Consider the following 57,671-nt stretch of genomic DNA (forward strand, 5'->3'; position numbering starts at 1 on the left):
AATCCATCAAAGGAACGTCGGATCAGCAGTAAGCCTGTGGCCAGGATGTGCAATGCTACCAGTATCGCCACGATAGCATCAAGCCAGACCCAGCCCGTCAACCATACCAGCGTCAAAGCTGCAATGACTGCCAGGGATGTATAGACATCCGTCATAAGGTGACGTCCATCCGCTTCAAGAACAATGGATCGATGCCGTTTGCCTTCCCGAAGCAGAAAGTAGGCAGCCAGGAAATTAACTAGGGAAGCGGCGACGCTGCACAGCAATCCCAAGTCGAGGTGTACCAGTTGGTGAGGTGCTAGCAGATGTTGAACGGCTTGCCAGCAAATGGTAACGGAGGCAAACAGAATCAACATGCCTTCCAGACCACTGGAGAAGTAGGCAATTTTTTCATGACCATAGGTGTGTTCTGCATCGGGTGGGCGGGAAGCATACCACAGAGCCACCAGTGCAAGGGAACTGGCAACCAGGTTTATCACTGATTCCATCGCATCAGACAATAAGCCGACCGAACCGGAAATGAACCATGCTGCAAATTTCAGCAAGATGGTTAGCACTGCAGCCATGATGGAGAGATAAACAGGCCAGCGGGGTGGTTGCACGCGAACAGGCATGCTGGACATTATGCTTTACCTTCTTCATCGTAATTCCACTGTCTGCGGAACCACGTGCCAACATGATCCAGCTGAACATAAAGTACCGGCACGTAAAAGAGCGTTACCAGTGTGGAAAGGACAATACCACCGATGATGGCCAGTGCCAGCGGGGCACGCGTTTCCGCACCAGCTCCCAGACCGTATGCCATGGGTACTGCACCTGCAATGGTAGCCAGCGAGGTCATCAGAATCGGTCTTATACGCATCACACAGGCTTGATGCATGGCTTCTTCCGCGCTCATTTTGTCTGTTACACCCAACTCTCCATTCTCCAGAGGTTTTGAATCAGCGTCCAGTTCATGTCCACAGGCACTGCCTCTACGCACCTGACTGGCAAAATCGACCAGAACAATGGAATTTTTCTTTACCAGGCCAGCCAGCAGTACCAGGCCGATCATGCTCATAAGATTGAGCGTATCTCCGGTATACCAGAGTGTCGCCAGTGCTCCTGTCACGCCAAAGGGAACAGCCATCAGAACGGTAAACGGATGCACAAATGAATTGAACTGCACCCCCAGAATCATATACGCCACGACGAAGCCGAGAATCAATGCCCACCAAAGGCTTTTCATGGTCTGCTGCATAACCTGAGCATTGCCGAGTGGGACAATGAAATAGCTGCTTGGTAATTCCAGCTCCAGCCTGACTTCTTCCGCAATTTCCCTGCATCGTCCTAGTGCTTCGCCCTGCGATACACCAGGCGACATGTTGGCGCTCAATTCAATCTTGCGTCGTCGGTTGTATCGATTGATTACAGGCAGCGTCGATTTCATCTCTGTGGTGACCACATCACTCAGTGGTATCAGGTTGCCGGACTCGGTCTTCAGGTGTACCAGTTTGAGTTGATCAGGACTGGCTCGCTGTGTCTCCAGAAAGCGAATACGGACATCATATCGATGATCGTCATCGGTAAATCGCCCCACACGCAGGCCGCCGATGGCGGCATTAATGGTAAATCCCAGGCGTTGCATGGGGATACCCAATTGCTCTGCTTTTTCGCGTTCCGGGATGATGTGTAATTCCGGCATGCCGGGGCGATAATCAGTGTTAACATCATTGATGAGCGTGGTGTCAGTCATTCTTTCCCTGATACGTTCAGCGAATCGAATGACTTTCTCCCAGTCCGGTCCCTGTACTGCGAAATTCACGGGATAGCCACGTGTGGCTGCGAAACCCTGTGTTGACAAATCCAGCACGACTGCTTTCATGCCAACAATACCACCCAAACGTTTGCGTACTTCGTTAATTACCTGCGTTTGCGTCATGCCACGCATATCCTTAGGCATCAGACGACAGAAGATGGTACCTTCACTGATCAACTGCCCGGGGCGAATCGAAACAGCTGCAAACATGGTTGCCAGAATCTCCCGACCTACTGGATCACGCAGTTGAATCAGAACATCTTCCGCTTTTTTCAACATTTCATCGACATAATCGATGCTGCTGCCTACCGGACAAATCACCGTGCATACAAAACGAGATTGATCTTCGCTGGGCACCAGTTCCATACCGATAGGTTTCATGATCAGTGTTTCTTTCCCCAGCCAAGAAGAGAGTGGAGCAGGCAAGGGGATTTCTACGCCGATAAGGAAAAGTGCAGCAGATCCGGCAATGAGCAGACTGATGATGGTCACCAGCCATTTCAGTTTTAATGCCCATGAGATCAGCCAACCGTAAACAGAAGTGATTCCGCGCATCAACCAGTTGATGGGACGAATTAGTATTGGTTCGATGATGCACCGATCCAATACCCAGTACAGGAATCGAATGGGATAGATCAGAGTAAGCAACAGTCCAGCTTTTGCGAAAGGTAGCCTGTATGGCATGGCTCGGCTATGCTCACGAATATCCAGAAACCGCGAGCATAACATCGGTGTAATGGTCAACGATGTGAGTAATGACAGCAGAACAGCAACCGTAACCGTGATGGCAAATTGATAAAAGAAAGCGCCAATGGCGCCTTCCAGAAATGCCACGGGGATAAAAATGGCTGCAATGGAAAAGGTGGCAGCACTGGCAGCAAAGGTAATTTCTCTCGCCCCAATCCAGGCTGCCTGCATGCGATTGACTCTTTCCTTTTCGCGATCTGCCGCACGCTTCTGCTGTTCACGAAGTCGATAGATATTTTCAAGCACTAATATGGCATCATCGACTACCACACCAACGGATAACGACAACCCGAGCAGCGTCATGAAGTTGACGGTAAAACCCAGATAACGAATGACCATGAAGGTGCCAATGAGCGAGATTGGTATGGAAAGGCAAACATTGATGGTGGTTCCCAGTGATCCAAGAAAACAGTAAGTAACCACCGCTGTCAGCAATACGCCAATCAGCAATGTTTCTTTTACTTCTGCGATGTCGTCTTTAATGAACAGGGAAAAATCAGTTGAAACACTCAGGCTCAAATCATCAGGCAGTTTTCGCCTCAGTTCTGGTATTTTTCGTTTTACTTCATCACAGACTTCTACCACGTTGGCTCCCGTGGCACGTAGCACGCCAATTCCAACACAGGGTTCTCGGTTGAACCGTGCCAGGCTGCGGCGATCATCCAGTCCATCTTCAATAACCGATAGATCGCCAAGTTGAATCACCTGGCCAGTCGAAGATGTTGTGAGTGGTAGTTTTGCAAAATCATCAGTTTTTCTTGCCTCACTCAACACCCGTACCTGCAGTTCACGCTTGCTGCTTTCCACCGCTCCGGCAGGTTTTTCGACATGTTCCCGTCGCATGGCCTGTACAACATCAACCGCATCCAGCCCGAAGGAATGTAGTTTGGGAGCATCGAGCCAGACTCGCATGCTTCGACGGCGCATACCGCCGAAGAACACGCCGCCGCAGCCTTTAATGCTCTCGATATGCTGTTTCAGTTCATCCTGTACCAGTCGGTTGATTTCCGCAGAAGAACGCGGCCCGTGCACTGTCAGCCAGATGACCGGAAATCGGTTGAAATTTATTTTCGAAATGACCGGAGGGTCTATGTCGCTGGGCAGGCGATGCATGGCAGCCTGCACCGCATTCTGTACGTCTTTCAATGCTACATCAACATCGCGTCCCAATCGAAAATTCACCGTAACTGCACTGACACCTTCAGAGGATGAAGATTGAACGTAATCAACAGCTTCCACGCCAAACACTGCATCTTCAATGATCTCGGTGACATCGAGATCCATTGATTCGGGACTGGCGCCTTCCCAGAACGTGTTGATGTTAACAACGGGAAAATCAATTTCAGGAAACTGGCTGATTCCCAGCCCCTGATATCCCAGCCAGCCAAAAACCACCAGAGCCGCTGAGAGCATGATGGCAAACACCGGATTGCGAATGCTCAGATCAGATAGGCTCATGCCTGGGAAAGCCTCGTGGGCCAGAAAGGTGGCACAGGTATTCCTGCCAGTTCAGGCCGACAGAAAGGTCTGTACCACTGCACTATTGCATTGACGAGTAACCTGGCAACCTGCTGGTGAGTTATTGATTAGAAACGTCTGCCATCAATTGCCTGGCGATCTTGTAAGCGTGTTTAAGTGTGATCACTCTTGCCTCTATCTGTTCAGGTGTGAAATAACGTCCATGTTCTGAATGAGGCAGTCCAGCAAGCTCCACGGTTACGGGTAACAACTGCATGAATTCCCGCATGCGCTGCTGCTGTTTTTCTGTATCGTTCATGTGCAGACTCCTGGTACCTGCATTCAGAGTATCGTACCCAGGATCGGCAAGGAAGAGAAAAAATACTGTTCAACGAAAAAGCCGAGGCAACAACTGCCACGGCTCTAACAAGATTGCAGTATCGATTAGCTAACAGGGTGAGACGTTAATCATCGTCGTCATCCAGATCATCGTCATCCTCATCTTCATCTTCGTCGTCCTCATCGTCTTCGTCGTCGAGGTCGTCGTCGAATTCTTCATCGTCAAAGTCTTCGTCGTCGAGGTCTTCATCATCGAAGTCGTCATCGAGGTCTTCGAGATCATCATCATCGAGGTCTTCGAAGTCGTCATCCTCTTCATCGTCTTCGTCTTCATCGTCTTCGTCTTCTTCGTCTTCATCCTCTTCTTCGTCATCATCATCCTGCTTGCGGCGACCGGCATAGGTACCAGGAGCTGAACCGCCCGGAGCCAATGTACCAGCTTCGCCAAGAGGCCAAGCCAGAGTGCGACGAACTTGATCCAGAACCAACGCCATAAGCATGGAATAATCCTCGATGAGCTAACAGTTTCCATCAATGCACAGGAGAAGTATTTCCTAAGTTGCCTTACGCTCCTGCTCAGTGCCAGTTTCTTGGTTAGTAAGAGTTTCTGTCCTTGTCAAGCCGACGTGGGATAATTCCTATGAAGCGTAGAGTCTGCCTGAACGGGTAATTGAATCATCGCTCCGGGAATCTATAATACGCCGGTTGCCAGGGTGGTGTCTGGTGAGATAATAACGGGCACCAGTCCATGGATCAATGATTCACGAGAAAATTGCCCAGGAGCTACGGATGTCTGCAGATTCCGGCGTTGCCCGAACCACGGAACCTCAACGATCTCGACCCTGGTCGATGCTGTTTCGCATCTTCGAGCTGTCCCGGGATCTTTACAAGATCATCATCGCCATCGGCGCCGTTATAATCCTGACCATTGGATGGACAATCCTGGGCTGGATCTTCGGAATCGGGCATGATCATCACGGCACATGGCCTGCCAATGCCGATCGTGGCCCCAATCCTTTCCTCGTTGTCACTACTCCAGCTGAACGCAGCCAGCTATTTACCTGGCAGCTTTGGTTTGGCCAGAAAGACCAGGATCCACCACTACAGGTAGAACCCTTCCGCCAATTCTATCAGCCGGTAATCGACCTGGTGCATTACAGCCCCATCGGTCATGGCTGGCAAAACTGGTGGTACTCGATGTTCGGCGTAGTATTCACTCTGATCATCTGGGGCATGGCTGCTGGCGCCATCACTCGAATTGCCGCCATGCAACTTGCACGTAATGAACGAATCGGGTTGGGAGAAGCGCTGGGCTATGCACGTCGCAAGCTGTTTGACTTTATCATCGGGCCTGCCATACCGCTGATTATCTTTGCCATTCTGGCGCTGCTCAATGCACTGGGTACGTTCATCCTCACCGTAGTACCCTACCTTGGCTCCGTTCTGACAGCCATTCTGTTGCCTTTGCCAATTCTTTCGTCTTTGGTGATGGCTGTCATGCTGGTGGCGTTTATTGGCTGGCCCTTGTTCTATGCTACCATCAGCGTGGAAGGCAGTGACAGCTTTGATGCACTAAGCCGTACACTCGCATACATCACCCAGGGGGCATGGAGCTACATCAAGTACGCTGTTTTTGCATTTGTCTTCAGCGTGGTCGTTGTATTTCTCGTGGTATTGCTTGCTTCAGGCAGTATTTACATCGTTCGCTGGAGCATGGGCCTGGCTCCTGGCCTCAGTTGGCAGGATACTGGAGATCCGGTTGGTTCAAGCTTTGCACTGGCTCCATGTTCTTATCAATGGCGCGATCTACTGGTTGGACGTGATCATCCCATTATCCGGATTCACCAGACTTTGAATGAGCAGTTGCTTCAGCCCGGCAAGTTGCTGGCATTTCAAAAAGGCCTGGTTGAGAACAAGCCACTTAACGAACTTCTGGATGCTGACATCATCAAACGCACAGGATTTGGTGAAAAGCCACCTCAAGGGACCGAGTTGGCAGTCTTGAAAGATTTCTACACCGGCAAAAAGGTTGATGATCTGCGCGACCCACAATCAAAGTTCAATTTCCTCTGGTCGTATATGAATGGTGGTCAGAAGCTGGCAGCCTATATTACCGGTTTCTGGACTCACGGCCTGTTCCTCTTGCTCGTCGGATTTGCCTACTGCCTGTTCTGGTGCAGTGGAACCGTTATCTACTTCCTGCTGCGAAAACAGATTGATGAAACAGAATTTGACGATGTTTATATCGAAGATGAACAGGACTTTGCACCGCCTCCGTTAGTCAGTACGCCCTCGGCAGCTGATCAAGGACCGGTTGCGCCTCCACCCGTGTTGCCCATTACGAATCAGGCATCAGTACCCACTGATACCCCAGCCGATCCGCCAGGCAGCACTCCTGGGAGTTGAGTAATAACGGATTAACACACCCCTGTTGCAATCATCAGGGGTTTCGCATGAAGCGAGGATCGTCATGCCACGCAAGCTGGCGTTATTTACAGGCCCCTGGTCAGACATTCCGCTGGAAGAACTGGTGAGCAAAGCCCATGAATGGGGTTACCAGGAACTCGACCTGGCATGCTGGGGCGAACACCTGGCTGTTCAGAAAGCACTCTCCGAACCTGATTATGGTAGGTCCATTCTTGAATTACTTGCAGAACACAATTTGAAACTGAATGCCATCAGTCAGCATGCTGTTGGCCAAGCTGTTGCCGATCAATTGAGCCATTATCATTCAACTACGTTGCCGGAGTGGGTTTGGGGAGATGGTGTGCATGAAGCAGTGCATGCCCGTGCAGCACAGGAAATGATTGATACCGCCAAAGTCGCACAACAGCTGGGCGTCAATCTGGTACATGCTGCTACGGGGTCACCATTTTCTCTTCAACATCAATGGCTTGGCTATGGTTCACCAGAAGTTACTGTACAGTGCTGGAAGATATTTACCGACAGATGGAAACCCATTCTCACCGAATTTGAAAAGATGAACATCATGCTGGCCTGTGAAGTCGGCCCGGCACAAACTGCTTTTGATATCTACTCCACGCAGGAAACCATACAGGCACTGGAAGGTCAACTTTCCTATTCGCTGGCTATTTCTCCTGCTGCGTTGCATTGGCATGGAGTCGATCCGATCGAATATCTACGACAGTTCAGTGATCGCATCAGCCAGATTCTGGTACAGGATGTTGCAGTGACTTTGAATGGTCGTTCCAGTCTGCTAGGCTCGCTGCTGCCCGATGGCGATTACCGCCGGGGCTGGAACCATCGTGCTCCAGGGTATGGCAATCTCGATTGGCCATCACTGTTGCGAACGCTGCATCAGATTCATTATGAAGGCCCGGTGACGGTATGCATCAAGGATGCAGATATTAATAAAGACCACGCTGCAGCGGAAGCAGTGCATTTCATCCGGCGACTCGATTATGAACCGGCTTAATGATCAAACCGGTTATTCATGAGCCTGATTTCGTTGACCGGTATTTTCATTCAAAATGCTTTGAAACACATTGAAATGGATTGATACTCTATAAGTATTATGCCAAGAACCAGCAGCATCATCCGAAAGACCAACGAAACGCAATTGCAGGTTGATATCAACCTGGATGGAACCGGCGTCGCGCACATCAATACGGGCATTGGTTTCTTCGACCATATGCTGAACCTGCTTGCCCGGCATTCACTGATTGATTTGACCGTAGAGGCCAAGGGTGATTTGCAGGTTGATCCCCATCATACCGTGGAAGATACCGGTATTTCACTTGGCAAAGCAGTGTGCCAGGCTTTGGGAGACAAGGCAGGTATTCGTCGCTATGGTCATTGCATACTGCCGATGGATGAAACACTGGTGACGGCAGCGGTGGATTTCAGTGGCAGACCCTACCTGGTCTGGAAAGCAGAAATACCGCCGGTTAAGCTTGGTGATTTTGATGCAGAACTAGCGGAAGATTTCTGGCAGGGATTTGTAACACAAGCACAATGCAATTTTCACATTATTCTTCACGATGGCCGTAACACCCATCACAAAATAGAAGCTATATTTAAGGCTGCAGCACGAGCCATTCGTCAGGCTGTTGAGCCTGACCCTCGCCTGCCGGATGTCATTCCATCTACCAAAGGCACTTTAAGTGCCTGATAATTAACTGTGGCAGGGTTATTCGGTACACCGAATGACCCTGCTGGATGTGCAAGAAAATCGTATTTTCGCAGGGTCATGCATGACCCTGCCACGACTTGCTAACTTTCGATAAGTGTGGAAAGGTCAATACATGGCACGCGGTGATCTGGTTCTGGGTATCACGGGAGCCAGTGGTGCACCCTATGCCATTCGATTACTGGAAATGATGGTGAAGGCTGGGCGTCATGTTCATGTCACCATGAGTACTTCTGCACTTCAGGTTTTTCAGGCGGAACTGGGAGTGCTGCTCGATCAGAAGCAGCCCGTGCTTTCAGATTTATTACCAAGCGATCTGGAGGCTGACGTTCATCGGCTAGTGACTTATCATCACTACAAAAACCTGTTTGCAGGGATAGCCAGTGGTTCGTTTCGTACCGATGGAATGGTGATCTGCCCCTGCAGCATGGGTACTGTAGCAGCCATTGCTCACGGCTTGTCACAAAACCTGATCCATCGTGCAGCAGATGTACATCTCAAAGAAAAGCGCAAGCTGATTCTGGTGCCACGCGAGACGCCATTAGGCTTGATTCAATTAAAGAACCTGGCAACATGTGCGGAAGCAGGTGCTTTGATTCTGCCAGCCATGCCTGCGTTTTATACCAAGCCGGAATCAATTCAGAATATGGTCGATTTTGTGGTTGCTCGCATTTGCGATCAGTTGCAGATTGATAATCACTTATTGAAACGATGGGGAACCGAGCAGGGAGAAGAAGGGTGATTGATGTTCAGGGACAGATTCTCATCCTGGGTTCACACGGCCAATTAGGTCGTGAACTAGCTGCTTTATTACCCGCTGAGCATTGTTTTCTTGCAACTCGCAACGATGCAGATCTGGCAGTTGCCGGTGAGGCTGATGCCTTAATCCATCGACTGCAACCATCACTGGTCATTAACTGTGCAGCTTACAACCTGGTCGATCAGGCAGAAAAATCACCCGATGATGCCTGGAGAAACAATGCAGTTGCAGTTCGGGAACTGGCAAAAGCCTGTGCATCGATCAATGCAACTTTGGTACATTTCAGCACCGACTATGTCTTTGGATTAAACACCAGCCGTAAAGAACCTTATTGCGAAACAGATGCACCGGGGCCGCTGTCAACCTATGGCATCACCAAGCTGGCAGGCGAATACTTCGCTCAAGCATTCTGTCCAAATCATTTGGTGATTCGAACTTGCGGCCTATATGGACATCATGGAGCAGGGGGCAAAGGCACCAATTTCGTTGAAACCATGCTGCGGTTGGCGAAGTCCGGCAAAACGATCCGTGTGGTGAATGATCAAAAGCTGATTCCGAGTTCTGCGCGTGATGTCGCGAAAGCTGCCTGCTCACTTTTCCAATCCAATGCCAGGGGTTTGTACCATCTGACCAATGCAGGCGAATGTTCCTGGTTTAATTTCGCACATGCCATTTTTGAATTGTCTGCAGTCAAAGCGGATCTTCAGCCAATCAGTTCGAAAGAGTATGGCAGCCTCGCAGCCAGGCCTGGCTATTCAGTTTTGCGTTCCCAGTTTTCAACAACACCGGCTTTGCCACACTGGAAACAGGCTTTACAAACCTATCTGGAAAATCGGACAGCGAGTTAACTCTGCATGCCATCCCGGAGTGTATAGGCTAGGGGACCGAAAATAAAAATGGGCATCCAACCTGCCAGTGCTGTTGAGATCATTTCACGTTCGCCCAGATATTTCCCAATCATCGTTGTCACAAAAACGCTGGCAGCGGCAGCCAGGCAGAGTCCTGTGTTCAGGAAGATATTCCTGCTCGATTCCCGTAGAATTATACCCATACCCAGGGTAATAGAAACGAGAGTCACCAAGGGGGCTGCCAGGCGCTGATGCAACTGGGTAGCCAGTGCAGGCAATTGTTGTGCGCCGGTTGATTCCATTTCCTGGATTATTTCACCCAGGCTGGCAAACTGAAACCACATCTTATTGCGTGTGATACGGCGAAAATCCATCTGCTCAATTTTCACAAAGGTCTGGCCTGTGCTGAGGGGAATCATGACTCCTCCCAAGCCACCTGCTGGTGGTTCAGCAGGCGTGGTGTTATAGAGCAGCCAGCCAGGACTGTTCTGCCTGGAGCCATCGGGCAGAATAGTGCCTTCCGGAAAGAACCGAGCTTCTTTGGCGAAGATGTGATACATGGTGCCACCAAGTTGGGTTGGCACTGTGCAACTCATATTACGAACCAGTTGCTCAGCAGGAATAGCGCGTGTTCCTTCCAGTAAAACTCCCGTTCGGTCAAATCCTCCGGTGATGGATTTCGCTTTCTGGCCCGTTGGATCCGCAGCACTGTGTTCCAGTTGGTCGGATAGTAAAGGCATGATCAATTCACGATTAATCGTTTGCAGCGTTAGAAAGAATAGGCAGCCAATGTAAATGGGCCTGACGATGCGTCGCGTGGGTATTCCTGCGGAAAGCAGAGCGACCATTTCATTTTGTCGTTGTATCCAGGCGATGGTAAATGTACTTGCCAGCAGGAGTATCACACCGCAAAGTCGATCAAAAATCAGCACTAGTTGGTAGCTGTAATAGATGGAGAGTGTTTCCGTTATCGTCTTCTGCATGAACCGCGATGCCTGCAACAATTCCTCAAAATGGCTGAATGCATCAATGATGACGTAGAGACTGACCAGGCTGACAAAGAGCGCCAGCCAGGCTTTCACAAACGTCTTGATCAGGTAGCGGTCGAGGAGGATCATGGGGGGGTGGCAGCTTCTACCTGCGATGAGGATTGATGCATGGCATAGCGCTGTGCTCGTGGTACATAATCAACCAGGTAATTTTTGATGTAAGGATTCTTGACATGGCACTGCTTCAGGCTGAAGCCATTGGTCATCAATTCCTGTATAGCTGCATCGGGTGTCCAGCCTTCATATTCAATGCGATAAAAAGCAGCCATCGTTCCGGTACGGTGTAACCCTGCTTTGCAATGAAGGAGAATGGGGTAGGCGTTTTTGTCGTCACACACAGCCAGGAATTTTTCGATGGAGAGAGGTTCGCCTGAAGCTACCAGCTTGGGTGGCATATAAACGTAATTTACGCCCATCTGCTTGCAGAAAGCAGACTCACGCATCTTCGAATCTGACAGCCGCGGATCGACATCCTCATCCTGCAGATTAATGATGGTTCGAATGCCGTATCGCTGAATGACATCTTTAAAGCCTGCCATAGTCAGTTGACCGCAACGATACATCTTGCCTTCGGTAACGACGCGGATGCGTTTTGTTTGAACGTAGTGATAGCGATAGTAGGCCACGGGCAGCGCAAGGGTTGCCAGGGCAATCAACCCAATAAGAAAACGTGTCACCAGCAGGCGGACCATGCGGGTATCCTTCCTAATTTACCAGATCGACATTTCCTCTAATCAAGTTGAACAACAACCAGTTTGGCAGCGAATTGTGGCGAAAATCGGTGTTTTGGGCAAGATCATTCGATTACTGCTGCATGGTCATGTACAAATTGACAAATTTCCCAAGTTTCGTTGAAGTTGAAATTGATAGGCTGAAATGCAGCCAAGAGTGGAAGATATGAAGCGGATTCATCTCATTGTGGGTTGCGGTGGGTTGGTGGCATTCATTGCCTCTGGGCTTTACATGCATTTTGGCCATGATCATCTTCGTGGCTTGAGTGATGTACTACGACTGCAGTATCGCTCTACACATCTGTACCTGCTGTTTACATCGTTGATGAATTTGATTTTGGGAATCTATGCCACAACACAGTCGCACTGGCGCTATTGGCTGCAACGGGCTGGTTCCGTTCGGGTCATCATCAGCCCGGTGCTGGCAGGATTGGGATTTATCTATGAACCTGGCTTATCAGACCTTTACAGGCCATTTTCGTTCTATGCAGCGACTGCCTGTCTAGGTGGAGGGGTGCTGCATGGTTTCAGCAACATTTCATTTCAGCTTAAACGTGAAACAAGCGTACAAAAGCATCCCGATTAGCTATTCCCTAGCCCCATGCTGGTGCTTAGGATGAAGTTATCAGTTCTTTATCTTACTGCGTGAGGTTCCCATGTCTGCGCCAGATTCACTTCCCTTGCGTCGCATTGACCATGTCAAATTTTTTGTCGGCAATGCAAAACAATCCGCTTACTTTTATCGCAATGCATTCGGGTTTGATGTACTGGCGTATGCCGGCTTGGAAACGAAAGTGAAGACCGAAGCCAGCTATGTGCTCAAGCAGGGACTGATTACGTTTGTTCTGACCTCACCCCTGCATGAAGACCACCCAGAGAATTACCGGTTGATGAAACATGGCGATGGTGTTATGGACATCGCCATCGAAGTTGATGATGTTCAGAAAACCTACGATACTGTCATCAAGCGTGGTGCCAAAAGTATCCTGGCACCCAAAACTCTTGAAGATGAGCAGGGACAGTTGGACATTGCCACGATTGCAGCATATGGCGATACCCGACATTCATTCATCAATCGTGATCGATACAAGGGTGTATTTGCCCCGGGCTATAAAACACTTGACCCTGACCGCTACGGTCCACCACGCATGCAACCGGTGGGACTGAAAGCTATCGACCATATAGTCGCCAACGTGGAAGAAGGTCGCATGCGCGAATGGGTGAAATGGTATGAAGACGTCATGGGGTTCTCGCTGCTGGTGAGCTTCGATGATAAAGATATCAGCACTGAGTATTCAGCTTTGATGTCCAAGGTCATGCAGAACGGCACGGGAAAGATCAAGTTCCCCATCAACGAACCAGCACAGGGAAAACGCAAATCACAGATTGAAGAGTATCTCAACTTCTATCATGGCCCTGGAGTGCAGCACATTGCTTTAGTAACTGGTGATATCGTTAAAACTGTCAGTGCCATGGTGAATAATGATGTCAGTTTCCTCAGGGTGCCTCGCGATTATTACGACACACTGACGGATCGCGTGGGTAAAATCAACGAGGATATCGAATCCCTGGCACAACTGGGTATTCTGGTTGATCGCGATGAGGATGGATACCTGCTGCAGATTTTCACCAAACCAGTTGAAGATCGGCCCACGTTATTCTTCGAAGTGATCGAACGCCACGGTGCACGCAGCTTCGGCAAAGGTAACTTCAAAGCATTATTTGAATCTATCGAACGCGAACAGGCCAAGCGAGGCACTCTGTAACTTTCCGACTTCCGCAGCCTTGAAAATCCTACGGAGGGACTATGCGTCAACGACACCGCACTCCGTCAATTTTCAGCATGTCCATGCTGGATGTTCTGTGTTGCGCTCTCGGTGCAGTTATTTTGCTTATGTTGTTGAATTTTGTGACTGCATACAACAAAGCTCAGGCACTCACAACCACGCAGCATGAATTGAAATCCAGCACTCAGAAACTCGAGGATCAACAGGCTAATCTGCAACTGGTCCGTTCTGACCTTTCCACCTCGCTGGAACTGGTCGATCTACTCAAATCCCAAGTCAAAGAGCTGACGAGTGAACTGGGGAAATCTCGCAACACTGCCAATACCGATAAAGCTGCTATGGAGGCCAGGCTGAAGAAACTGCAGCAGGAATTGACAACAGCGCAAGCATTATTGAAACAGGCTCAATCCGATCAGGAAGCTACCGAGGCATTGCTTGCTCAAGTAAAGACAGACCGACAGGAAGCACTCGATGCTGCCAAGTCTGCGCGTATGGAACTGAATAAAAAGGGCGAAAAACTATCTGCAACGGAAGATCGCATACCACAATTGCAGAAGTCACTTTCCGATGCCATGAACCGTAGTGAAAAGGCTCAGGAACGCATTGTTGCCTTGGAAGCAGATCTGTTGAAATTGCGCCAACAACTGGAAACAGCAGGTCTGAAGCTTGCCAATTCTGAAAAGGAAAAGTTGGCTGCACTCGAAGTTGCCAAACTAGATGCTCAAACCCTGCGAAAACTCCTTGATGAACAACAGGCAACCAGTGGCCGATTGAGAACCCAGTTGCAAATTGCCTCCAACCGTTTCGCCGGTGTCGATCTGGCAGGCAAACGAGTCATTTTCCTGATCGACAAATCAGGCAGCATGGGTGCTATTGATTCCAACACCATGGAACCGGGAAAATGGCCAATCGTCTGCCAAACGGTTCAGCAAGTACTCAAGAGTTTGCCAGATGTCGAGAAGTTTCAAATTATTGTCTTCTCAGACAAGCCCGAATATCCCATGGGAAGTGCTGACCAGTGGATTGATTTCGATCGTGCCAAATCAGCAGACGCAGTGCTGGCAGCGTTGAATAAAGTAAAACCCGAAGGCAACACGCACATGTATTCCGCCTTCGAAACTGCCTTTAAGTTCAAGGATCAGGGATTGGATGCTGTTTATCTGTTTTCCGATGGCTTACCTAATATTGGCCCGGGCTTGCCTGCTAATCCGCCCACCGATGAAACGGCTCAGGGTTCACTCTTGGGGAATCACCTGCGTAATGCCATACGGCAGCAGTGGAACACGGCATCCACCAAGGTGCGAATTCATGCCATTGGCTTCTTCTACGAAAGCCCCGCACTGGGTGCATTTTTGTGGGGCTTAACCAGAGAAAATGGCGGCAATTTTGTGGGTATGAGCAAACCTTAGCCTTCAGCCGTTTCATACATTAGCAGTACATGCTTTGTTTTAATGTGAGTATTCACCATGTTGCGTAACACCATAAGTCTGGTTGTCTTCACCCTATTTGCTGGCCTGATGCACGCTGAAGATCTCAACACGATGTTGAGCTATGTTCCCAAAGAAGCCAATGTAGTGATGGCTATCAACCTGAAGAAAATGATGGATTCACCCGTCGCACTCAAAGAAGGCTGGAAAAAGAAAGCAGAAGAAACCTTAGTAGGACTGCTCCCATTCCCCGATGCTGCCGAAACGGTGGTGGTTGCCGAGCAGCTATTGCCGGGCACGCTGCAGAACAAATGGGAACTCGTTCTGATCTCGACGGATAGAGCATTTTCGTTTCTCGACGTAGCCCGTGCTGAGAAAGCTGAAATGGAATCGATAAGCCAGACGCCAGTGATCTTCACCAAGCGAAACACGGTCATCATTCAGCTTTCCTCCACGTTGATGGGTGTGTTCAGCCCCGCACATCGTCAGGATGTCGCCCGCTGGCTTCGTAATCACAACAACAACATGAAACTCAGCCCCAAGCTGGCAAAAGTAATGGACTACCTCAGGGCTGGTAACCAGTTCGCTTTGATCTTTGATTTCGAAGACACCCTGGAAATGAGTAAAGTAAGACCATTTGTTGCACAGCAGAAAGAAGTGCAGGAAAAGAAACTGAATGTTGATGCGGTCAGTTCCATTTTCAGCAGCATGTCCACCGTGGTATTTACCTTGCAGGTAAGCGATGCCATTCAAGGGAAAATGCGAACGGAATTTAACACGGAACTGAATGGGAATGCAGAATTGCTGGCATCACTGGTGCTTCAGGCTTTTGAAGCCATTGGGGCTGACATGGAAGAATATCGTAATGGCAAAATGATTGCTGAATCCAGTGCACTGGAACTGCAGACGGCTTTGACCATTAAGGGATTTCGCAGCACACTCTGGATGATTCAGCCACATTCGCTGGCTCCCGATATGTCGCGTAAAGCTGCTGAGGCTAAAGATGCCGCAGCAACCGAGGCGCAGAAGGTCTTCCGTAATATTCAGAACATCGCAAACGTCGCTCACACTCAGGCGGAGAAGAGCAACAACATCGCCCGGGCGATGGTGATTTACGACAATGCAGCTACACGGCTGGATAAGCTGCCTGTCAATCATGTTGACCAGGAAATTCAGCAATTCGCTGCTGATGTCTCAAGAGCATTGCGGGAAATGGCCAGTATGCTGCATTCCGGTGTACTGGAAGTACAGACACTCGAAAGCAAAATCCGAACCAACGTGAATGTTGAATATGTGCCAATGACAGGCTTTGGGGCTAATCCCTGGGGGTTCCGTTTCTGGAATCCCATGCTTCCTCCACAACCTGTTTATAATGTTCAGACAAATCAACCTGATGTAGTTGCAGCCCAACAGGAAGCCATTGCCAAGTCAGTTCGCAATCGGAATGAGGTATGGCGAAACTTGATCGACAAAAGCGCAACTTTAAAGAAAAATCTCTCCACCAAGTACAATTTACCATTCTAACGAACCTGCGATTGACAGTACCGGCAGGCACGGTATAGAGCCTTTCGTTCCTGGGCGGCAGACAAGTGCTGGACCGCCTGGGGACGGGGGAAAAAAACGATTGACTCAGTCTTCCTTGCCTGACGATGCCGTCACTCCCGTGCTTTCTCTGCGCCAGGCCATGCAGGCTTTCGTGGCGGAACGAGCATGGGAACGGTTTCACAGCCCCAAGAACCTCGCCATGAGCCTGGCTATCGAGGCTGCGGAAGTGATGGAGCATGTGCAATGGCTCGACGCAGAGCAATCCTGGAAAATAGCTGGCGATGAACAGAGTAAGGCAGCGCTGGGTGAAGAGTTAGTCGATGTTTTCTGCTATCTTCTGGCACTGACCAATGTTCTGAACCTGGATCTGACTCAGATAACGCTGTCGAAACTCGAAAAAAACAGGAACAAGTATCCTGTTGAGGCGTTTCGCGGACGATATGGAGAAAAGGATCCACAGCCTGCACTTCCCCCGCAGCACGCTGATCTTGAGAGAGAACGGCGTGCCTGATAGGATACGGCATCTTTCGCGGGTGCTGTAAGACAAAAAAACAGCCTTACCAAGGCTGTCACTTGGGTCACGGGAAAGGGAGGTCCCATGCCCATGGGCAATGCATCGACAACCGAAACACGTGTTCACATCCGCTGGATGATCCGACGCGATATGCAGGATGTCCTTCATACGGAACAGGAGAGCTTTCAGGTTCCCTGGACCGAAGACGACTTCCTCCATTGCCTGAGGCAGCGCAACTGCATCGGCATGGTGGCAGAAAGCAGCGATCAGGTCATCGGGTATGTGATCTATGAACTGCACCGCAACCGATTGCACATTCTGAACCTGGCTATTCATCCGCATCACCGCCGCCATCATGTCGGCGCTCAGATCATGAGCAAACTGATCGGAAAGCTCTCCAGCCATCGCCGGGCCAGAATCACACTGGAACTGCGTGAAAGCAACCTGGTGGCACAACTCTTTCTGAAAGCCCTCGGCTTCGTCGCCACAAAGGTAGTGAAGAACTACTACGAAGATACCAGCGAAGACGCCTACTTCATGGAGTATCGTCTACCTGGTGAAGTTGCGGATAGCGATCACTACACACCGACTAATCGAATCAGCAAGTATTGATAATCTCTAAGCCCATGCATTGCAATGCATGGGCTTAGTCCATCACCTCTTCAACATGTCCAGCGTTTCCTTTAATACCGCAATCTGCTGTTCCGTCGCCTCCTCAGATTCACGAAGCTCCGTAACCACTTCAGTAGGCGCCTTGGCCAGGAACCCGGCATTGTTCAGTTTGTTGCGGTAATTAGCCAGGTTCTTTTCTTTCTCTGCAAGCTGTTTCTCCAACCGTTTGATTTCCGCTGCAACATCGATCAGCCCAGCTAAATGAACGTACGCGGTGAAATCAGCGTGTGTGATGACACCTGCCTGCTGAGGCCGTTCGGTGGCGGAACCCAATTGCAATTCACCAACTTTGCCAAGTGATTGGATGAATGGTTTCAAAGGCTCCAGTTCTTTTGCAACTGCATCGCTGCATTTGACCGAGACGGTAACCGTGGCCTTCTCATCAACCCGGTACTCGTTGCGGGTATTGCGGATGGACTTGATCAGGTCCTGCATGCGGGCGATCTGCGACTCGCGTTGTTTATCCTGATAGGAATCAAGCCCCGTTGGCCAATCTGCAATCATGATGGAATCGGTCGCAGTTGCCTGAGCAGAAGGCATCAATCCCCGTTGTGGCGCAACTTCATTCAGTGCCTGCCAGATCATCTCCGTAACAAAGGGCATCATAGGATGCAGCAGCCGCAGGATGTTATCAAGAATGCCGACGAGCATTTGCTGGGCCAAAGCCTTTTCGCCATCGATTTTCAGCCTGGCCTTGGCCATCTCGAGATACCAGTCACAGAATTCGGTCCAGGTGAAGTCGTAGAGTAGTCGAGCCGCCGCTGCAATCTCGTAGGAATCCAGATGCTGCGTGACCTGCTGTGTAACCGTAGCCAATCGCGACAGAATCCAGCGGTCTTCGAGCTTCAGGCTCTGGTTCCCCTCGTCCTCTTGGGGAGAGGGGTTAGGGCTGAGGGGTTGTGACAGATTCATCATGACAAACCGCGATGCATTCCACAGCTTCGTCGCAAAGTTGCGGCCTAGTTCAAACTTGTCACTCGTCTGCTTAGCGGTGGGCAATTCCGCGTCTTCCGAAGGCCAGGGGCCACCAGGCCGGAACTGCTTCTTACAACTGGGGCATGCCAGCTTCTTCGTCCGCATGTACATGTGTTCTTGCTTGACCGGGACGAGCGTCTGGCAATGCGGGCAAACATTGGCGACCGGCAGGCGAGCATCCTGAGTTTCGGTGGCCATCTGGCAGATGACAAACCGCAGGGCATCGGTACCGTAGATGGAAATGACATCGAGAGGATCAACGCCATTGCCTTTGGATTTGCTCATCCCCTCGCCGAAGCCATCGAGGACTTTGGGATGGATGTAAACGTGATTGAACGGAACCTCACCCAGGTTCGAGAGCGACATCAAAACCATGCGGGCAACCCAGAGCGTGATGATATCACGGCTGGTGACGAGGACGCTGGTAGGGTAGTAGTAAGCCATCTCCGGCGTCTTGTCAGGCCAGCCAAGCGTCGAATGGGGCCAGAGGCCGGAGGAAAACCAGGTATCGAGAACGTCGTCATCTTGCTTCGCTTCGATTTCGCTTAAGAAGTCGATCCGAACATCGTTTGCTTTTGCTGGATTTGGACAGATGCCGTAAACAGGATGACCAACTAAATCAACACCAATTTTTTCGACATGTGCAGCATCTCCAAAGTGCGCCCGAAAGAACTCGAGCTTGTTTGCAGGTCTATCAAATGCATTAGATAGCAAAACGTATCTATCAAGTTTTTCACCTTCCTTGTTATTTGTGTCACCTGATTGAACCCGTTCGGAGTAATATTGCATTCGGTCTTTAAGTAGTTTCCAGACATGCATTTCCTCAACACGCCAAACCGGTATCCGATGCCCCCACCATAGTTGCCGGCTGATGCACCAGTCGCGTTTCTCGCCTAACCAGTCGAGATAGGTCTTGGCGTAACGTTCGGGGAAGAACTTGACCCGACCAGTGGTGACCGCGTCCATGGCGAGTTGGGCGAGGCCGGGGCGGCCGCCACCGCTTACTTCGTGCGCGGCTCCTTGGCCGTCTTCGTCACTCATCTTGACGAACCACTGATCACTCAGAAACGGCTCAATCGGCGTCTTGCTGCGGTCGCTGTGGGCGAGGTCGATTTCGCGGTCTTCGACTTTTTCGAGCAGTCCTAGGGCTTCCATGTCAGCGACGACAGCCTTGCGGGCTTCGGGCATGGTCAGGCCCTGATACTTGCCGCCGACTTCGCTGATGGTGCCATCAGCCTTCATCATGCTGAGCATTTCGAGCTTGTGACGCAGGCCACACTGATAATCGTTCGGATCGTGAGCGGGGGTGACTTTGACCGCACCGGTACCGAGGGTGGGATCGACGAGTATCCCATCGGTGATGATGGGAATGACGCGGTTAACGAGCGGACAGAGGAGTTTCTTACCATGCAGATGCTTGTACCGCTCATCATCGGGATGGATAGCGACGGCGACATCGGCGAGCATGGTTTCAGGGCGGGTGGTGGAGAAAGTCAGGTATTCGCTGATTTGCTTGCCGGCGTCATCAACAACGGGGTACTTGAACGTCCAGAAGTGGCCATTGGTTTTCTCGTGATAGATTTCATCGTCAGCAACGGCGGTCTGGAGATGCGTGTCCCAATTGACTAAGCGTTTGCCCCTGTAGATCAGGCCATCTTTGAAGAAATTGAAGAATGTCTGGCGGACGGCTTTACTGCACATCTCATCAAGGGTAAAGCGGGTGCGGTCCCAGTCGGCGGAGCAGCCTAGCTGTTTGAGTTGGCCGAGGATGCGGCACTCGTACTGATCCTTCCATTTCCAGATGCGTTCAACCAGCCCCTCACGGCCAACATCGTGACGGTTCTTCTTCTCAGTTTCGAGAAGCCGCTTTTCAACAACGGCCTGGGTTGCAATGCCGGCATGATCAGTGCCGGGAATCCAGCAGGCTTCGTAGCCCTGCATCCTTCGCCAGCGAATGAGGACATCCTGCAAGGTGTTATCGAGAGCATGCCCCATGTGCAGCGCACCGGTGACATTGGGCGGCGGGATGACGATGGTGAAGGGCTTTTTCCCTTCTTTCTTTCCCCGGACAGGATCGCTGTGAAAGTACCCCTTCTCATTCCAGAACTTCAGGCACCATTCCTGGGCTGCTGCGGGATCGTATTTACTCGGCAGTTCCGGCGTAGCTGTCATTGCGCATTCCTTGGCAAACGGAGGTTTGAGTCATTATGAGGAATGACCAGTGCATCGCATACAGGGGTTCGGGGGAACCGGTGGATTCTTGACTAGGAGGCGAACCGGGCGAATGATAATATGGTCTTTGTTACCTGAGGTGAACCATGACAAACAAACAGATTGAAAAGCGTATAGAACAATTGGAACGCGAAGTCGCTGAACTGAAAAAGGATAGTCAATCATCCCTGAAGCCTGATGAACCTAAAAAAGGCTGGCGAGCATGGGTGGGTGCATTTTCAGGGGACCCTTTTATGAAGGAAGCTTTTGCTATTGCACAGGAATATAGGGAACGTGATCGACGAAAAGCAAAAGGTGTGAAGAAAAGAAAGAAAGCCGGCAAATGATCTTTCTCGATACAGATCATCTGACCATCCTGACTGATGATCGACATTCTTTGCATCACAAGCTGGTTGATAGACTCGAACGAAATGGGACTGGCTTTCAAATACCATTAGTTTCACTGGAGGAAAGTCTGCGAGGCATACTCGCACTGATACATCGTTATCGTGAAGTTGATCGTCAACTTTATGGCTATGGAAAGATGATGCAGTTGTTGTGGCTGCTCAAGGAAGTTGAGATTATTCCATTAGACCAAAATGCAGCAGTTCATGTAAAAGAACTGCAATCAAAGAAGCTGAAAATGGGTACGCAAGATTTGAAGATAGCTGCTATAGCTAAGTCACACGATGCTCTTCTTCTTTCAAATAATCTCAAAGACTTCAAACGCATCCCCGGCTTACGAGTGGAAAGCTGGATCGCTTAATACTGTTATGTAGCTATAAAGTGATAGCCCCAGAAAGCCATCCCTTCAAAAGCATATCGACAGACGGAGCAATTACAACAAACTCTGCATCAATTGGTGACCATTTCCACAATCCCAAATGGTCGAACCGATATCCCCAATCGATTCCATCCACACCAGGACTTCCAATGACTAGGAACAGACGTTCAGTATCCTCGTACACTCTCTCAAAAGGCCAGATGTACCAAAACTGTCCCAATTCGTCCCAGTAACCCTGCTCGGCTAATGGCGAATTGAAGTAATCAGTGCAATTGAATCGGTGCCATCGTTCAGGAACAACTGGTTTTCCTCGATTGACCCCCGCAGAGTTAACGACTTGGTCAACCAACTGCCGCCCGTAATCGAAGTTAAATAATCTGACAACGAGTTCATTCAAATTAAGACTTCCACTCTCATCAAATTCGTTTCTAATAGAGTCCAAATCCGGAAGGTCGCCCAAGCCGCTATTTGCCAACTCCTCAGCTAATGGCTTAACCAATCGCGGCCAGCATTCAGTCGCCGGCAACTGCTGAAGTTCAGTAACCACGATAAGAACTGACATTGAAAGTCCGATTACTTGTGACTGCAATCCGAACTCGCCAACATACTCTGGCGAGGTCGTTGTGGAAACCGAACGATTTATTCCGAAATCCCCATCTGCTTCATAATGAACGCAAATGCAAACACCTGTTCTTTCAGGGCATCGTATCTTCCTGATGCTCCGCCGTGCCCGGCTGCCATATTGCATTTGAAGAGCAACGGTTCACTACCCTGCTTGAGCGTACGCAACTTGGCGACATACTTGGCTGGTTCCCAGTACATGACCTGACTGTCGTTAAGGCTGGTGCGAATCAGCATGGCAGGATAGGTGCGCTGCGACAGGTTGGTGTAAGGGCAATAACTCTTCATGTACTCGTAGTGTTCCTTGTTTTTCGGATTGCCCCATTCAAGGAATTCGCCAACCGTTAAAGGCAGCGTTTCATCCATCATGGTGTTGATCACATCTACAAAAGGCACTTCGAGTACTGCTGCCTTGCAGAATCCTGGTTCAGCCAGGTTGAGAGTGGCTCCGACAAGCAAACCACCGGCGGAACCACCCATGATCGCCAGCTTGTTGTGTGCAGTGTATTTCTTGTCACACAGCCAATTGCCACAGTCGATGAAATCGAAGAAAGTATTTTTCTTCTTGAGCATTTTGCCATCGTCATGCCAGGCTTCGCCCATTTCGTTTCCGCCGCGAATGTGGGCGGTTGCATAGACAAAGCCACGATCCAGCAGGCTTAGTCGAGCAGGCGAGAAGGTCGCCGACATCCCTAAGCCATAAGAACCATAACCATAGAGCAAGCAGGGTGCAGTACCATCAAGTTTGGTGCCCTTTTTGTAGACCAGAGAGATGGGAACTTTCACGCCGTCTCGTGCTGTCACCCAGACACGTTCAGACTGATACTGGTCTTGATCGTATCCACCTAGCACATCCTGTCGTTTCAGCAGCGTCTGTTCCCGCTTCGCCAGGTCGTAATCGTAAACGGACATAGGCGTGGTGTAAGAGGTGTACATATAACGGAAGGTCCTGGAATCGAACTCCGGATTGCCTGCTCCGCTTAGAGTGTAAGTGGGTTCCTTCATTTCAATCTGATGTGTATCGCCGGAGTTCAGATCGCGAACAGAGAAGCGATCCAGTCCGTTGGTTTTTTCTTCCACAACCATGTAATTCTTGAAAATGGTGATCGATTCAAGCAGCACGTCAGCTCGGTGTGGGATAACATCACTCCAGTTGCCGGTCTGTGTGTCGGAACATTTGACAAGTTTGAAGTTCTTCGCGTTCTGATTGGTTTTGATGAAAAACTCGCCATTGCGGTGGCCAACGATCTGATAACGGTGCTTCTCCTCTCGTGGTCGGACAATCTTCCACTCGCCCGTGGGCTGATCGCTCGGCAGAATGCGCATCTCGCTCGATTCAGAACTGCCTATCATCAATACCAGGTACTTACGATCAAGGGTTCGAGTCACCATAATGCGGAAGAGTTCATCCTTTTCTTCGTAAAGCAGCACATCCTTCTGGCCATCAGATTGTCCCACTTCATGGCGGTACAGCCGATAGGAGCGCTTGGCATGATCTTCGGTGGTGTAGAAGAGGTATTTTCCATCAGCAGACCAGGTCGGGCTGTTCACTTTCTTGATGGTGTCGGGCAGTAGCTTGCCTGTCTCCAGATCCTTGATGGCTAAGGTGTATTCACGGAAGCCGGTGGTATCGAAAGTGTAAGCCAGGTAGCGGTTGTCATTGCTAACGGACTGGGCTGCGACACTGAAGAACTTGAATGGCTTGGCCAGTTCATTGACATCCAGCATGATTTCTTCAGCGTTTTCTTTGGCCCCCTTTTTGCGACAGATAATGGAGTACTGTTTGCCTTCTTCCGTTCGGCTGTAGTACCAGTAGCCGTTGCTGAAGCTGGGCACGGAGAGATCGGTCTGCTTGATACGTCCCAGAAATTCCTTGTACAGTTTCTGCTGCAATGCCTCAGTCGATTTCATCATCGTTTCGGTGTAGGCATTTTCCTTTTCGAGATAACTGACAACATCGGGGTTGGTCTTCTCCCGAAGGTAGAAATAGTTGTCGGTGAATTTGTCACCATTGATCTGTACTTCTTTTGATTTGGTTTTTGCAGTTGGCGGTTGTGGCGCTTCCTGAGAATAGGCCAAAGAACCTAGCTGCAGGGCAATAAGATAAACGCAAAAACGCATCATGGAGAGATTCCAGAAAACAAGACAACGAGATTAACTTAGCAGTTAGCGATTGGCCTGCCTACCAAAGGTCTGCTCCGTTCACAATAGACTCATCTTTACGAGGCAGGTTTCAATATCGGCTCTCTTGTCCAGCCATGCAGGGAGATGCTGCGTAATTCCCTTCCCAGATCCATAAAGCATCTCCAATTCAACGGGAACTCCAGAAACACATGGAGAAAACTGAGCGTGTAAAGGGCAATGAAGCCTGTGGTGTAGTCTATCCAGTAAAGCAGGACAGCTACCAGCCAGAGGACAACAATCACCGATAGTCGCAATGCATCTACCTTATGCCATTTGATAATCGAAGTTTTAGAAAACCAGTTCAAATAATGATAGGAGTAGGCAAAGGCAATAAATCGCATCAGGGCAACACCCATCGCAGATTGATATGCCTGATCAGGATTTGCCAGTTCATGGCCTAGGAGCCGGGCCAGCCAGCGGTTGAGTTCCACAAAGAAATGATAATGGTGCCGTACTTCATTGGAGACGATTGCAATAACATCAGGCCGATACCAGAGCAGAAATGCACCGATGCCAAGCAGAAGCAGAAACGATAATAGGCCGGGTATGCTACGATTCTTCATGGCACCCAACAGCATAAATGCGGCAGTAAAGACGAAAACGTGCACCAGGGTTGGTAAAAACACCACAAAAAACAGCACCCAGGTTTGCACATTGATGAGGGCAACCAGAAACAATCCAGCAATCAGCATAAACCAGCACTTGGATTTTAAACTGCGAAACGCCGTCATGGCTAGTGCTGCCATGAAAGCCAGGTAGATGATGACAGCCCCCGACTGGTTCATGAACTGTCCGAATTCCTGCTTGGTCTGCAAAGGTGCATTCTCTGCAGGAGCCAGAAATCTGGGTACCACAACCGAAAACCCGAAAAGAAGAAAACCCAGAAACACTAAAACCACAGCGTCGCGTGCTCCCGTGGTGAAGTATTTCCGTTCATGCAGCCAGGATATTTCAGTGAGGTAATGAAGCGGACCGAGAACTGCATACGAAAAAAGAAACACCTCAAAAGGCAATACAAACGCTGCTGCTGCAGAAACCAGCATGAGCGCGATATTCAGCCAGTCAATGTGTGCTGTTGTCAATTTCATCCATTACTCGGTTGCAAGTTGCAAAAGAACCGCTTCATAATGATTGCGGAGCAGTAACAGATCATCAGCCAGGGCTGGGGCATTCCAGACCTTGCCGCCTGGCAACATAGGCACCTTGGCCAGTTCCCGATGTACTTTCGGATCAGCTGCGACCAGAACCAGATCGCCCGCTTCACCCATGATGACGAGCACATCGTTTCTCAACAGCAGTTGCCCATGACCATACCGGCCAGCTTTCCATTTACGTTCACCCGTTTTGGCATCCAGGCAGGCCAAAATGCCATCATCCATGCCGTAAAGAAAACCCTCATGGAATACTGCAGAACTCATCTTGCACTTGAGCCGCTTGTTCTGCCAGATCGGCGTCGCTGTCCATGCCCCTCCATCCTTCTTGATTTGCAACATCACTGCCCCGGCATCATAACCTGCGGAGACAAAGACCTGATCGCCCGGTAATGCCAATGGCTGTGCCACGTTGATCTTGTTGGTGTTCCCAAATGCAAATCGCCAGAGTTCTTTCCCGGTAGCCAGTTCATGACCGGCAACTCCCTCGGCATCAAAAATCAGAACCGTTTCAACATCAGCCAGCTTGGCCAGCACGGGCGATGCATAGGAGGCGCGATTCTTGCCTGCATGCCACACAGCTTTGCCCGTGGCACGATCATAAGCAACCACCCCGAAATCATTCGTACCACCGGGGTTTACGATTACCTTGTTACCCACCACCAGCGGTGCGCCACTCATACCCCACTGTATATTGCTGATGGAGGCATCTTCGAGAATGTTGGTTTTCCATTTCTCCTGACCAGAAGCCAGATCAAGACAGGTCAGCAAACCGCTGGCGCCTAGTGCAAATACTTCATTGTTGGAAATGGTTGGCGTGGCACGCGGGCCATTACCACCCAGGCTTTCCTTAAAATGTCCCGGGTAGCCTCGCGTCCACCGTTCCTGTCCTGTTTTCAGATCATAGGCTACTACCATTTCTTCTTCACCACGCTGTTCGATGGTAACTGCCAATCCGCCGGCAAGCACACAACTGGCGTATCCACCACCAACAGGCCGCCGCCAGAGTTCCTTTGGTGCGTGCTGTTTCAAATCAAATTTCAACTTGGAGCCGGGAACAACCCCATCGCGCTGTGAGCCAAGAAAATCTGTCTGTGTGGGTGCATTGGCAACCAGTTCGTTGCTACCCAAACCAGGCTTGTTGATCAGCAGATACTGCTGCAAACGCTGTTCCTGTGTTGGTTCCCAGCGGAAATGAAAAACATAATTGTTGTTGCCGGTGTTCTCGATTTCCCGGATGGAAGCAGCAAACAAACCTGCTGCAATCGCCAGTATGCCAAAAGTGTAATACTTGATCTTGCGACTGACTTGGCGAGTGAAGAGCAGCCAGATGAGCAGCAATCCGCCAAAGAGAAGTACCAGGTTTCTTCCTACCACCACCTGTGCAGAACTGGCAAAACGGGGGATGAGTTGTTCCGAGACAAGGTTAGTGGTCCAATTGACCGCTTCTGCAATTGCAAAGACGGTGATTAGAGTAATGGGTATCCAGAAACGACGGAGATATGATTTTTCGTTTGAATGTACTGACATGGTTTTCTCTCTGAATTACGCTTTCCCCAGCAAATCATACCCCTCTGCTGCAGTAATCTTCACCGGTACCAAATCACCAGGTCCAATCTTTTTGCTTTTCACTTTGACTATCGGATCAATATCTGGAGCATCGGCATAAGATCGGCCCAGCCACCAGCCTGGCGTTTCGGGATCTGGGCCATCAATCAAGACATCCAGAGTTTGTCCCACCTGTGCCTGGCTCCAGGCAAATGCCACCTTTTGTTGTGTCTTCATCAATCGATCACGACGCTCATTCTTGACTTCTTCAGGCAGATGATCCGGCAGTTTCGTTGCCGGAGTTCCGGGTTCAAATGAATAGGTAAAGACACCCGCACGTTCAAAGTGCATCTCAGTCGCGAAAGCACACAACTCCTGGAATTGCTCTTCCGTCTCTCCTGGAAAGCCAACGATAAACGTGGTTCGTAATACCAGGTTGGGTATGTGTTCCCGCAACTTCTGCACCAGATCAACTGTCTGCTTGCGATTGACCTTGCGGCTCATGCGCTTCAGCATCGTATCGTTGATGTGCTGCAAAGGCATATCGATGTAAGGTACAATCTTCTTCGCTGAGCCAAGAACCTTCAGCAATGAATCCGTCAGGTACATAGGGTAGACATACAGCACACGAATCCAGTCGATACCTTTGACTTTGTTCAGTTCCAGCAGCAAATCATCCAATCGTGGTTTGCCGTAGAGATCCATGCCGTAGTAGGTGGAATCCTGCGCAACGATATTCAACTCCCGCACGCCGTCTCTGGCCAGTTCCTTTGCTTCAGCTACCACCTGTTCAATGGGTTTGGTAGCATGTTTGCCGCGCATGCCGGGAATTGCGCAGAAGGTGCAGAGTCTGTCGCAACCTTCACTGATCTTGAGATAAGCAAAATGCCTTGGGGTAATGCGAAGCCGGGCGTCGTCAGGCAAAGCTCGCACTGGTGCTGGTTTGAAAAGTGTTCGTTGTTCCTTCAGTAAGTCAGGCTTGGGTGGTGCAAGATTCAAACTAAGTTTGCGGCTTGGTTTAATAATCTCTTTCTTTCGCTTGCTGAGCGATTTATCATTGGCAGGCCGAGGCAGTTTTCCATCCAGCACCTTGTCGCAAACTGCGGTGATCTCTTCCCTGCCAAAGACCCCCACCAGATGATCAATGCCCGGTACTTCGTCCAGCAATGTTTCTTTCTTGCGTTCGGCCAGGCAACCAGCAACTACCACGGCTTTGAGTTTGCCCTGGTCTTTCAGATCGATCATTTCACGAATGACTCCCAGCGATTCCTGCCGGGCAGCTTCAATGAACCCGCAGGTATTCACAACAACAACATCCGCACCATTTGCTTCAGGTACTATGGCATAGCCATCCACTGCCAGGTGGCCCAGCATCCGTTCAGAATCTACCAGGTTCTTGGCACAACCCAGTGTTACAAAAGCAAGCGTACCCTTCACAGGCGGAGGTGTTGGCATGAGACATCACAAAGGTTAAGATCAGCACTATCTTATGGATGAGCTGAACACGAGAAATGAGCATGCGACGCAATATTACCCATTTATGAGCGAATTATGAAGGAGAAGGCAGTTTGGTGGTCTGAAACAAAGCTTAAAATAGACATGGTATCATTCCAAGCGACTCTAAAAGCACTATTCAGAACGAATCTGATAAGATATGGTATCCCTGCCTGATCATGTTGAGGTTGCCAGAATGAATGAAACAGTCGCAGCCAACCCTACCAACGCGTCCTTGAAGGAACGGGTTCAATCTCTTCGACTAGGGCAGGAAGTCCGCGTGCCACCACGTCGAAGCAGCAAGTTATTTTGGCTGATCATCCTCGGCGTTTTGGTAGGTGGTGGTTCATGGTTATGGCTGAAGTATGGCGCTTCACTCAGGCAGGCCCTAAGTACCTCCACAGCACCACAATCCACTGTAACGGCTACCGCACCGGCACCTGAAAAGGAAAAACTGGCTAGTAACATCGCACTCGAAGCTGGAGGCTACATTGTTCCTTTTCAGAAGGTACAGGTTAGTCCCAAGGTAGGTGGGCAGGTTAAGAAACTTTACATCGAGGAAGGGCAATACGTCAAGAAAGGTGAAGTTCTGGCTGAGTTGGAAACTGAAGAATACGACTTTGAATACAATCGTGCCCTGGCTATCTCACAGTTAGCTAAGGCCAAGTTGGATGAAGCCGAGAAAGGCAGCCGGGTTGAAGAGATACTTCAAGCCGAAGCTGCTGAGAAAGAAGCAACAGAATCACTGAAGCAATCCAAAGATGAACTCGCCAAGCTGAAGGCCTCTGGCAGTGCGATCACCCGAGATGAACTTGACAAGGCACAGAGCAGGGTACTGATCGCTGAACAGAAACTGGAGCAACAGCGAGCCTTGAACTCGATGATGAAGAAAGGCGTTCGTGATGAACGCAAGGCAGCAGCCAAGGCCGAATACGATCAAGCTTGTGCTGAAATGGCCAAGGCTAAATGGCGGCTCGATAACTGTAAAGTCATTGCACCCATAGCCGGCAAGATTCTCGAAAAGAAAACCGAATTGGGGAATACAGTAAGGCCTGAAGCCTTTTCCAACGGTCTTTCAGCGAATCTCTGCGATATGGCTGATTTGAAAAACCTCGAAGTCGAAGTAGACATCAGTGAACGTGACATCCGTCAAATCGCCAAAGGTCAGAAATGTACCATCACAACAGAAGCGTTCAAAGACAAGAAATATACCGGCAAAGTAGCACGCATCATGCCTGTTGCCAGCCGCAGCAAAGCCAGTGTAACTGTACGGGTAAAAATTGATGTTCCCGATGATGAAATGGATCTGCGACCCGAAATGCGTGCTCGTGTACAGTTTTTGAAGGATGGCATCCCTGCGGCTCCGACACAGACTGCTGTAACATCGACAGAACCCAAACCAGCTGTGAAAAATTAATCCACGAGAAAATCATGAGCAGTGCTATTGTTCGCTGTCAGGATGTCGTCAAATATTTTCAGCGAGGCGGCGAACGCATTGACGTATTACATCACCTGAACCTCGAAGTACAGGAAGGTGAATTTGTTGCACTCATGGGCCCGTCTGGCTCTGGTAAAACGACGCTGCTCAACATGATTGCAGGGCTGGATACACCCAGCGAAGGAAACATCTGGGTGGGAGATGACCTCGTCTCAGATATGAACGAAGAAGAACTGTCCCGCTGGCGGACCCGCAGCATTGGCTTTGTGTTCCAGTTCTATCATCTGCTGCCGGTGCTGACGGCATACGAAAATGTGGAGATGCCTTTGCTGCTTCTGCCGCTTTCGGCATCAGAGCGGAAACGGCAGATTTATACAGCCATGGAACTGGTCGGCCTGACCGATCGCATGTGGCATCGTCCCGGACAACTCTCCGGCGGGCAACAGCAACGTGTTGGCATTGCACGGGCTTTGGTCACCGATCCTACCTTAATTGTCGCAGATGAACCAACCGGTGATCTCGACTCCAAAAGTGCTGATGAAATCCTGACTCTCATGCAGGAACTGCCTCGGTCGTTGGGAAAGACTATCATTATGGTGACGCACGATCCGCATGCTGCCGAGCGTGCCCAGCGACTTGTTCGTCTTGAGAAGGGCAAACTGGTTGAGGATGCCTACGTCACCACGAAAACGGGTGCAGTTGTTTCCATCAGTTGAGATGCAGATGCTGAATTGATGCTGGTAATATGTTTATCGGCTTACCATGGAAATATGATGTTGGTTGATTCTTTCGCGTGAAGGTGGCATAGGGGAATGGGATGAAACTGCTGAAGCTGATTGTCAAAAACCTGATGAGAAACAAAGTCAGAAGCATCCTGACCCTGCTGGCTATTTTCTTCCTGGTTGCCATCTTCACACTGATTGCCACCGTCATCCGATTTCTTGATGATCAGATGACTGAGCAATCCAAAGACGTGCTGGCGGTCATTACCGAACGCCATCGTATTCCCAGCCGGTTTGATCGTAAGTACATGGACGATATCAGCAGCACTGGCAGTATCCTGAATTCCAATCTTTCCAACATCGAAGGATTTCGCAGTGACAAAACTAACATCTGGCATTTTGTCATTTTCACGCTCGATCCTGCGATGAAGGATCCTGACAAGATATTCTTTTCCATCGCTTGCATTCCGGAAAAGATAGGGACAATGACTGATGGCTTGAAAGGTTTCGATCCCGAAGGCAAAATCTGTCAGATGATGAAGAATCCACCTGTTTCAAATGTGGACAATATCGGCATTGTTATGGGTCCGGAACGTATGAAAAAACTGGGCAAACAGATTGGCGATGTTTTTAAAGCCCAGACTATTCTCCATCGAGGGTCGGATGGAAAGCCCATTGAATTTGAAGTGGAGATTGTCGGCGAGTTGCCGGGCGGTAATCGATGGGCACAGGCTGCATTTATGGATTACGAGTATCTCAGTCGAACGCTTAAGGCGGTTGGCTCCGAACTTGATGGCAAAGTCAATCTCGGTTGGATCATGACGGACAATCAGCAGTCGGCGATTCAAACCGGGGGAACCATCGAAACCTATCTGCCTGACGTGAAGTGCGAAACCCTCTCAGCAGCTATCGGTCGGTTTCTGGAACCGTTCAAGGACATTCTCTGGGGTGTAAAATGGCTGCTGGTACCTGCTATCTTCGCAGTGATGACCGTTATCGTAGCTAATGCGATCAGTATTACGGTACGTGAACGACGCATGGAGATTGCAGTGCTGAAAGTGCTCGGCTTCAGTCCCAACCAGATCATGTTTCTGATTCTGGGTGAAGGTGTACTTCTAGGCGCCTTGGCTGGAGGCATCAGTGCTGCCAGTGTGGTTTACATCTCACGGAATGTTTCTATCCTGGCAGGTTTCAACGTTCCCGATGCTGCTATCAGTTGGGGTTTTCTGGCTGGTGCCGGCACAGCATTCATAGGCAGCCTGTTTCCTGCTATTTCCGCCAGAACAGTCAAAGTAGTTGATGTCTTTTCGCGAGTGGCCTGATGATACCAGTAAGTTACAACTACCGAAATCTGATGGTGCGCTGGCGAACCACCATGCTGACTGCCATTGGTTTCACCCTCGTCGTCTCGCTGCTCGTAGTCATGCTTGCCTTTGTGCGTGGCCTGGCTGCATTGGCAGAAAACTCCGGCCACCCAGGCAATGTTATCATCTTGAAGGATGGCACTAACGATGAACTGTTCAGTGAAATCAACATCGACGATGTTCACAAAACCCTTTTCTCGCTCTGGAGCGGTGATTCACTCGTGCAGCGAGATCCAGATGGCACCGTATGGGTGAGCAAGGAAGTCTATGGCATTGCCACGCAGGAAATTCCCAGCCCCACTCCTGGCGGGCGGCCGAGCTATCGTTTCATTCAGATTCGTGGCATGGAAGATCCCGATATGGCAGGCAAAGTACACAGCCTGAATCTCCAACCGGGTGGTGAGTGGTTTAACCGCAGCGGCACCCAGTGTGTTCTGGGTGATGGGATCGCCCGCATGCTGGGATTGAAAGTGGGTGATACCTTCAGGCCTCGCCCCGGCTTGCCACCTTTATGGCAAGTGATGGGGATACTCGATTCAGCTGGTTCACCTTTTGATTCGGAAATCTGGGCCAAGCGAGAAGATGTTGGTAAGTACTTTGGTAAAGATAACGAAGAAACAAAACAGAGTCTTTACACGACCATTGTGCTGCGGCTTCCCAGCTATGAGATTGCATCGAAAGCCTGTGAGTACTACCGAGGCTTGCCTGACATCAAAGTCAATGCCATGCCAGAGAAAGACTATTACCAGAAGCTGACGGAAAACACGAAAACCTTTCAGGTATCAGCCATCGTCATTGCCATCATTATGGCCATCGGTGGGTGTTTTGGTTTGATGAACACCATGTTTGCAGCGGTGGCTCAGCGAATCAAAGATATCGGCGTCCTGAGAATCATTGGCTATTCGAAACTGCAGATTCTCCTGTCGTTTCTGCTGGAATCCATCTTAATCGCTTTTCTGGGGGGAATACTGGGTGTTCTGATTGGATTGGGAGTAAACGGTATTGAACAGAAAGGGCAACTAAGCTCAGGGCAGGGTAGTGGAAAAACAGTTGTGTTCAAAATGGTGGTGGACGAAGAAGTTATCAAGGTAGCAGCCATCTTCACCATTTTCATGGGGCTGATTGGCGGTATCATACCTGCAGTATCGGCCATGCGCATCAAGCCTCTCGATGCGGTGCGATAAACAGCGAGAAAGATGTGTATATGAAGCCTTTAGGCGTTGCCCTGTTAGGGTGTGGTGTCGTTGGCAGCGGCGTTGTCAGACTGCTGATCGAACAGGCAACGAGACTTGCCCAGCGTGCCGGCAGACCACTGCAACTTCGCCACGTTGTTGTCCGTGATGCTGAAAAAGAACGATTATTCGCAGTTCCTCCACAGTTGGTTTCCACTCGGGACGAAGTGGTTTATCAGGACCCTGATGTGGAAGTGGTCGTTGAACTGATGGGAGGTCTCGAACCGGCACGAACACGCATCCTCAATTGTTTCAAACACCGCAAGCATGTGATTACCGCAAACAAAGCCGTTCTGGCAACGCATGGCGATGAACTCTTTCGGGCAGCACATGATGCAGGCTGCACTCTCGGCTTTGAAGCAAGCGTCGGTGGCGGTATTCCCATTGTTCATGCATTGTCGCAGGGGCTAGCTGCCAACGACATAATTGCAATTAAAGCCATTCTCAACGGCACCACCAATTTCATTCTGACATCCATGTCGGAGAAGAACATTTCCTATTCCGATGCACTACTCGAAGCACAACGGCTTGGCTATGCCGAAGCTGATCCGACACTCGATGTCAGCGGGATGGATTCAGCACAGAAACTAGCTGTGCTTTCCCGTATTTGTTTCGGTGTCAGCATTCAGGGAGATGCCATCGAGCGACGAGGCATACAAGGCATAGAACTGGTCGATATCCAATACGCCCGCATCATGGGATATGCCATCAAACTGGTGGCGGAAGCCTGGATGAGCGAGCATCGCGTGGCATTGCACGTTGAGCCGACTCTCGTACATCGGTTTGATCCGCTGGCCCAGATGCCTGGTCCTTACAATGCCATTGAAGTAGTGGGCGATGTGGTGAAGGACACTTTGCTCTGTGGTCCGGGTGCGGGGCAAATGCCAACCGCCAGCGCCGTGGTTTCTGATTTGATTGACCTGGCTTTGGGACATGCTGCCATCAATTTCAATAGCATGCGATTGTGGTCGCCTGATAAGGGCATTGGATTACGTTCGCCTTCCGAAATTGAAAGCCGATTTTATTTGAGAGTGAATGCTGAAGAACGGCCTGGCAGTCTGGCTCAGGTGGCTGGTATTCTTGGCAAAGAGAAAATCAGTGTTGCTTCCATTGTCCAGCACGAGCAGCTTGAAACCCAGCGAGGCTTGGCTGTTCCCATTGTAATCAGCACGCACGCAACTAATCTGGGAGCTATTAGAAGGGCTGTATTTGCCATTGATGAGCTTACCAGTTGCTTGACCCCAAGTATTTATATGCCCATAGCTGAATAAATTGCGATGCCAGTAATTTGATGGTGTGCCAAAAATAAACTAAGCTGGATAAGTTGTGTTCCCTCTCGATATGATTGAGGGTGCTCTGAACTGACATACGCAGGAAGTTATTGTGTCGCAAAGCGAGCATGTGCTTGATCCACATTTTGTTTCCAAGGATGAAGAATCCCAGCCAACAGAGACTGGGTTGCAATACCTTTCCAGGCTCAGCTTCTCTCCATTGATGGAAATCTGGAAGGCAAGGTCTGCTGATGGTCAGTTAAGGCAGGTTAAAATTCTCAAGGGACTTTCCAGAAAACGAACCTTAACCGACAAGGAACTGGAAAAGATTGCCTATTTGAAATATCTGAAACATCCCCGGCTGGCACCTATCGACGACATTCATTTTGATGCAGGCCGGGTACAACTGGTTGGACCTTTGCCTGAATTAACCCTTTTTGATCGATGGAAACAATTACGAGCCCAGGGCAAGCAGGGCATTGAACGCAAGGAACTGTTGCAGTACCTGGCAATTGTTACTGAAGCTCTCGATTTCCTAAGTCGGCATGCCAATCTGCTGCACCTGTGCCTCAGCCCGCATTGCCTTTATTACTTCAGTGGTCGACTGCGTGTGGCTGACTACTGTCTGGCTCAACTCGCCTGGATTCCCGCAGGCCAGCAACTCGATCAGGTCACTTTGAAATACGCGGCACCTGAATTGTCTGAGGGTTTGTATCACGACCATTCCGATCAATACAGTCTGGCGCTGATCTACATTGAAATGCTGACAGGCCAGTTGCCGTTCCACGGCAATACGTTGCATCAGTGGCGTGAACAGCGTCGGGCCATGCAATTTGATTTCAAACTGCTGCCGGGCCATGAGCATGAAGTGCTGTATCGCGCGATGGAGTTTGAACCAGGCAAGCGGTTTGCCAATGCCACCAGCTTTCTGGAAAACCTGATCCAGTCGCAGGCATCAGCCAGTGGCTTCAGAAGTAAATTGCTCGATCCCTCCGTCGCAGAGTCATCACTTCTGTTGACAGGTGAAACCGTACCGGTGATTCCTCGTGAGGAAGTGGAAGCCATTCTCCGCCGACTGATTCAAGTCGTTTCCATGAAGACGGTCTCCAATCAGGACCAGGGCATTCGCTTCATGATCAGTGATGAAGGCGAAGTCATTCATCGTTGTGCAGCGTGGCTGCCGGGGGGCCTGGCGATTGATAAACTTAAAGGCTTTGCTCACGAGTGGGATGCGAAACTCGTGCAGGTTGACAAGGTCACTTCTGAATACACTTTCCAGATTCAGATGCAGCAGAATCTCTGGCAGAAGTTGCTGGGCCGCAAAGCTGAATTCATCGAAATACGAATCAAGCTAACCCCTCCTACGGAAGTTAACGTCAAGCAAACCGAAGTTGATATCCGTATTCGCTACACGGATTCCAAACCCGAAAACGAGCGTGACCGACTCGAAATTATTGTTCCTGCCTTGCTGTGCAGTTTGCGTACCTATCTGCTGGCGAAAAATGAAACCAGAACTGCTGAACGATTTCGTTATGAATCCAAAGTTTATCTTTACCCCATCTACGTGAACTGTGTTGGAGAGCCTCTGGTCTGCCAGTCACGTGATATCAGCAGCACCGGTCTGCGAGTGGTTGGCCCTGCGGAATTCACATCCAGCGATTGCATTGTACAATTGCATACGCAGGAATTTGGTTCGGTGATTCTGCCAGCCCGCGTGCAACGTTGTGAGCCACTTTCCACAGGCATGTATGATATCGGTCTGAAAATATAATCATTTTCATTTTGAGTCCTTTGTGGTTGTGCCAGTCTGACTAATAACAGTATGATGACATTCTGCTGGTTTTCGCATGCCCCGATAAATACCTGCCATGATTGGTCAGATCACAGCCTGCATAACCTTAATGACGTTGATCTGGTTGGCATCAATCCAACCTGGTGTGCTTATTCCTGCAGTTACTAAGCAGGACAGCAAATCAGTTGAGTACTTCGAAACACACATCAGGCCTATGCTGGTACAGCGTTGTCAGAGTTGCCATGGCCCGGATAAGCAAAAGGGTGGTTTGCGGTTGGATCAGCCTGAGTGGATCAGCCAGGGTGGTGAATCGGGCAAGATCATCGTTCAAGGCAAAGCTTCCGACAGCTTGTTGTTTCAGGCGGTCAGCTATCAGCATGATACTTTGAAAATGCCGCCACGTGGCAAGCTGGCCGATGAACAGATACAGCATGTGAAACAGTGGATTGATTCCGGCGCCGTTATGCCTGCAGCATCTGCTTCGACGTCGTCGGCACCAACAACTAGCTTCAACCTCGATGAACGATTGAAACACTGGTGTTACCAGCCTCTGAACAAAGTAAATGTGCCAATCGCAATCGATCCTGCGACTGTAATAACAAGCATCGATCCATTCTTTCAGCAAGCCTGGAAAACACAACAACTGCAGCCATCACCTGCTGTTTCCAAATCAGCCTGGCTTCGGCGTGTGACTTTTGACCTGATTGGCCTGCCTCCCACGCTCGATGAATTGGATGCATTTGAGAAGGATACATCCGATAAGGCATATGCATCGGTGGTTAATCGTTTACTTGCACGAAAAGAGTACGGCGAACGATGGGCCAGGCATTGGCTTGACCTGATGCGATATGCAGACACCCTGGGACACGAGTTTGATTATGATTTGCCTAACGCCTGGCGATATCGTAATTACGTCATTCGTGCACTCAATGATGATGTCTCGTACCGTCAACTGGTGCTGGAACACCTGGCAGGTGACCTGTTGCCTGAGCCTCGAATCAATCAGAAAGAGCAGTGGAATGAATCGATCCAAGGGACCGGTTTTCTCTGGCTGGGTGAAGCCAAGCACGGCCCGGTTGATATCAGACAGGAGCAAGCCGATCGTATTGACAACCAGATCGATGTTATCGGCAAAGCGTTTCTGGGGCAAACCATTGCCTGTGCCCGCTGTCACGATCACAAATTTGATGCCATTGCCACTCGCGATTATTATGCACTGTACGGTGTACTGCAAAGCTCACGTTTTCAGGAAGCATTGATTGATACTCCTGAACGCCGGGGGAACTTGATTGCGGACTTGAAACGCGTCAATCGTGAACTCTCTGCATTCCTGGAGCAGTCGCCAGAGAAGAAAATTACTGAGGAGCAGCCATCCGCACAGACAAAATCAGTTGTTTTCGATATCAGCACGTGCAGACCGCAAGGTGAAGCCTGGAATTGGAATGCAGAGAAAACCAGAACGGCATATTTCGATTCGAAAGCTAAATCATGGATGGTTCGTTCAGTGCCGGCCGGGTGTTGGGACAGTGGCCAGTTCAGCCAGAAGTTGGAAGGTTCTCTCCAAACTGTCAGTTTTACTATTCAGAACCGCTATCTGCATATACTGGCTGCTGGCATGAATGGTCGAGTCAGAGTCATCGTTGATGGCTTTGTGGTCATTCGCGATCCCATCTATGGAAGCTTGCGACGGGTCGTTTCCTCGCCAGTTTCACACTGGCAGACATTTGACCTGAACATGTGGCAAGGCCGGCAGGCTTATGTTGAATTCCTGGACGATGGGCCTGAAGAAATCAGCATGACACCAGATCAGGGTAGCCAGGGAATGTCCTGGCTGCAGGTCAGTGGAATGGTCGCCAGCAATGAAGCCAAGCCGCCGGAATTGCCGAAGGAAAAGTCCGTTCCGCCTGTTGCAATCATCCATGCAGAAGCACTGAAGTTGCTGCAGGAACGCAAAGCCTGCGAAGACAGAATGCAAGCACCACGATACAGCATTGCGACAGCAGATGGAAATGGATTAGATGAACACATTTTTATTCGAGGCAATCACCGCAGCCCGGGGGAACGGGTGCCACGAGGCCTCTCCAGTGTTTACTGTGGCCAACAGGAGTTGAAAACCAACCAGGGGTCTGGACGATTGGCATTGGCCGAAAGGCTGGTTGATCCCAACCAGAATCCACTTATTGTTCGAGTCATCGTCAACCGCGTCTGGAAGCACCATTTTGGCGAAGGGTTGGTCAAATCGGTTGATGATTTCGGTCGCATGGGGGCTGAACCAACAAGCATGGAACTGCTCGATTACCTGGCAGACTGGTTTGTGAAAGAGGGTTGGTCGCTAAAGAAGCTGCATCGCGAACTGGTGCTGAGTCATCTCTATCGTCAGTCTTCATCCCAGACTGACCAGGAAATCAGCAAACGTGATCCACAAAACGCATGGCTTTCTCGCATGCCTCTGAGAAGACTGGAAGCAGAGAGCCTGCGTGATGCCATGCTGGCCATCTCCGGGAGATGGAACCGCAAAAGTTATTTGGAAGGCAGCAAGATGCCTTATCTCACCAGTCTGATGCAGGGACGCGGCAAACCTTCTGCACAAGGTGAACTGGATGGCGATGGCTATCGCAGTATTTACCTCAGCATCAGGCGGAATTTCTTGTCCCCTTTTCTGACATCTTTTGATTTCCCCACGCCGTTTACCGCCATTGGGAAACGTTCCGTTTCCAATACGCCTGCTCAAGGATTGGCCCTCATGAACGATCCGCTGGTAAAAGAGTTATCATCGCAGTGGGCTTGCAAGCTATTCGAGCAGACAATGTCAGACCAGGAACGGATCGATCGAATGTACCGAATGGCCTATACGCGAAGTGCAACGAAGGATGAGTTGCAACTTGCTCAAGAATTTCTTGGCGAACAAATGAAGCAGCATCAACATCACGAACAAAAAGCATGGGCTGAATTGGCCCATGCTGTGTTCTGCAGCAAAGAGTTCTTTTTCATCCCTTGATGACGCCGATTGGCCTCAACCTGGCGACCTTGGTTGAGATACCTGACTGATGCACGACTTCGACAACATGATCGACATTCTTGTACGCATCAGGCTGTTCTTCTGCCAGGCCTTTCCAACTGCGTGCACGGGCTATGACACCACGTAACTCAAGTTCCTTGTCGATGCGTCTACCTTGAGCATGCTTGATGGCAGCAGTACGGCTCATGCATCGCCCCGCGCCATGGCATGTGCTGCCGAACGATTTTTCCATGCTGCCTGGCTTACCCGCCAGCACCCAACTGGCCCGTCCCATGTCTCCCGGAATTATCACTGGTTGGCCAATGCCACGATACTGACTGGGCACTTCGGGATGTCCCGGAGGAAACGCCCGGGTAGCGCCCTTGCGGTGTACCCAGACTTTCTTCTGTCGGTTATTGACGGTATGCTCCTCCAGCTTGGCGATGTTATGTGCAACATCGTACAGCAAGGTCATGCGAAGCTCTTCCCAGGTTTTGCCAAGTACCGAGGCAAATGCTTCACGAGCCTGCCACATCAGGAGCTGGCGATTGCACCAGGCGAAATTGGCTGCAGCTCGCATGGCACCCAGATAATGCTGCCCTTCCGGGCTGGACACTGGTGCACAGGCGAGTTGTCGATCAGGGAGCGTAATCCCATATTTTTCAGGGACACCACGCAATGAAGTCAATGCATCATCGCATACCTGGTAGCCGAGGCCGCGTGAACCGCTGTGAATCATGATGACCACCTGGCTGGGAAACAGTCCCATGGTCTGGCAAGCTGCTTCATCATGAATCTGATCAACTACCTGCACTTCGAGAAAATGGTTTCCCGAACCAAGAGTACCGCACTGCTGGGCACCACGGTCGAGTGCCCTGTCGCTGACCAGATCGGGGTCAGCCCCATCAAGCCTGCCATGTGCTTCGGTGAAATCAATATCACTCTCGGTAGCCAGCCCTCGCTTGAGCAGATAACGAGGCCCTTCCGCCATCAGTTGTCGCAATTCCGATCGATTGAAATGATATTTCCCGGATTGTCCCACGCCAGCCGGTACCGTTCGAAACAGCGTCTCTACGATGTTGCGCAAATGTGGCCGGACGGTGTCATAATCGAGATGAGTACGAATCAGCCTCACGCCGCAATTGATATCATACCCAACCCCGCCTGGTGAAATGACTCCACTTTCATCTGGATCAGTAGCACACACACCGCCAATGCAGAAACCATATCCCCAGTGTATATCAGGCATAGCAATCGATGCCATTTGTATACCCGGCAACGTTGCAACATTGGCTACCTGTTCCGGTGCAACATCTTTTCGAATGCTATCTATCAACACATCATCGGCAAAAATAATACCATCCACTTTCATATCCGGACGATACCCTTTGGGTATTTTCCATCGTGTTTCATCAAGCCGCTCCATCGGACCTTCATATCGTTCTTTAGGCATCGTACTCATCCTGAGGTGTTAAATATCAACGATGACTTCTGCAAGCCAGTCGCCATCAGATTGGTGTTCCAGTTTCAACTGATGATAGGTGATTGCTTTCACCTCATGCGAAGGAGGATGCCTCTGGCTGTCACAAGGTTCGCCATAAGCAACTGCTTCCAGTCCATCAACCGATAGGATTATTTCAAACCGTGAAAAGAGCCAGTGTTGCGTTTCGAAAAGATAGAGCAGTTGATTAAGCCAGTCGAAAAGGAGTAGATCACGATCTTTCTGTTTGAGCTGAATTGGAACAGATTGTATCGGTTTTACGTCAATGATTTTTTCTGTGATCAATTCAAATAAAGCCAATCCCGCTTCGACAAAAATATCCTGCAGAGTTGGACAAATAACCCTGATGCCAATATCAGCAGTATGTTCAAAGTATTCACGCATAATAATCCAAGTTGAGTGTGCAATTCTGGCATTTCATTTAGACATATATTATCAGTTATTTGTTCAAAATGTAAATTTATCGTAGCCGCAATAGAGAATTACTACTATTTCATCATTGGGAAATATTCACACTATGTACAAGAGGCTAATATGAGTAAGTCAGGTGCCAAGTTGGAACGGGGAGAAAAGGCTCAGGCTATTCGCGATGCTATGAAAGCTCACCCACTTCTGAAGAATCGCGAATTGGTGGATATCCTTGCTGCCAAGGGTATCAAATGCACCACCCAGGATATAGCAAACCAGAAGGCTCGTAACAAACGCATGGAGGGTGGTGGTGCTGGCAAGCAATCGTTGACCCTGGATGATCTGCTCAAGGTTAAAAACGTGGTAGCAGAAGCAGGTGGCATCAAAGCCGTGCAGGGCAAACTGAATGAAATTGAAGAACTGGCCAAGTTGGCTGGTGGACTAGAAAAGCTTCGCAAAGGACTGGATGTGCTACCGAAGTTCAGCAGCTAAGTGTGGCGCTGGTGGGACTTGAACCCACACGGACCTTACGGTCCAAGGGATTTTAAATCCCTTGTGTCTGCCGATTCCACCACAGCGCCCTGTGTCTGTAGAGAGTTACGATTACACGCGAAAACGTCAATACCCTCTGATATCCCAGAGGGTTTCTTTCTACTTACGACTGTGTTGTCAACGGACAGGTTCACTGGCCTGTATCATGAATGTATGGTTGATATCACCCTTTTCGAGTGCTGTCTGATTCTGACTGGCCCCACCGCTTCCGGTAAATCTGCCGTTGCCCTCCAGCTTGCAAAAACGTTTCAGACCGAAATTATCTCCATGGACTCCATGACCATTTACCGTGGCATGGATATTGGTACGGCTAAACCTTCCGAACAGGAACAAAAAGAAATACCACATCATTTGATTGATGTTCTCGACCCCTGGGAAAAATCCTCTGTTGCCTGGTGGCTGACACAGGCTCGGTCCATTGCTGAGAAAATCCTTGCCCGTGGTAAATGCCCGATCATCGTGGGCGGCACACCGCTCTATCTGAAGGCGATTAGGTATGGATTATTCGAAGGGCCTGAAATTGATCCTGCCATTCGGGCAGACTTGGAAACCAGAACTAACGTTGAACTGCATCAGCAGTTATCTGAAGTAGATCAAGCTGCGGCACAACGTATCCACTTGAATGATCACAAACGCCTGGTACGAGCCTTGGAAGTCTATCTTTCAACCGGGCAGACCATAACCCATTGGCAACAACAGTTTGATCAACAGCCCAAGCCTCGTTCAGTTCCAGTCTTCTGCATCGAAGTGGATCGACAGGAACTCTATCGCCGCATTGAAGCACGTATTGATTCCATGATGCAATCCGGCTGGCTGGATGAGGTTCAGCGACTATTATCGTTGCCTCAACCGCTCAGCAGGGAAGCATCTCAAGCGGCTGGCTATCGGGAACTTATTGAGCATCTGCAAGGCAAATGTAATCTCGATGAAGCAGTGGTAGCCATCAAGACACGAACCAGGCAACTCGCAAAAAGGCAACTCACCTGGTTTCGGCACTTTCCCGGATTGCAACATCTGACAGCTGAACAAGCGAAACATCAACTGCCCGGCTACATATCCTCCATGACCCCTTCCATCGAGTTAGCCGGTTCGCCTTTATAAAGCTTGCGATTGAGATTGGGATTGAACATAGTCCAATTGCTCTGCGTATTCTTGTCTTCCTTGATATCACGCACAAAGGCATGCGTACGAGCATCCAGATTATCAAGGTTGTAAATAAATACCGCTTCAGGTGTCATCGGCAATTTCGGACTGCCATATTCGAGTTGGCCATGATGTGAAACGATGATGTGCTTCAAGCGATTGACCAACTCTGAAGGAAATGGCTCTTCAGTCAATTGTTCTGCCTGTTTGATTTTCTCATTGAGGATTTCGACGCCAATCACGATGTGACCAATCAACTCGCCTTCATCAGAATAATTGAAAGCGGAATCGTAGCGGAGTTCGCGTATCTTGCCGATGTCATGTAGAAAAATACCCATCAGAACAATGTCCCGGTTCAAGGCGGGATAAACCGGCATCAGGCGTTCTGCACCATCCATCATGGTCACGACATGTTCCAGCAGACCACCCAGATAGGCATGATGTTGTCTGACTCCTGCTGGGGCTTTGCAGTATTCTCGAATCAGCTTGTCGTCCATGAAGAAGGCCTGGGCCAATGCCCGCAGATGCTGATCAGATGATTTGAACAACAGGCCTTTGAGTTTCTCCTGCAGCTTGGCGATATCCTGCTCGGTATGAGGCAGGAAATCAGTCATATCAAACTTCTCTCCACGCACGGATTGCACATCGGAAAGAATGATCTGCAATGCACCTTGAAACAGTTGCACTTTGCCCTTGGCTTTGATGAAATCGCCGGCGTTGATCTGCCTGGTCACACTTTCCGTGGCATTCCATAACCGGGCAACGAGCGACCCGGAACGATCACGTAATTCCAACTGCAAATAGGCTTGCCCCTGCCGATTGGTTTTCACCTGCTTGTCGGTAGCAAGAAAAATGTCATCAAACGAATCACCGTCAGTAAACTGGCGAATATAGCGTCGAGGCATAGGGAACTTTCTCAATCGAAATCATCATGATATGAATGGATGTCGTTATGGCTTTGGCTGTGCAGGTCGGGCGGGCAATTCGCAAACACCGTCTTTGCAGGGAACCAGTTGAAAACGGATCTTGGCAATCCAGAGGTATATCTTATTGCCCAGCCACGGTACGCCAGGCAAATAGAGAAACGGTGCAAGCAACCAGCAGGCAGGCAGCCGCCACGACATCCAGCGAAATGCTGTAAAGCCCCAGTAAATCGGATGGCCCGATGGCGGAACCAGGTGCATTTCCTCGATCATGCGGACTGGAACAAGTGGTGGCTGAGTCCTGGGCAGCTTTTCGGTTTCCCTGCAGTTTTGAAAGCTCAGCTTATTTAGCCAATCCAGTTTTCTCAGAATGGCTACGCTCTTCTGGCAGAAGGCACACTCTCCATCGAAGAGTACCAGTGCCTTGGCGTGTGCTTCAGGAATATCTGATTTGTGATCCATCACCATTATTCTACCGTGAACCTGCATTCATTGCAGGACCAATTACTTTTTCGCTGGCGGTATTCGTGCAAGGTCAATGGCCTGTAACGGAAATACTGCAGAGGGTACATGTTCCCTTTTCATGATGTCTTCCAGCCTGGCAAGCATTTCAGGGTGTTTACTTGATATGTCGAGTTTTTCACTCTCGTCGGCTTCAAGATCATACAGTTCTGTTTTAACGGGCTTACCAATCTGTTTGCCAAGCTGTTGACGAACCGCCTTCCATTTGCCTGCAATAACAGCCTGCTGTCCGCCATAGCCCGGAGATTCCCAGAATAGAAAATCATGCGTTCGCTGTTGTCGCTGACCAAGGAGAGTAGGCAAGAAACTGATACCATCAGTTGGTTCAGGTAACTTTGCGGAAGTCAATTCTGCCATCGTGGGTAAAACATCCCAAAAAGCCCAACGGGTTTCGCACGTTGTGTTTGGTTTTATTTTTCCCTTCCAAGTTGCTATGAACGGTACACGCAATCCACCTTCATACATACTTCCCTTGAGGCCACGCAGATGCCCGGCAGATTGAAAGAAAGTTGAATCAGCTCCACCAACATGGTGTGTTGGCCCATTATCGCTGGTGAATATTATCAGCGTGTTCTCACTTAGCATTAGTTCCTCAACCAGTGCAACGATCTTGCCAACGGTCTTATCCAGTCGGCTGACCATCGCTGCATACCCGGCATGCGGGGCAGGGTGAGGAATGTAGCCTTTCTTGCCATCGTAGGGAGGATCATCTCCCAGTTTATCTCGATACTCGTTCAGTTCACTTTCAGGAACGGATATCGAAACATGTGGAATGATGTAAGGCAGATAGAGGAAGAATGGTTTTCCACGATTCTCGCGAATGAACTTCAGCGATTCTTCCTCAAGGAGATCGTGCGAATATTGATTGCCTTCTTTGAGATTGTTGCTTGGTAATTCGAAACGAGCCGCATTACGATACAGATAATTCGGGTAATGGTAATGGGCATGCCTTTGGCAGTTGTACCCGAAGAAATAATCTATGCCATGTCTGAGTGGATCACCTGTGCTGCCAAACATGCCCAGGCCCCATTTGCCGATGGCTGCGGTGGCATATCCCTGTTGTTTCATCATGGCAGGGAGTGTGAACTCATCAGCATTAATTGGATGTTGTCCTTCTGGCCTGGCTTCGCGGTTATCGCGAATAGTGGCATGGCCTGGATGTTTGCCGGTCAACAGGCAGCAACGGGATGGTGCACAGACATTGTTACCTGCATAGAAATGTGAAAACCTGATGCCCTGGCTGGCTAATTGATCGATGTGCGGAGTTTTGATTTTCTTCTGCCCATAACATCCTAGTTCGTACGTTCCCAAATCGTCAGCGAGAATGAAGATGACATTGGGCGTACGATCTTCAGCACAAGCCAATGCAGGTAACATCAGAATGCAAGAAAGCAGAATGAACCTAGAAGCAAACATACTGCGATAGTCCACGTATGATTTCACAGCTTGATGGTAATCAGCTTGAAGGCTTGATACCAATAAAAACAACCCGGCGAACCGGGTTGTTGTGTAAAGGAAGAATTATCAAAGATGCCTAGGCAATCATTTTCATCAGTTTCTTGGAAGCTGCTGGTACATTCAGCGTGGTGGTTTGTGTCCATTTACCCGCATCAGCTGCTCCATTCCAGCGTTGCAGTGAAATGGTTTTGATCATGGCTCGTTCGTCTTCTTCGAGAATATCGAAGTAGGCCGATGCATAGCCATCACGAATTTTCTGTGAAGACATGCCGAGATAAAGTAACGCTTCTCGGCCATCTTCGAAAATGGCTACTGCGCGCCAGCACTGTGGTTTGGATTCGGTGAGAAATGAAGGCATCGGGGGGCACCCTCCTTGGAACAAAAGATGACTGGAACTCCGCCAGTCTTTAAGTGAGATCGTATTATGTGAATCGCACTACTCGATGTCAAAAGAAATCACAAAGAATCTTGAAGATATTTTGAATTTTTTTGCCTACTTCAGCTTGACCAGGCTTACCCATAAGGCTACCATTCGCCCAATCTGTGTGTATTGTCACACAGTCTATAGCTAAAGGAATACTGCCAGGAGGAAGCCATCGCTCCCGGCATGAAGGAGAAGGAACTCCACTCAGCACATCTGAACGGATCGTTTTTCTCTTTCATGAACTGCTTCTCAGGTTGATCCATGCCAGATGATGTGCCCGCCACTTTTCGGTTGGCCGCCCCTGCCAAAATCAATCTGTTCCTTGAAGTACTGGGTAAACGGGACGACGGTTATCACGAACTCGTTACCTGCATGGTGCCGCTGACCCTGGCTGATGAACTTACCTTCTCAGCCGATTCTCAGTTATCCATGTCGTGCAATGATCAATCACTTCCCCTGGATGAACATAATCTGGTGATGAAGGCAGCGAAGGCTCTTCAGCGCCAGACACAAAGCACGCTGGGTGCGGCGATTCACTTGAACAAGCGAATCCCATCTCCAGCAGGGCTCGGTGGAGGCAGCAGCGATGCTGCAACCACGCTCCGCGGGCTGAATCAACTCTGGCAAACGCAACTCAGCGAGCCGGAACTGATGAACCTGGCGGCCACTATCGGAAGCGATGTCCCGTTTTTCCTGGCACAATCCGCTGCCTGGTGCAGAGGACGGGGCGAAAAGGTCACACCTTTCAGGATGGAAGAGAATCTTTACCTCCTGATAGTGTGCCCGCAACAGGGGCTGAGCACTTCAGCCGTCTATCAATCCCTGCAGGCTGCTCCTATGACAGGAAACCTGCTCCCGACAAACGGCGAAAAGGCAATGGCCGAGGCAATCAGGATGAGAAACCTTGACGCCATTTCAAATGCACTTTTCAACCGGTTGCAAGGTACAGCTGAGCGATGCCTGCCACTACTTGTCGAACTTCGCGAGATGTTTGACAAGGCAAAAACCCTGGGCTTGTGCCTGGGAAGCCTGATGTCGGGCAGTGGCAGCAGTTATTTTGTGGTATGCCGAAGCCTGGTCGAGACCCAGCGACTGGCTCAATGGTTTCTACAACTCTGGGATGGTGGAGTAACGATACACGGCATGGGGACGATGGAAGCCAAACCCGGTTTGCACGAGCGATCAGTCAAAGTGTTTCAAACCTCGACGGTTTGAACTTCGACATTCGCACCATGCAGCAGGGAAGTTTCCAGGGAGGCGCCCTCAGCACCGAGGATTCAAGGAGGACAGCCATGCAGATCACCGAAATCCGCATCAAACTCATGGACGACAAAGAGAGCCGCAACGAACGCTTGCTGGCGTTCTGTTCAGTCACCTTTGATCACATGTTTGTGGTGCGCGACCTCAAAATCATCGAGGGAATCAAAGGCCTCTTTGTTGCCATGCCCAGCCGAAAGCTCACCGATCGCTGCTCCAGTTGCCATTGCAAGAATCATCTCCGTGCTCGTTTCTGCAACCAGTGCGGATTCCGCCTGATGGAAGATCGTGCACCTCGCGACGATCATGGCCGAGCCAAACTGCATGCTGATGTTGCACATCCCATTAATGCCCAGGCACGCGAATTCGTGCAGACAGGCATTATTCGCGCATTCCACGAAGAAATGGAACGTGCCCAGCAGCCGGGCTATGTCTGCCGATACGACGAACTCGATGCCGGCGAGGAAACCATCGGGTTGTATGAAAGCCTGGTTGGTGCTCCGATCAGCGCAGACGCCCGCACTCATCAGCCTCATCCACCCCGTGGTACACCGTTGCCCCGCAGACAGACTGCATCCGTGCAAGCACCCGGTTTTGGTTCTGGCGTCTTTGAATAATTGTTGCTTGGTTCCCTCTCCCCCTCGGGGAGAGGGTTAGGGGCTTCTAATATGGCGCAGCCCATCATTTTATTATGCCTTCGACTCTGATTTATCACTCGTCTCAGATTCATTCCACAAGCCAGCCCATTCGACCGTTTGAGTATGCGAGCAACCAGGGCAACGTATCGTCTGGCCTAAATGTCCTGTTTGAATTTTGATGGTCTTGGCACAGCCTACACACCAATGTTCAAATCGATCTGTATCTTGCGCGGTAATTTGCTCTACAGGTAAATCCGACAGAGAAAGATCGGCTGGTTCCAGCGAACATAATAGTTCTTTAGAAAGCGATTTCAATTGGGCCAGGCGTGTTGCCAGCTTTCGTAACGTGGATTCGAAGATGTTACGCGCCAGGCGGCCGTTGCCAAACTTGTCATCGCGTTTCTGCCAGTAATGAGTGAAGGCCTTAATCAACGATGCTCTGGTGGATGCAGAAAGTACGTAATGATCTCGCTGGCAGAACGTGTTGAAAATACGGCACAGTTCAACGGGTGAATAATCAGCAAAAGTCAAGGTGCGTCCAAAGCGTGATGCCAGACCCGGATTGGTGTTGAGCAGTTGTTGCATTGGTTCAGGATAACCTGCCAGTATCACCACCAGTCGGTCACGCTGGTCTTCCATGCGTTTGAGCAGCGTCTGAACCGCTTCCGCCCCATAGGGGTCTTCGCCTTCATGCACCAGGCTATAAGCTTCATCAATAAAGAGTACGCCATCCAGAGACTCATCCACTCGAGCGTTGGTCTTGGCTGCAGTCTGTCCCGCATATTCCGCTACCAGTCCGCTGCGGTCTGTTTCAACCAGATGTCCCTTTTTCAGAATACCAAGTGCACCGAGTAGCTTGCCATAAATGCGGGCTACCGTGGTTTTACCTGTACCGGGATTCCCTGAGAAAATCGCATGCAGAGAAATCGATGTAACGGGCAAGCCATGTGCCTTGCGGTGTTTCTGCATCTCCAGGAAGTGAATCAGTTCCTTGACATCACGCTTCACCGAGGCCAAGCCGGTTAAGGCATCCAGTTCAGCCAGCAGTGTATTGAGATCAATTAATTCTGCGGGCACGGGCAGAGGCTTCAGAGCTTCTGCCTGGGCTTGTGCAGTCTTGAATTGCTGACTGATTTTCTTGCTGGATCCTGTATCAGTTGATTTTGTCGCCGGTTCGGTTTCATCATCAACAATTCGAATGGGATGCAATACTCTCTGCAATTCGCTGCGCAACCAGCCCAGGTAGTAGCTTTCTGAATCTCGTACCTGCCCATCGACATGTTTGAACAGTTCTACCAGTTTCAGTGGTATCTTTTCGGCTTCGCCAAGACGGGCTTTGAAGGGAGCCAGTCTTTCAAAAGGCCACAGAAGATCTTCCCAGCGATACGGGTCCTGCTCGCCGTGCTTCACCAATATCGAACGGACATTCCGTTCATTGAATGGCCTGTTCCATAGCTGGCTGAAAACCATGCTGCACAGGTTGATTTCTGCTTCCGTCAGCCGTTGATCAGCCAGTACTACGCCATGAATGACTTTGAGCACCAGTCCTCGAAATAAATCCTGTATCTGCGAACGGAACTCGGTAGGGTTTTCCACCGCTTTCGGGCTGTTTGTGATGTATTCTTGTGCACATTGCATATAGAGCAAGGTGCCATCGGTAATCAGCTTCCTGACTTGGGTATGGATATCGGCGGAGGAGTCCTGGCTCATATCAAATCCATCATGTGGAAGTCCTTATCCTAGCAGAGCAGCGGGTGATGCCAGTAGAGTTTTTTATGTGATCCATGCAAAAACCATCTCCCATATTGGCATCCCGTTGGTTACCATAATAACAACTATTCAGAATTTCCGAGGTGGTATCGACATGATTCTGGTCACTCTCCTGGCTGCGGTAGTGTTGACACATCAGCCTGATGTTCCTCTAGGAACCAAAATCACCAATATCAGCTTCAAGGATATTCGCTATCTGCCTCGTTCGCTTGATGACTTTAGAGACAAAAAAGCCTATGTGCTGGTTTTTGTTGATCGCGCTTGTCCGGTAGCTGTCAAATATCTGCCCATTCTGCAGGAACTTGAAACTCAGTACGGCTCCAAAGGCATACAGTTTATTGCACTGAACCCCAGCCCCGAAGATACCATTGTCGAAATGGCTGGTCAGGCTCTCGAATACAAGATGAAGTTTCCCTTTGTAAAAGATTTTGAAGGCAAGGCTGCCAAGGCACTCGGTGTCGATCGTGTTCCCACTGCCGTCATCCTCAATGATCAGCGTGTAATGGTTTACCGTGGCCGCATTGATGAGTCCATTCGTATTGGTGGAGCTAAGCCGGCGGCCAATAGCAGAAAAGACCTGCAACTGGCGCTCGAAGAGGTACTGGCTGGAAAGTCTGTTACAGTAGCTGAAACCACAGTCGATGGTTGTGCTATTACTTTTCCGGCAACTCCTTCCGTTACTGAAACAGTTACTTATGCCCAGCATGTCGAACCAATACTCCGCAAGCACTGTATGGAATGTCACAAGCCAGGCACGGTGGCGCCTTTCACGCTGATCAATTACGACAATGCTAAATCGCATGCATCCGCCATGGCGGAAGTGATCAAGGAAGGACGCATGCCTCCCTGGTATGCTCATCCCGAACATGGCACGTTCATCAACAAGCGTGGCTTAAGTGATGAGGAACGTAACACCATCCTCAACTGGGTCAGACAAGGCAAACCCAGTGGCGACCTATCGAAAGTTGCAGAACTGCCTGCCGAACTGAAAGAACCATCCGAATGGATTATCGGCAAGCCTGACCTGGTGTTAAGCACAGGCACCTACGATTTGCCTGCCACTGGCGATGTCGAATACAAGTATGCCATTCTGCCTTATGTTTTCAGCCAGGATACCTGGGTGCAGGATATCCAGATCAAGCCTGATAACAACAAACTGGTGCACCACGCCAATCTCGCCTATTTCGTGGTGGGTGAGAAATTCAACATGAACAATTTCCTCACCGGCTATGTACCCGGTGGCATCCCCATGCAACTGAAGCCAGGCACGGCAGTGAAGATTGCCAAGGGTTCGGTGCTGGGACTGCAGATTCACTTTGTGACCACTGGCAAAACCGAGAAGGGCAAAGTCAGCGTCGGGCTGAAGTTTGCTCGTGGCGAATTGAATAAGCAGGTTCACTTCCATCTCTTTGCTGACCGTCGCTTTGCCATTCCGCCGGAAGCAACCGCACACCCGGTTGCCGCATCGTGGACCGTGCCCGATGATATCGTGGGCATCGGCCTGTTCTCCCACATGCACGTGCGAGGCCGGGATATGAGTTTCTTCATGCAACGTCCCAATGAAGAGAAGCAGCAATTGCTCATGATTCCCAACTACAGCTTCGATTGGCAAATGGCTTACGAATGGGCGCCAGGCAGCATGAAGTTCCCGCAAGGAACCAAATTCGAATGTCTCGCTCACTACGATAACTCATCTTTCAATGCCTATAATCCCAACCCCAAGGCAACCGTGCGTGAAGGGCAGCAGACACACGAAGAGATGATGAACGGCTTTTTCTTCTATGTCAAAGAAAAAGAAAAACTGGGCTATCAGATGGATGGGGCCACAGGTCGAGTCAAGAAGCAGCCTCCAACCAATCCATAACAAGCTGGAACTCCGCTTGACGTTATGGTTTCACCTGCCGTATGCTGTGAGTCGTTGAACAAATGAAGGAGCGTGGCAGGGTCGTAACTGTACTCAGTTTCGACCCTGGTATAAACTATCGGCCAGGGAGGGCCGTGCGTGTTACCAGCGTCGGATGCGACTGTTCCAACTATTGAAAAAATCAGACAGGCCCTGTCAGGGTGGACGCCCAGTCTACTGCCATTGGCTGAGACGCTTGCATTGGCAACCAAACACGATGTGACCGTCCTGCTCACCGGCGAAACGGGCACCGGCAAAACTCATCTGGCACGATTGATCCACGAACACTCTTCCCGTCGCGATCATCGCTTTGTCGCTGTACCCTGCGGAGCCTTGTCGCCTCACCTCATTGAAAGTGAACTGTTCGGCCACTGCAAAGGCGCCTTCACTGGGGCAGACCGCCACCGCAAAGGCAGGTTTTCGCTGGCAGGCTCCGGCACGCTTCTGCTCGATGAAATTGATGCATTGCCTCTTGATCAGCAGGCTAATCTGCTCCGCGTCGTCGAATCCGGCGAATACGAGCCACTCGGTTCTGAAACGACCGAGCAATCTCATTGCCGCGTGATCGCTGCCAGCAATCGCGAACTTTTCGAGGAAGTTGCAGCAGGCCGGTTTCGTGAAGATCTCTATTATCGTTTGCATGTCATCTGCATTGCCTTGAAGCCGCTGCGTGAGCGGGTGATGGATATTCCCACGTTGGCACAGGGCATGGCACTCCGCTATGCTTTCAAGTTCTCCAAAACCATTGAAGCCATTGACGAGGAATGCCTGGCGGCGCTCCATGAATACCCCTGGCCGGGCAATGTCCGTGAACTCGAAAACGCTATCCAGATCACCGTATTGCAGTCATCGGGTTCCACGCTGCAGAAACAGCATCTGCCTATGCACATTCAACAGGGCATCCCCGATAGGGTGCTTGTGAAGATGCCTCAAACCCTCGAAGGCCAGCGCGACCAGGCCGAACTCGAATCCATCCAGGCAGCGCTCGAAGATCAGGACTACCAGCGCACCGCCGCCGCCAGGCAACTCGGAATCAGCCGGGTAACGCTCTATAAGAAGATGAAAAAGTACGGCATTCAGGAATCTAAGCAACTGTCGGTGAAGATGAAGCATTCTGCGTGATGTGTCGACGGTTCAGCAAATAGACCAAAAGAAACAGACACACGATACCTGCCAATACTCCAGTCCCAAGGCTCCTCAGTGGTGAATGGAATTTCATGGGCATAAGAAATACTTGGGCCAGACACTTTCTATCGTAAGGGTTCTTAGGGTCGTAATCGTGCACGACCAGCAGGTACTTTCCACTTTCACTGCGTTGCATGTGTACTGATCCGTTCCAGGGGTAATGTGTGGTTTGCGACTGCCAGTCGTGTATGCCCGTTAATGGCTTACCTAGAGAAATGGAAGGTAATATCGGGAACACTCTTCTGAGCCATTCAACAATGCCTTTCCAGTTGTTTGAATCGAATATGACGCTCTGTTGACCCTGCATCATCAACATGCCTTGATGCTGGGAATACCAGAAATGCTCAGCCAGTTCTTCGTTGCTGTTGAAATCGTTCGTATTCATCAGTGACATTCGAATGCCCAGGGGATCGCCTCCCCTTTTCAGGTAGACCAGGTTGCCTTGTTGATCAGTTACGTTTTGTGATTTGATAAAGAAATCGGCGTTGATACGGTTCAACTGGTCCAGAATGATCCCAGTATCAGAGTTAATAAGCTGAAAACAATCATTACTGATCGCAGGACTGTATGGTAGAGGCACTAGGACCAACTGGTCGCGTAAAAACATTGCTGGATAGCTGCTTGCCGAAATGAGTTGTTCTGGAATGGTAGACAACCAGCGATGCTGTTGTGCATCCCAGAGTTTCATAAAAAAGAAAGGGATCATCATCCCATCAGTCGGCGAAGGCTCTCGGCGATTGCACACAACATACTTTCCACTCAGCGAAATGGCGATCTCTGCATAACACCATCTCCCATCCAGCACAAACTGGCTGAGCACATGCTTGTCAGGGATTGAAACAACAGAATGGAGGCACGGTGCGTGGACTGGCTGCAAAGCCCAGACTTGATTGGCAATCAGTGATGCAGGTGATTGACAAGGCATAAAGTAATCACTCAGCACGGAACTGAACGGTAATGGCCTGCGAATCACGCAGGCTCTATAGTTGCGATGAAGTTGCCCCTGCACCGTTTCAAATCTATCGTCCTCATCGAAGCCATGAAATTTACTGAAAGTCCGATTGTTAGCATCAAATGTGACATACCGGGTGATATCGCGTTTGCCAGCTTCATGCGAGAAAGTGAAATAATGGTTCGATTCAGTTTGCGTTGGTGCAATCTTCTGATCATGAATCATCCTGCGTTGATCTTTATCGGTTGTTGTCCAGAAATCACCATTAATGACGTGTTCTTTCCAATCGTGCAAATCATAACAGATGACAGTTCTATCGGGTGAATCAACCATCAGTTTGTCAAACATGAAGCGGATGGTTTGCCGTGGTTTGAGCGTTACTTCGAAGACTGGAACAGGCTTGAGAAAGATACCAACCTCAATTGAAACCAGCCAGCCGACAACCACAGATGTTACGGTGATCAAGATCCTTCGGAAAAATGCATTCAACCGGGTTTGCATAATAGTCTGCTTTTCATTTTCACATGAATATCTTACTCCAGCGGCGAACCCTCCAGCAAATACTCGCAATCCACCAGCTTCGGGCCATTCTCGTTGCAGACCGCAAACTGCCCGTAATAATAGTGCTTCAAACCCTTGGGCGGATACATGCTGACGCCGGCATACTCGCCCCGTTTGTTGACGATGTAGAACTTCACATTGAAATTCGGCTGCCCGCGTTTGGTTTTGAGCCTCTTGTCGATGGTTGCTGTTTTGATGCGACGAAGTGCTGTCATGCCTGCGTCCTTCGGAGAACGACCTTTGCGCAGCTCCTCAATCACAAAGAACGAACTAAGCCCATAAAGATTGGTTTCACCCCGACCTGTGGAACCCGCTGCGCCGATTTCATTATCCACATACAGACCGGCACCCAGGATCGGCGAATCACCCACCCGGCCAGGAATCTTCCACGCCAGGCCGCTCGTCGTTGTCACTCCCGCCAGGTCGCCCTTGGCATTGATGCCATTGCAGTTGATAGTGCCGTGGAGATGCTCATGGTTCAGCATCCCTTCCCGACACATTTCGATGGCTGCTTTCATTCCCGCCTCGGCACGACTGGCCGGATCAGGATAATGATCAGGATCAGTCCGCCGTTTCCATTCCAGCCAGAGTTTCCGCGAGTTCGGTGTATTCAGATCATCCTCGATCTTGAATCCCATTTGTTTTGCAAAGTCCTGAGCATCTTTACCGACCAGCAGATGATGATCGGTATGATCCATCACTGCCTTGGCTACCAGCGATGGAGTACGCACTCCTTCCAGGCACGCCACCGCACCGGCCCGCCGCTTGGGGCCATGCATCATGCTGGCATCGAGTTGCACCACGCCGTTGGCATTAGGCAGGCCACCATATCCCACGCTGTCATCTTCCGGATCAAGCTCGCAGATATTCACCCCGGCAATGAGGGCATCGAGCACATCGGTCCCTTTGGTGATGAGATCATAAGCCAGCTCGACACAGGTCTGCTTCCCACCGTTCTTGTACATGTGGCCATTGTCAGCACTGATCACCAACGGCTTCACTTCACTGGGAATATAAATAGCCGGCGCCCGCTGTGTGCAAGTCGCCATCACGGTGGAACTGGCAGCAGTCGTGGTAAGAAATTGACGACGGGACAGGGGCGTGCGAGACATATCAATCTCCGAAATAGATGCCACAGTGTAGCGTGAGTGAAGGCGATATACCACGATATTTAATGCTACGTATCAAAGGTTGCTTGCCTGCAGGCCTTTGAACATGATAGACTGAGAATATGCCGACATTATTAACGCCGTTACAAGATGGGCCGGTAGTAACTGTGCCTGCGTGGGTCACGGATAATGCTTCGTTTTTACGCTGGGCTGAATCGGATCAAGCGCCGGAGCGGGGCAAATATGGCTTCTTCCAGGGTGAGTTGTGGGTAGATCACACTATGGAACTGCTGCTGCACAACCTCATCAAGACAGCCATCGGTTTTGAAGTGATGACCTGGGCCAAGGCTCATGGCCTGGGGCAATTCTATTCCGATGGCATGCTCTTCAGCTGCCCGGAGATTGAACTTAGCAGCGAACCCGATGGTATCTTTGTGACCAAAGAAAGTCTGGCACTCAAGGATGTCTGGTTTAAGAATGGGCTGCATAGCAGAGTGATGTTTGGCGTACCCGATATCGTGCTGGAGGTGATTAGCAAATCGTCGGTGAAGAAGGATACGGTGACGTTGCGAAAGCTGTATCACGAAGCGGGTATTCCGGAGTACTGGCTGGTAGATAGCCGAGAGAAGGAGCCGACGCTCCAGGTACTTCGCTGGACGGAAGCGCAGTATGTGTCGGTGAAGCCACAGGCTGGCTGGATCAAGTCGAGCGTGTTGCGCGGGCGGTTTCGATTGATCGTTGATGCAGAAGCGGAGCGGGTGGAGTTGGAAGGGAAGTGATTTCAGACAGTCATAATTAGCCCTCGGCTCTTTAAGCCGGGGGCGGGTTCACGCAAAGATGATTGCTTGACACAGTGACACTCAATGATAACGATTAGCAGTGTTCAGTTGCAATGGCCATACCAGCCCGCAGCGCCAGCAAGGGGAGACGTGCAACGACTCTCAGCTATTGCAAGTTTCCCCTCGCTCGCTTCGGGCTGCCATCGATATGTGGCGGATCAGCACCATGAACAGCTCACCTGAACCCTACACCCTCCGCCCGCATCGCCCCGACGACCTTCCCTGGGTCATCAGCAGGCATGGCGAACTCTACACCCAGGAATTCGGCTGGGATGAGCGGTTCGAGCAATTTGTTGCAGGCATCGTCGCTGAGTTCGAAAAGAACTTCAAACCGAAGAGTGAAAAGTGCTGGATTGCGGAAGTAGATGGCAAACGGGCAGGGTGTGTCTTTGCTGTGAAAGCGCACGAAGGCGTTGCCAAGCTGCGGATGCTGCTGGTGGAACCCTCTGCTCGCGGCCTGGGAATAGGCGACCGCCTGGTGAAGGAATGCATTGATTTTGCCAGATCAGTAGGTTACCGCAGTATGATCCTCTGGACCAGCGATGCCCTGCATGCTGCAAGAAAACTCTACGAACGATCCGGGTTTCAACTGATCCAAGAAGAACCCCACAGCATGTTCGGCCCACGAATGATGGGGCAGACGTGGGAGTTGGGGCTATAACCAAACAGATTTTGCAAAGCAATCAAAAGTACTTCTCGGTAGAATCGTAAAGATGATGTATACGGTTCCGTTCAAAATCCCTCTGAATACAGAAGAGTTCGAGTCAGCCCTTCAGAAGGGGCAAGGTCGTACACTGTTACATGTTCGTGAAATGGGATTGGGTGAATACGAACACTCGATAATCGCTGCCTGTCTTTGCAATCAGGCGTACGATGCGCAATGCGAAGGTTATAGGACAGACTGGCTGTTGGAGAT

Annotated in this window: 50 protein-coding genes and 1 tRNA gene (2 of these 51 cut by a window edge); 29 read left to right on the plus strand and 22 right to left on the minus strand. The window is 50.1% G+C overall.

Annotated elements, in window-relative coordinates:
- The 4 genes from JNJ77_12805 to JNJ77_12820 all read right to left on the minus strand — a co-directional run.
- Positions 1-623: the 5' portion of a cation transporter gene (locus JNJ77_12805; GenBank protein ID MBL8823461.1), read on the minus strand. The gene continues 313 nt to the left of window position 1, outside the view; the window shows 623 of its 936 coding nt (coding positions 1-623); its start codon is at positions 621-623; its stop codon lies off the left edge, out of view.
- Positions 623-4,003, minus strand: a complete 3,381-nt coding sequence (locus tag JNJ77_12810) for an efflux RND transporter permease subunit (GenBank protein ID MBL8823462.1) — start codon at positions 4,001-4,003, stop codon at positions 623-625. Before JNJ77_12810 ends, JNJ77_12805 begins: the two co-directional genes overlap by 1 nt.
- Positions 4,004-4,124: 121 nt before the next feature.
- A complete protein-coding gene (locus JNJ77_12815; GenBank protein ID MBL8823463.1) occupies positions 4,125-4,322 on the minus strand; it encodes a hypothetical protein in 198 nt (65 codons plus the stop codon).
- Positions 4,323-4,467: 145 nt separating this feature from the next.
- A complete protein-coding gene (locus JNJ77_12820; protein MBL8823464.1) occupies positions 4,468-4,842 on the minus strand; it encodes a hypothetical protein in 375 nt (124 codons plus the stop codon).
- Positions 4,843-5,131: 289 nt separating this feature from the next.
- Here JNJ77_12820 and JNJ77_12825 point away from each other — a divergent pair, with 289 nt between their 5' ends.
- The 5 genes from JNJ77_12825 to rfbD all read left to right on the plus strand — a co-directional run bounded on the left by JNJ77_12825 (position 5,132) and on the right by rfbD (position 10,100).
- Positions 5,132-6,748 (plus strand): hypothetical protein, encoded by a 1,617-nt coding sequence (locus JNJ77_12825; protein ID MBL8823465.1) that lies wholly within the window; start codon positions 5,132-5,134, stop codon positions 6,746-6,748.
- A 64-nt stretch (positions 6,749-6,812) separates the two neighbouring features.
- Positions 6,813-7,778: a sugar phosphate isomerase/epimerase gene (locus JNJ77_12830; protein ID MBL8823466.1), complete on the plus strand. Its 966-nt coding sequence runs from the start codon at positions 6,813-6,815 to the stop codon at positions 7,776-7,778.
- Between the two features lie 99 nt (positions 7,779-7,877).
- Positions 7,878-8,474, plus strand: coding sequence for an imidazoleglycerol-phosphate dehydratase HisB (gene hisB / locus JNJ77_12835; protein ID MBL8823467.1), 597 nt, complete (start codon positions 7,878-7,880; stop codon positions 8,472-8,474).
- A 133-nt stretch (positions 8,475-8,607) separates the two neighbouring features.
- Positions 8,608-9,234 (plus strand): UbiX family flavin prenyltransferase, encoded by a 627-nt coding sequence (locus tag JNJ77_12840; protein MBL8823468.1) that lies wholly within the window; start codon positions 8,608-8,610, stop codon positions 9,232-9,234.
- Positions 9,231-10,100, plus strand: coding sequence for a dTDP-4-dehydrorhamnose reductase (gene rfbD / locus JNJ77_12845; GenBank protein ID MBL8823469.1), 870 nt, complete (start codon positions 9,231-9,233; stop codon positions 10,098-10,100). Before JNJ77_12840 ends, rfbD begins: the two co-directional genes overlap by 4 nt.
- Here the strand turns inward: rfbD and JNJ77_12850 are convergent.
- Both JNJ77_12850 and JNJ77_12855 read right to left on the minus strand, forming a co-directional pair.
- Positions 10,097-11,218, minus strand: coding sequence for an LptF/LptG family permease (locus JNJ77_12850; GenBank protein ID MBL8823470.1), 1,122 nt, complete (start codon positions 11,216-11,218; stop codon positions 10,097-10,099). The genes rfbD and JNJ77_12850 overlap by 4 nt on opposite strands.
- Complete coding sequence (locus tag JNJ77_12855) at positions 11,215-11,841, minus strand: tyrosine-protein phosphatase (protein MBL8823471.1); 627 nt, start codon at positions 11,839-11,841, stop codon at positions 11,215-11,217. Before JNJ77_12855 ends, JNJ77_12850 begins: the two co-directional genes overlap by 4 nt.
- A gap of 205 nt (positions 11,842-12,046) precedes the next feature.
- Here JNJ77_12855 and JNJ77_12860 point away from each other — a divergent pair, with 205 nt between their 5' ends.
- The 6 genes from JNJ77_12860 to rimI all read left to right on the plus strand — a co-directional run bounded on the left by JNJ77_12860 (position 12,047) and on the right by rimI (position 17,765).
- Positions 12,047-12,466, plus strand: a complete 420-nt coding sequence (locus JNJ77_12860; protein ID MBL8823472.1) for a hypothetical protein — start codon at positions 12,047-12,049, stop codon at positions 12,464-12,466.
- A 70-nt stretch (positions 12,467-12,536) separates the two neighbouring features.
- Positions 12,537-13,646 (plus strand): 4-hydroxyphenylpyruvate dioxygenase, encoded by a 1,110-nt coding sequence (hppD, locus tag JNJ77_12865; protein ID MBL8823473.1) that lies wholly within the window; start codon positions 12,537-12,539, stop codon positions 13,644-13,646.
- A gap of 41 nt (positions 13,647-13,687) precedes the next feature.
- On the plus strand, positions 13,688-15,076 hold the full coding sequence (locus tag JNJ77_12870) for a VWA domain-containing protein (GenBank protein ID MBL8823474.1): 1,389 nt from the start codon (positions 13,688-13,690) through the stop codon (positions 15,074-15,076).
- A 57-nt stretch (positions 15,077-15,133) separates the two neighbouring features.
- A complete protein-coding gene (locus tag JNJ77_12875; protein MBL8823475.1) occupies positions 15,134-16,618 on the plus strand; it encodes a hypothetical protein in 1,485 nt (494 codons plus the stop codon).
- A 160-nt stretch (positions 16,619-16,778) separates the two neighbouring features.
- Entirely contained in the window at positions 16,779-17,150 is a 372-nt protein-coding gene (locus JNJ77_12880) for a nucleotide pyrophosphohydrolase (protein ID MBL8823476.1), read from the plus strand.
- A 93-nt stretch (positions 17,151-17,243) separates the two neighbouring features.
- Positions 17,244-17,765 carry a ribosomal protein S18-alanine N-acetyltransferase gene (gene rimI, locus JNJ77_12885; GenBank protein MBL8823477.1) on the plus strand — a complete coding sequence of 174 codons (522 nt, stop codon included), beginning with the start codon at positions 17,244-17,246 and terminating at the stop codon, positions 17,763-17,765.
- A gap of 42 nt (positions 17,766-17,807) precedes the next feature.
- Here rimI and JNJ77_12890 read toward each other — a convergent pair whose 3' ends face one another.
- The gene (locus JNJ77_12890) at positions 17,808-20,972 is read right to left on the minus strand and encodes a valine--tRNA ligase (protein ID MBL8823478.1); all 3,165 of its coding nucleotides are present in this window, start codon (positions 20,970-20,972) and stop codon (positions 17,808-17,810) included.
- A 146-nt stretch (positions 20,973-21,118) separates the two neighbouring features.
- On the opposite strand from JNJ77_12890, the gene JNJ77_12895 reads away from it, so the two are divergent.
- Both JNJ77_12895 and JNJ77_12900 read left to right on the plus strand, forming a co-directional pair.
- Positions 21,119-21,358, plus strand: coding sequence for a hypothetical protein (locus JNJ77_12895; protein ID MBL8823479.1), 240 nt, complete (start codon positions 21,119-21,121; stop codon positions 21,356-21,358).
- Complete coding sequence (locus JNJ77_12900; protein ID MBL8823480.1) at positions 21,355-21,777, plus strand: type II toxin-antitoxin system VapC family toxin; 423 nt, start codon at positions 21,355-21,357, stop codon at positions 21,775-21,777. Before JNJ77_12895 ends, JNJ77_12900 begins: the two co-directional genes overlap by 4 nt.
- A gap of 13 nt (positions 21,778-21,790) precedes the next feature.
- Here the strand turns inward: JNJ77_12900 and JNJ77_12905 are convergent, their stop codons facing one another.
- From JNJ77_12905 to rimO, 5 genes are all read right to left on the minus strand, one after another.
- The gene (locus JNJ77_12905; protein ID MBL8823481.1) at positions 21,791-22,357 is read right to left on the minus strand and encodes a hypothetical protein; all 567 of its coding nucleotides are present in this window, start codon (positions 22,355-22,357) and stop codon (positions 21,791-21,793) included.
- 77 nt (positions 22,358-22,434) lie between these two features.
- A complete protein-coding gene (locus tag JNJ77_12910) occupies positions 22,435-24,537 on the minus strand; it encodes a S9 family peptidase (protein MBL8823482.1) in 2,103 nt (700 codons plus the stop codon).
- 98 nt (positions 24,538-24,635) lie between these two features.
- Positions 24,636-25,688 (minus strand): hypothetical protein, encoded by a 1,053-nt coding sequence (locus tag JNJ77_12915; protein ID MBL8823483.1) that lies wholly within the window; start codon positions 25,686-25,688, stop codon positions 24,636-24,638.
- Positions 25,689-25,691: 3 nt separating this feature from the next.
- Positions 25,692-27,281, minus strand: coding sequence for a PQQ-like beta-propeller repeat protein (locus JNJ77_12920; GenBank protein ID MBL8823484.1), 1,590 nt, complete (start codon positions 27,279-27,281; stop codon positions 25,692-25,694).
- Between the two features lie 15 nt (positions 27,282-27,296).
- Entirely contained in the window at positions 27,297-28,754 is a 1,458-nt protein-coding gene (rimO, locus tag JNJ77_12925) for a 30S ribosomal protein S12 methylthiotransferase RimO (GenBank protein ID MBL8823485.1), read from the minus strand.
- 235 nt (positions 28,755-28,989) lie between these two features.
- Here rimO and JNJ77_12930 point away from each other — a divergent pair, with 235 nt between their 5' ends.
- From JNJ77_12930 to JNJ77_12960, 7 genes are all read left to right on the plus strand, one after another.
- On the plus strand, positions 28,990-30,210 hold the full coding sequence (locus tag JNJ77_12930) for an efflux RND transporter periplasmic adaptor subunit (GenBank protein MBL8823486.1): 1,221 nt from the start codon (positions 28,990-28,992) through the stop codon (positions 30,208-30,210).
- 14 nt (positions 30,211-30,224) lie between these two features.
- Complete coding sequence (locus JNJ77_12935; GenBank protein ID MBL8823487.1) at positions 30,225-30,947, plus strand: ABC transporter ATP-binding protein; 723 nt, start codon at positions 30,225-30,227, stop codon at positions 30,945-30,947.
- Between the two features lie 101 nt (positions 30,948-31,048).
- Complete coding sequence (locus JNJ77_12940) at positions 31,049-32,275, plus strand: ABC transporter permease (protein ID MBL8823488.1); 1,227 nt, start codon at positions 31,049-31,051, stop codon at positions 32,273-32,275.
- Positions 32,275-33,501 (plus strand): ABC transporter permease, encoded by a 1,227-nt coding sequence (locus JNJ77_12945; GenBank protein ID MBL8823489.1) that lies wholly within the window; start codon positions 32,275-32,277, stop codon positions 33,499-33,501. The genes JNJ77_12940 and JNJ77_12945 overlap by 1 nt, the downstream gene beginning before the upstream one ends.
- 20 nt (positions 33,502-33,521) lie before the next feature.
- Entirely contained in the window at positions 33,522-34,820 is a 1,299-nt protein-coding gene (locus tag JNJ77_12950; protein ID MBL8823490.1) for a homoserine dehydrogenase, read from the plus strand.
- Between the two features lie 112 nt (positions 34,821-34,932).
- The gene (locus JNJ77_12955; GenBank protein MBL8823491.1) at positions 34,933-36,591 is read left to right on the plus strand and encodes a protein kinase; all 1,659 of its coding nucleotides are present in this window, start codon (positions 34,933-34,935) and stop codon (positions 36,589-36,591) included.
- A 130-nt stretch (positions 36,592-36,721) separates the two neighbouring features.
- Positions 36,722-39,610 carry a PSD1 domain-containing protein gene (locus JNJ77_12960; GenBank protein MBL8823492.1) on the plus strand — a complete coding sequence of 963 codons (2,889 nt, stop codon included), beginning with the start codon at positions 36,722-36,724 and terminating at the stop codon, positions 39,608-39,610.
- On the opposite strand, the gene JNJ77_12965 is transcribed toward JNJ77_12960, so the two are convergent.
- A complete protein-coding gene (locus JNJ77_12965) occupies positions 39,600-41,036 on the minus strand; it encodes an RtcB family protein (protein MBL8823493.1) in 1,437 nt (478 codons plus the stop codon). The two genes, JNJ77_12960 and JNJ77_12965, sit on opposite strands and share 11 nt — an antisense overlap.
- A 45-nt stretch (positions 41,037-41,081) precedes the next feature.
- Positions 41,082-41,495 (minus strand): archease, encoded by a 414-nt coding sequence (locus tag JNJ77_12970; GenBank protein ID MBL8823494.1) that lies wholly within the window; start codon positions 41,493-41,495, stop codon positions 41,082-41,084.
- A gap of 150 nt (positions 41,496-41,645) precedes the next feature.
- Between JNJ77_12970 and JNJ77_12975 the strand changes: the two genes are divergently transcribed.
- Positions 41,646-42,011 carry a hypothetical protein gene (locus JNJ77_12975; GenBank protein MBL8823495.1) on the plus strand — a complete coding sequence of 122 codons (366 nt, stop codon included), beginning with the start codon at positions 41,646-41,648 and terminating at the stop codon, positions 42,009-42,011.
- A 3-nt stretch (positions 42,012-42,014) separates the two neighbouring features.
- Here JNJ77_12975 and JNJ77_12980 read toward each other — a convergent pair.
- A tRNA-Leu gene (locus JNJ77_12980) sits at positions 42,015-42,100 on the minus strand.
- A gap of 124 nt (positions 42,101-42,224) precedes the next feature.
- Between JNJ77_12980 and miaA the strand changes: the two genes are divergently transcribed.
- Positions 42,225-43,172: a tRNA (adenosine(37)-N6)-dimethylallyltransferase MiaA gene (gene miaA, locus JNJ77_12985; protein MBL8823496.1), complete on the plus strand. Its 948-nt coding sequence runs from the start codon at positions 42,225-42,227 to the stop codon at positions 43,170-43,172.
- Here miaA and JNJ77_12990 read toward each other — a convergent pair.
- From JNJ77_12990 to JNJ77_13005, 4 genes are all read right to left on the minus strand, one after another.
- Positions 43,121-44,119 (minus strand): HD domain-containing protein, encoded by a 999-nt coding sequence (locus JNJ77_12990; GenBank protein ID MBL8823497.1) that lies wholly within the window; start codon positions 44,117-44,119, stop codon positions 43,121-43,123. The two genes, miaA and JNJ77_12990, sit on opposite strands and share 52 nt — an antisense overlap.
- Before the next feature lie 45 nt (positions 44,120-44,164).
- Entirely contained in the window at positions 44,165-44,599 is a 435-nt protein-coding gene (locus JNJ77_12995) for a DUF393 domain-containing protein (GenBank protein ID MBL8823498.1), read from the minus strand.
- A 42-nt stretch (positions 44,600-44,641) separates the two neighbouring features.
- Positions 44,642-46,075: an arylsulfatase gene (locus JNJ77_13000; protein MBL8823499.1), complete on the minus strand. Its 1,434-nt coding sequence runs from the start codon at positions 46,073-46,075 to the stop codon at positions 44,642-44,644.
- Positions 46,076-46,193: 118 nt separating this feature from the next.
- Positions 46,194-46,475, minus strand: a complete 282-nt coding sequence (locus JNJ77_13005; protein MBL8823500.1) for a hypothetical protein — start codon at positions 46,473-46,475, stop codon at positions 46,194-46,196.
- Between the two features lie 327 nt (positions 46,476-46,802).
- On the opposite strand from JNJ77_13005, the gene ispE reads away from it, so the two are divergent.
- Together ispE and JNJ77_13015 are read left to right on the plus strand one after the other, a co-directional pair.
- Positions 46,803-47,756, plus strand: a complete 954-nt coding sequence (gene ispE / locus JNJ77_13010) for a 4-(cytidine 5'-diphospho)-2-C-methyl-D-erythritol kinase (protein ID MBL8823501.1) — start codon at positions 46,803-46,805, stop codon at positions 47,754-47,756.
- A 77-nt stretch (positions 47,757-47,833) separates the two neighbouring features.
- Complete coding sequence (locus JNJ77_13015; GenBank protein MBL8823502.1) at positions 47,834-48,415, plus strand: SpoVG family protein; 582 nt, start codon at positions 47,834-47,836, stop codon at positions 48,413-48,415.
- Between the two features lie 72 nt (positions 48,416-48,487).
- Here JNJ77_13015 and JNJ77_13020 read toward each other — a convergent pair whose 3' ends face one another.
- Entirely contained in the window at positions 48,488-50,146 is a 1,659-nt protein-coding gene (locus JNJ77_13020; protein ID MBL8823503.1) for an AAA family ATPase, read from the minus strand.
- A gap of 154 nt (positions 50,147-50,300) precedes the next feature.
- Between JNJ77_13020 and JNJ77_13025 the strand changes: the two genes are divergently transcribed.
- Positions 50,301-52,070: a redoxin family protein gene (locus JNJ77_13025; protein MBL8823504.1), complete on the plus strand. Its 1,770-nt coding sequence runs from the start codon at positions 50,301-50,303 to the stop codon at positions 52,068-52,070.
- A gap of 138 nt (positions 52,071-52,208) precedes the next feature.
- Positions 52,209-53,231: a sigma 54-interacting transcriptional regulator gene (locus JNJ77_13030; protein ID MBL8823505.1), complete on the plus strand. Its 1,023-nt coding sequence runs from the start codon at positions 52,209-52,211 to the stop codon at positions 53,229-53,231.
- Here the strand turns inward: JNJ77_13030 and JNJ77_13035 are convergent.
- Both JNJ77_13035 and JNJ77_13040 read right to left on the minus strand, forming a co-directional pair.
- Positions 53,194-54,747 (minus strand): hypothetical protein, encoded by a 1,554-nt coding sequence (locus tag JNJ77_13035; protein ID MBL8823506.1) that lies wholly within the window; start codon positions 54,745-54,747, stop codon positions 53,194-53,196. The two genes, JNJ77_13030 and JNJ77_13035, sit on opposite strands and share 38 nt — an antisense overlap.
- 32 nt (positions 54,748-54,779) lie before the next feature.
- Positions 54,780-55,919, minus strand: a complete 1,140-nt coding sequence (locus JNJ77_13040; GenBank protein ID MBL8823507.1) for a N(4)-(beta-N-acetylglucosaminyl)-L-asparaginase — start codon at positions 55,917-55,919, stop codon at positions 54,780-54,782.
- Between the two features lie 119 nt (positions 55,920-56,038).
- Between JNJ77_13040 and JNJ77_13045 the strand changes: the two genes are divergently transcribed.
- From JNJ77_13045 to JNJ77_13055, 3 genes are all read left to right on the plus strand, one after another.
- Entirely contained in the window at positions 56,039-56,695 is a 657-nt protein-coding gene (locus JNJ77_13045) for a Uma2 family endonuclease (protein ID MBL8823508.1), read from the plus strand.
- 208 nt (positions 56,696-56,903) lie between these two features.
- Positions 56,904-57,416 (plus strand): GNAT family N-acetyltransferase, encoded by a 513-nt coding sequence (locus tag JNJ77_13050; protein ID MBL8823509.1) that lies wholly within the window; start codon positions 56,904-56,906, stop codon positions 57,414-57,416.
- Between the two features lie 52 nt (positions 57,417-57,468).
- Positions 57,469-57,671, plus strand: partial view of a hypothetical protein gene (locus tag JNJ77_13055; protein ID MBL8823510.1) — the beginning only. Its footprint extends 1,183 nt past the window's final position; 203 of the gene's 1,386 nt are visible here — the first part of the coding sequence; its start codon is at positions 57,469-57,471; its stop codon lies off the right edge, out of view.

The sequence above is a fragment of the Planctomycetia bacterium genome (assembly GCA_016795155.1).
Classification (GTDB): domain Bacteria; phylum Planctomycetota; class Planctomycetia; order Gemmatales; family HRBIN36; genus JAEUIE01.

Excerpts from the sequence above, each read along its gene's own strand:
- JNJ77_12945 (MBL8823489.1), top strand. The coding sequence starts at position 32,275 with ATGATACCAGTAAGTTACAACTACCGAAATCTGATGGTGCGCTGGCGA.
- JNJ77_12930 (MBL8823486.1), top strand. The coding sequence starts at position 28,990 with ATGAATGAAACAGTCGCAGCCAACCCTACCAACGCGTCCTTGAAGGAA.
- JNJ77_12880 (MBL8823476.1), top strand. The coding sequence starts at position 16,779 with ATGCAGGCTTTCGTGGCGGAACGAGCATGGGAACGGTTTCACAGCCCC.
- JNJ77_12830 (MBL8823466.1), top strand. The coding sequence starts at position 6,813 with ATGCCACGCAAGCTGGCGTTATTTACAGGCCCCTGGTCAGACATTCCG.
- JNJ77_12965 (MBL8823493.1), bottom strand. The coding sequence starts at position 41,036 with ATGGAGCGGCTTGATGAAACACGATGGAAAATACCCAAAGGGTATCGT.
- JNJ77_12995 (MBL8823498.1), bottom strand. The coding sequence starts at position 44,599 with ATGGATCACAAATCAGATATTCCTGAAGCACACGCCAAGGCACTGGTA.
- JNJ77_12875 (MBL8823475.1), top strand. The coding sequence starts at position 15,134 with ATGTTGCGTAACACCATAAGTCTGGTTGTCTTCACCCTATTTGCTGGC.
- JNJ77_12960 (MBL8823492.1), top strand. The coding sequence starts at position 36,722 with ATGACGTTGATCTGGTTGGCATCAATCCAACCTGGTGTGCTTATTCCT.
- miaA (MBL8823496.1), top strand. The coding sequence starts at position 42,225 with ATGGTTGATATCACCCTTTTCGAGTGCTGTCTGATTCTGACTGGCCCC.
- JNJ77_12910 (MBL8823482.1), bottom strand. The coding sequence starts at position 24,537 with ATGCGTTTTTGCGTTTATCTTATTGCCCTGCAGCTAGGTTCTTTGGCC.
- hppD (MBL8823473.1), top strand. The coding sequence starts at position 12,537 with ATGTCTGCGCCAGATTCACTTCCCTTGCGTCGCATTGACCATGTCAAA.
- JNJ77_12920 (MBL8823484.1), bottom strand. The coding sequence starts at position 27,281 with ATGTCAGTACATTCAAACGAAAAATCATATCTCCGTCGTTTCTGGATA.
- JNJ77_13035 (MBL8823506.1), bottom strand. The coding sequence starts at position 54,747 with ATGCAAACCCGGTTGAATGCATTTTTCCGAAGGATCTTGATCACCGTA.
- ispE (MBL8823501.1), top strand. The coding sequence starts at position 46,803 with ATGCCAGATGATGTGCCCGCCACTTTTCGGTTGGCCGCCCCTGCCAAA.
- JNJ77_12950 (MBL8823490.1), top strand. The coding sequence starts at position 33,522 with ATGAAGCCTTTAGGCGTTGCCCTGTTAGGGTGTGGTGTCGTTGGCAGC.
- JNJ77_13045 (MBL8823508.1), top strand. The coding sequence starts at position 56,039 with ATGCCGACATTATTAACGCCGTTACAAGATGGGCCGGTAGTAACTGTG.
- JNJ77_13015 (MBL8823502.1), top strand. The coding sequence starts at position 47,834 with ATGCAGATCACCGAAATCCGCATCAAACTCATGGACGACAAAGAGAGC.
- JNJ77_12840 (MBL8823468.1), top strand. The coding sequence starts at position 8,608 with ATGGCACGCGGTGATCTGGTTCTGGGTATCACGGGAGCCAGTGGTGCA.
- JNJ77_12890 (MBL8823478.1), bottom strand. The coding sequence starts at position 20,972 with ATGACAGCTACGCCGGAACTGCCGAGTAAATACGATCCCGCAGCAGCC.
- JNJ77_13050 (MBL8823509.1), top strand. The coding sequence starts at position 56,904 with ATGTGGCGGATCAGCACCATGAACAGCTCACCTGAACCCTACACCCTC.
- rimI (MBL8823477.1), top strand. The coding sequence starts at position 17,244 with ATGGGCAATGCATCGACAACCGAAACACGTGTTCACATCCGCTGGATG.
- JNJ77_12860 (MBL8823472.1), top strand. The coding sequence starts at position 12,047 with ATGAAGCGGATTCATCTCATTGTGGGTTGCGGTGGGTTGGTGGCATTC.
- JNJ77_13040 (MBL8823507.1), bottom strand. The coding sequence starts at position 55,919 with ATGTCTCGCACGCCCCTGTCCCGTCGTCAATTTCTTACCACGACTGCT.
- JNJ77_12970 (MBL8823494.1), bottom strand. The coding sequence starts at position 41,495 with ATGCGTGAATACTTTGAACATACTGCTGATATTGGCATCAGGGTTATT.
- JNJ77_12825 (MBL8823465.1), top strand. The coding sequence starts at position 5,132 with ATGTCTGCAGATTCCGGCGTTGCCCGAACCACGGAACCTCAACGATCT.
- JNJ77_12905 (MBL8823481.1), bottom strand. The coding sequence starts at position 22,357 with ATGTCAGTTCTTATCGTGGTTACTGAACTTCAGCAGTTGCCGGCGACT.
- JNJ77_13025 (MBL8823504.1), top strand. The coding sequence starts at position 50,301 with ATGATTCTGGTCACTCTCCTGGCTGCGGTAGTGTTGACACATCAGCCT.
- JNJ77_12940 (MBL8823488.1), top strand. The coding sequence starts at position 31,049 with ATGAAACTGCTGAAGCTGATTGTCAAAAACCTGATGAGAAACAAAGTC.
- rimO (MBL8823485.1), bottom strand. The coding sequence starts at position 28,754 with ATGCCAACACCTCCGCCTGTGAAGGGTACGCTTGCTTTTGTAACACTG.
- JNJ77_12820 (MBL8823464.1), bottom strand. The coding sequence starts at position 4,842 with ATGCTTATGGCGTTGGTTCTGGATCAAGTTCGTCGCACTCTGGCTTGG.
- hisB (MBL8823467.1), top strand. The coding sequence starts at position 7,878 with ATGCCAAGAACCAGCAGCATCATCCGAAAGACCAACGAAACGCAATTG.
- JNJ77_12915 (MBL8823483.1), bottom strand. The coding sequence starts at position 25,688 with ATGAAATTGACAACAGCACACATTGACTGGCTGAATATCGCGCTCATG.
- JNJ77_12815 (MBL8823463.1), bottom strand. The coding sequence starts at position 4,322 with ATGAACGATACAGAAAAACAGCAGCAGCGCATGCGGGAATTCATGCAG.
- JNJ77_12855 (MBL8823471.1), bottom strand. The coding sequence starts at position 11,841 with ATGGTCCGCCTGCTGGTGACACGTTTTCTTATTGGGTTGATTGCCCTG.
- JNJ77_12870 (MBL8823474.1), top strand. The coding sequence starts at position 13,688 with ATGCGTCAACGACACCGCACTCCGTCAATTTTCAGCATGTCCATGCTG.
- JNJ77_12810 (MBL8823462.1), bottom strand. The coding sequence starts at position 4,003 with ATGAGCCTATCTGATCTGAGCATTCGCAATCCGGTGTTTGCCATCATG.
- JNJ77_12935 (MBL8823487.1), top strand. The coding sequence starts at position 30,225 with ATGAGCAGTGCTATTGTTCGCTGTCAGGATGTCGTCAAATATTTTCAG.
- JNJ77_13000 (MBL8823499.1), bottom strand. The coding sequence starts at position 46,075 with ATGTTTGCTTCTAGGTTCATTCTGCTTTCTTGCATTCTGATGTTACCT.
- JNJ77_13020 (MBL8823503.1), bottom strand. The coding sequence starts at position 50,146 with ATGAGCCAGGACTCCTCCGCCGATATCCATACCCAAGTCAGGAAGCTG.
- JNJ77_12895 (MBL8823479.1), top strand. The coding sequence starts at position 21,119 with ATGACAAACAAACAGATTGAAAAGCGTATAGAACAATTGGAACGCGAA.
- JNJ77_12990 (MBL8823497.1), bottom strand. The coding sequence starts at position 44,119 with ATGCCTCGACGCTATATTCGCCAGTTTACTGACGGTGATTCGTTTGAT.
- JNJ77_12850 (MBL8823470.1), bottom strand. The coding sequence starts at position 11,218 with ATGATCCTCCTCGACCGCTACCTGATCAAGACGTTTGTGAAAGCCTGG.
- JNJ77_12900 (MBL8823480.1), top strand. The coding sequence starts at position 21,355 with ATGATCTTTCTCGATACAGATCATCTGACCATCCTGACTGATGATCGA.
- JNJ77_13005 (MBL8823500.1), bottom strand. The coding sequence starts at position 46,475 with ATGCCTTCATTTCTCACCGAATCCAAACCACAGTGCTGGCGCGCAGTA.
- JNJ77_12975 (MBL8823495.1), top strand. The coding sequence starts at position 41,646 with ATGAGTAAGTCAGGTGCCAAGTTGGAACGGGGAGAAAAGGCTCAGGCT.